This is a genomic window from Longimicrobium sp. (genome assembly GCA_036389135.1).
In the GTDB taxonomy this organism is placed as follows: domain Bacteria; phylum Gemmatimonadota; class Gemmatimonadetes; order Longimicrobiales; family Longimicrobiaceae; genus Longimicrobium.
Genome location: DASVQP010000095.1, coordinates 1 through 57,671 on the forward strand (window position 1 = coordinate 1; position 57,671 = coordinate 57,671).

The 57,671-nt window shown below is 72.9% G+C and carries 41 protein-coding genes (1 of these 41 running past the window's edge); 9 read left to right on the top strand and 32 right to left on the bottom strand.

The features are described from left to right. From VF584_20505 to VF584_20535, 7 genes are all read left to right on the top strand, one after another. On the top strand, positions 1 to 283 hold a 283-nt coding region (locus VF584_20505; protein ID HEX8212571.1), incomplete at its 5' end, for a hypothetical protein. A 189-nt stretch (positions 284 to 472) separates the two neighbouring features. Continuing rightward, a complete protein-coding gene (locus VF584_20510; protein HEX8212572.1) occupies positions 473 to 883 on the top strand; it encodes a DUF3597 domain-containing protein in 411 nt (136 codons plus the stop codon). A gap of 29 nt (positions 884 to 912) precedes the next feature. Beyond that, on the top strand, positions 913 to 1,506 hold the full coding sequence (locus VF584_20515; protein HEX8212573.1) for a DUF937 domain-containing protein: 594 nt from the start codon (positions 913 to 915) through the stop codon (positions 1,504 to 1,506). Between the two features lie 86 nt (positions 1,507 to 1,592). Further along, positions 1,593 to 1,784 (top strand): hypothetical protein, encoded by a 192-nt coding sequence (locus VF584_20520; protein HEX8212574.1) that lies wholly within the window; start codon positions 1,593 to 1,595, stop codon positions 1,782 to 1,784. A 149-nt stretch (positions 1,785 to 1,933) separates the two neighbouring features. Beyond that, positions 1,934 to 2,284 carry a PadR family transcriptional regulator gene (locus tag VF584_20525; GenBank protein HEX8212575.1) on the top strand — a complete coding sequence of 117 codons (351 nt, stop codon included), beginning with the start codon at positions 1,934 to 1,936 and terminating at the stop codon, positions 2,282 to 2,284. After that, positions 2,281 to 4,929, top strand: coding sequence for an ABC transporter permease (locus VF584_20530; GenBank protein ID HEX8212576.1), 2,649 nt, complete (start codon positions 2,281 to 2,283; stop codon positions 4,927 to 4,929). Before VF584_20525 ends, VF584_20530 begins: the two co-directional genes overlap by 4 nt. A 198-nt stretch (positions 4,930 to 5,127) precedes the next feature. Beyond that, a complete protein-coding gene (locus VF584_20535; protein ID HEX8212577.1) occupies positions 5,128 to 5,319 on the top strand; it encodes a hypothetical protein in 192 nt (63 codons plus the stop codon). 20 nt (positions 5,320 to 5,339) lie between these two features. Here the strand turns inward: VF584_20535 and VF584_20540 are convergent, their stop codons facing one another. From VF584_20540 to VF584_20695, 32 genes are all read right to left on the bottom strand, one after another. Continuing rightward, on the bottom strand, positions 5,340 to 7,124 hold the full coding sequence (locus VF584_20540) for an AAA family ATPase (GenBank protein ID HEX8212578.1): 1,785 nt from the start codon (positions 7,122 to 7,124) through the stop codon (positions 5,340 to 5,342). Between the two features lie 322 nt (positions 7,125 to 7,446). Continuing rightward, positions 7,447 to 9,282, bottom strand: coding sequence for a glycosyltransferase family 9 protein (locus tag VF584_20545; protein HEX8212579.1), 1,836 nt, complete (start codon positions 9,280 to 9,282; stop codon positions 7,447 to 7,449). A gap of 2 nt (positions 9,283 to 9,284) precedes the next feature. Beyond that, positions 9,285 to 10,487: a class I SAM-dependent methyltransferase gene (locus tag VF584_20550; protein HEX8212580.1), complete on the bottom strand. Its 1,203-nt coding sequence runs from the start codon at positions 10,485 to 10,487 to the stop codon at positions 9,285 to 9,287. Between the two features lie 59 nt (positions 10,488 to 10,546). Beyond that, on the bottom strand, positions 10,547 to 12,376 hold the full coding sequence (locus tag VF584_20555; GenBank protein ID HEX8212581.1) for a methyltransferase domain-containing protein: 1,830 nt from the start codon (positions 12,374 to 12,376) through the stop codon (positions 10,547 to 10,549). A gap of 41 nt (positions 12,377 to 12,417) precedes the next feature. Then, the gene (locus VF584_20560; GenBank protein HEX8212582.1) at positions 12,418 to 13,407 is read right to left on the bottom strand and encodes a glycosyltransferase family 9 protein; all 990 of its coding nucleotides are present in this window, start codon (positions 13,405 to 13,407) and stop codon (positions 12,418 to 12,420) included. Beyond that, the gene (locus tag VF584_20565) at positions 13,407 to 13,913 is read right to left on the bottom strand and encodes a hypothetical protein (protein HEX8212583.1); all 507 of its coding nucleotides are present in this window, start codon (positions 13,911 to 13,913) and stop codon (positions 13,407 to 13,409) included. The genes VF584_20560 and VF584_20565 overlap by 1 nt, the downstream gene beginning before the upstream one ends. Before the next feature lie 3 nt (positions 13,914 to 13,916). Further along, entirely contained in the window at positions 13,917 to 14,468 is a 552-nt protein-coding gene (locus VF584_20570) for a GAD-like domain-containing protein (protein HEX8212584.1), read from the bottom strand. A 29-nt stretch (positions 14,469 to 14,497) separates the two neighbouring features. After that, a complete protein-coding gene (locus VF584_20575) occupies positions 14,498 to 18,808 on the bottom strand; it encodes a polymorphic toxin type 15 domain-containing protein (protein ID HEX8212585.1) in 4,311 nt (1,436 codons plus the stop codon). 170 nt (positions 18,809 to 18,978) lie between these two features. Beyond that, positions 18,979 to 19,527, bottom strand: coding sequence for a hypothetical protein (locus VF584_20580; GenBank protein HEX8212586.1), 549 nt, complete (start codon positions 19,525 to 19,527; stop codon positions 18,979 to 18,981). 11 nt (positions 19,528 to 19,538) lie between these two features. Then, positions 19,539 to 23,657, bottom strand: a complete 4,119-nt coding sequence (locus tag VF584_20585) for a DUF4157 domain-containing protein (protein HEX8212587.1) — start codon at positions 23,655 to 23,657, stop codon at positions 19,539 to 19,541. Between the two features lie 34 nt (positions 23,658 to 23,691). Then, the gene (locus VF584_20590) at positions 23,692 to 25,812 is read right to left on the bottom strand and encodes an ATP-binding protein (protein ID HEX8212588.1); all 2,121 of its coding nucleotides are present in this window, start codon (positions 25,810 to 25,812) and stop codon (positions 23,692 to 23,694) included. Positions 25,813 to 25,816: 4 nt separating this feature from the next. Continuing rightward, complete coding sequence (locus VF584_20595) at positions 25,817 to 27,706, bottom strand: hypothetical protein (GenBank protein HEX8212589.1); 1,890 nt, start codon at positions 27,704 to 27,706, stop codon at positions 25,817 to 25,819. Further along, positions 27,703 to 28,506, bottom strand: a complete 804-nt coding sequence (locus VF584_20600) for a prolipoprotein diacylglyceryl transferase family protein (protein ID HEX8212590.1) — start codon at positions 28,504 to 28,506, stop codon at positions 27,703 to 27,705. The genes VF584_20595 and VF584_20600 overlap by 4 nt, the downstream gene beginning before the upstream one ends. A gap of 7 nt (positions 28,507 to 28,513) precedes the next feature. Continuing rightward, positions 28,514 to 30,475: a hypothetical protein gene (locus tag VF584_20605; GenBank protein HEX8212591.1), complete on the bottom strand. Its 1,962-nt coding sequence runs from the start codon at positions 30,473 to 30,475 to the stop codon at positions 28,514 to 28,516. Positions 30,476 to 30,525: 50 nt separating this feature from the next. Beyond that, complete coding sequence (locus tag VF584_20610; GenBank protein HEX8212592.1) at positions 30,526 to 33,144, bottom strand: hypothetical protein; 2,619 nt, start codon at positions 33,142 to 33,144, stop codon at positions 30,526 to 30,528. Between the two features lie 20 nt (positions 33,145 to 33,164). Further along, positions 33,165 to 35,366, bottom strand: a complete 2,202-nt coding sequence (locus VF584_20615; protein HEX8212593.1) for a hypothetical protein — start codon at positions 35,364 to 35,366, stop codon at positions 33,165 to 33,167. Next, positions 35,363 to 38,248, bottom strand: a complete 2,886-nt coding sequence (locus tag VF584_20620) for a phage tail protein (protein HEX8212594.1) — start codon at positions 38,246 to 38,248, stop codon at positions 35,363 to 35,365. Before VF584_20620 ends, VF584_20615 begins: the two co-directional genes overlap by 4 nt. 9 nt (positions 38,249 to 38,257) lie before the next feature. After that, positions 38,258 to 40,495: a putative baseplate assembly protein gene (locus tag VF584_20625; GenBank protein HEX8212595.1), complete on the bottom strand. Its 2,238-nt coding sequence runs from the start codon at positions 40,493 to 40,495 to the stop codon at positions 38,258 to 38,260. A gap of 192 nt (positions 40,496 to 40,687) precedes the next feature. Next, a complete protein-coding gene (locus tag VF584_20630; protein ID HEX8212596.1) occupies positions 40,688 to 41,080 on the bottom strand; it encodes a GPW/gp25 family protein in 393 nt (130 codons plus the stop codon). Between the two features lie 2 nt (positions 41,081 to 41,082). Continuing rightward, positions 41,083 to 42,924: a hypothetical protein gene (locus VF584_20635; protein ID HEX8212597.1), complete on the bottom strand. Its 1,842-nt coding sequence runs from the start codon at positions 42,922 to 42,924 to the stop codon at positions 41,083 to 41,085. Further along, positions 42,921 to 43,634: a phage baseplate assembly protein V gene (locus VF584_20640; protein ID HEX8212598.1), complete on the bottom strand. Its 714-nt coding sequence runs from the start codon at positions 43,632 to 43,634 to the stop codon at positions 42,921 to 42,923. The genes VF584_20635 and VF584_20640 overlap by 4 nt, the downstream gene beginning before the upstream one ends. Then, positions 43,631 to 44,716, bottom strand: coding sequence for a contractile injection system protein, VgrG/Pvc8 family (locus VF584_20645; GenBank protein HEX8212599.1), 1,086 nt, complete (start codon positions 44,714 to 44,716; stop codon positions 43,631 to 43,633). Before VF584_20645 ends, VF584_20640 begins: the two co-directional genes overlap by 4 nt. Before the next feature lie 36 nt (positions 44,717 to 44,752). Further along, the gene (locus VF584_20650) at positions 44,753 to 44,914 is read right to left on the bottom strand and encodes a hypothetical protein (protein HEX8212600.1); all 162 of its coding nucleotides are present in this window, start codon (positions 44,912 to 44,914) and stop codon (positions 44,753 to 44,755) included. 4 nt (positions 44,915 to 44,918) lie between these two features. Further along, a complete protein-coding gene (locus tag VF584_20655) occupies positions 44,919 to 45,839 on the bottom strand; it encodes a hypothetical protein (GenBank protein ID HEX8212601.1) in 921 nt (306 codons plus the stop codon). Between the two features lie 96 nt (positions 45,840 to 45,935). After that, on the bottom strand, positions 45,936 to 46,406 hold the full coding sequence (locus VF584_20660) for a phage tail protein (GenBank protein HEX8212602.1): 471 nt from the start codon (positions 46,404 to 46,406) through the stop codon (positions 45,936 to 45,938). Between the two features lies 1 nt (position 46,407). Further along, on the bottom strand, positions 46,408 to 49,398 hold the full coding sequence (locus VF584_20665) for a hypothetical protein (GenBank protein ID HEX8212603.1): 2,991 nt from the start codon (positions 49,396 to 49,398) through the stop codon (positions 46,408 to 46,410). Positions 49,399 to 49,411: 13 nt separating this feature from the next. Continuing rightward, positions 49,412 to 49,870, bottom strand: a complete 459-nt coding sequence (locus VF584_20670; GenBank protein HEX8212604.1) for a phage tail protein — start codon at positions 49,868 to 49,870, stop codon at positions 49,412 to 49,414. Positions 49,871 to 49,977: 107 nt separating this feature from the next. Then, on the bottom strand, positions 49,978 to 51,912 hold the full coding sequence (locus VF584_20675) for a phage tail sheath subtilisin-like domain-containing protein (GenBank protein HEX8212605.1): 1,935 nt from the start codon (positions 51,910 to 51,912) through the stop codon (positions 49,978 to 49,980). Positions 51,913 to 51,928: 16 nt separating this feature from the next. Then, positions 51,929 to 52,864: a hypothetical protein gene (locus VF584_20680; protein ID HEX8212606.1), complete on the bottom strand. Its 936-nt coding sequence runs from the start codon at positions 52,862 to 52,864 to the stop codon at positions 51,929 to 51,931. Next, complete coding sequence (locus VF584_20685; protein ID HEX8212607.1) at positions 52,861 to 53,457, bottom strand: DUF4255 domain-containing protein; 597 nt, start codon at positions 53,455 to 53,457, stop codon at positions 52,861 to 52,863. Before VF584_20685 ends, VF584_20680 begins: the two co-directional genes overlap by 4 nt. Beyond that, positions 53,454 to 53,873, bottom strand: coding sequence for a hypothetical protein (locus VF584_20690; protein ID HEX8212608.1), 420 nt, complete (start codon positions 53,871 to 53,873; stop codon positions 53,454 to 53,456). The genes VF584_20685 and VF584_20690 overlap by 4 nt, the downstream gene beginning before the upstream one ends. A gap of 392 nt (positions 53,874 to 54,265) precedes the next feature. Next, positions 54,266 to 54,919 carry a response regulator transcription factor gene (locus VF584_20695; protein HEX8212609.1) on the bottom strand — a complete coding sequence of 218 codons (654 nt, stop codon included), beginning with the start codon at positions 54,917 to 54,919 and terminating at the stop codon, positions 54,266 to 54,268. A 514-nt stretch (positions 54,920 to 55,433) separates the two neighbouring features. Between VF584_20695 and VF584_20700 the strand changes: the two genes are divergently transcribed. Further along, positions 55,434 to 55,733, top strand: coding sequence for a helix-turn-helix transcriptional regulator (locus tag VF584_20700; GenBank protein HEX8212610.1), 300 nt, complete (start codon positions 55,434 to 55,436; stop codon positions 55,731 to 55,733). Positions 55,734 to 56,092: 359 nt separating this feature from the next. Then, on the top strand, positions 56,093 to 57,671 hold the 5' portion of the coding sequence (locus VF584_20705) for a TaqI-like C-terminal specificity domain-containing protein (GenBank protein HEX8212611.1). The gene runs 1,199 nt beyond the window's last position; 1,579 of the gene's 2,778 nt are visible here — the first part of the coding sequence; its start codon is at positions 56,093 to 56,095; its stop codon lies off the right edge, out of view.

Consider the following 57,671-nt stretch of genomic DNA (forward strand, 5'->3'; position numbering starts at 1 on the left):
GCTCCGCCAGCAGCCCGCCGGCCACCGCCTCCTCCTGATCCTCTCCGACGGCAAGCCCAACGACGAGGACGCCTACGACGGCCGCTACGGCGTGGAGGACTCGCGCCAGGCGATCGCCGAGGCGCGCGGCAGCGGCATCCATCCCTTCTGCCTCACCGTGGACCTCAAGGGCGGCGACTACCTCCCGCGCATCTTCGGCCCCACCGGCCACGTCATCCTCCACCGCGTGGACCTGCTCCCCGGCGCGCTGCTCGGCGTGATCCGCGAGATCTTTAGGCGGTGACGCGTCCGGGTGCGCGCATGGTCGCGCAGCGGGGCAGCATTCAGCCGGGGCCGCGGGCAGCAGAATGAAGGTTGACCCTCATACCGATAGACAGGGACGAACGCCGCCGATAGGTTGCCTGTGTGAGCAGGCCGACCTCCCGGGCAATCGGTCCGCAGGCTGGGCCAGCCACTACACGGAGGCACCGCCATGGGCATCTTCGGCAACATCCTATCCTCGCTCGGCCTGGGCTCCCGTCCCGCTGCTCCCGCTGCTCCCGCCAGCACCCCTTCGCCGGCTGGGGATTCCGTTACCGGGACCCCGGGTGCCGGAGCGATCCCCGCCCCCGCGCCGGTTGCGGTCGTGGACGTGGTAGCCGATCTGGAGAAGCGTGCGGCGGCATACCCTGGGAAGCTCAACTGGCGGTATTCCATCGTCGACCTGCTCACCCTCCTCGGCATCGACAGCAGCTACGCGGCGCGCAAGGAGCTGGCGACCGAACTGCACTGCCCGCCCGAGTTGATGGACGACTCCGCCAAGATGAACACGTGGCTGCACAAGACCGTGCTGACCCGCATCGCCGCCAACGGCGGCAACATTCCGGGCGATCTGCTCGACTGAAGGCCCACCCGCAGCGGAAGGACGGCCGTATGCAGATCACGGACATTCTGAATCAGGCGGGTGGCATCGGCGCCATCGCCCAGCAGCTCGGCATCCCCGAGACACAGGCGTCGGCGGGTGCGGCGGCGCTCCTTCCCGCGATCCTCGGTGGCTTCAAGAAGCAGGCACAGTCGTCGCCAGGCGGCCCGGAGGGACTCGGCGGACTGCTCGGTCAACTGGGAGGCCCCAGTCTGGCGGATCAGGTCGTCAGCCCTGGCCCCACTGACGCTGCCCCCGGAGATGCCGTGCTGGGCCAGATCTTCGGCTCGAAGGAGGTGAGCCGCACCGTGGCCCAGTCTGCCTCCACGCAGACCGGGCTGGATCCCGCGTTGCTGAAGCGGATGCTGCCGCTTCTCGCCATGCTGGTAGCCGGGTACATGGCGCGCCAGGGCGGCGGCGCGGGAGCCGTATCGGCGGGTGGAGGTGCACTGGGTGGGCTGCTCGGCGGGTTGCTGGGAGGACAGGGATCGCCTGCGTCGGGCGCGCAGGGGGGCGGCGGCCTTGGGGCCATGCTTGACCTGAACGGGAACGGCAACCCGCTGGACGACATCCTCGACATGGCGGCGCGGGCGCGAGGTCGGTAGTACACGGGCTCGGAGGATGGACAGCGGCCCCCGGCTCACATGAACCGGGGGCCGCTTCGTTTTTGGGCGGGGGGCTGGCTGAGCTCGTGAAGTCCAAGGCCATCACCGTCCGGGGCGGCCACGGCTCGCCCTCGGCCGGCCGGCGCGTGGGCGACGTGCCCTACATCAAGGTGTCCGACCTGCGGGCGGGATTCGTCAACATCAATCCGGCCAACCGAGTCCCGCACGCCATCTCGGCGAGCAGGATGCGCGCGGAGGCCGAGCGGCCGAAGCTGTAGAGGGGGTCCCGCAGTTCCCCATCCCCTATCCCCCATCCCCGCAGTTCCTCATCCCTCATCCCTCATCCCTCATCCCTCATCCTGCCGTTCCCCTTGCGCCGACAGGGGTAGCCCCGCATTTTACCCCTAGACCTGAAAAGGGAGAGACGATGAGCACGACCGACCTGGTCCACGGACCGCTGCACCTTATGATCCTGAAGACGCTGTCGTGGGGGCCGATGCACGGCTACGCAGTGGCGCGCTGGATCCGCGACACCACGGACGACGTGCTGCAGATCGAGGAGGGATCGCTGTACCCCGCGCTGCACCGCATGGAGCAGCGCGGGTGGGTGGAGGCGGAGTGGGGGACCAGCGAAAACAACCGGCGGGCCAAGTTCTACCGCCTCACCGCGGAGGGACGGGCCCACCTCAAGGCCGAGTCGCCCAACTGGCTGCGGTTTGCGCAGGCGGTGGGGAAGGTGCTGCTCGTCACGGACCAGCCCGCGCTGAGGCCCGCATGACCCCGCCGCTGTGGCGGCGCTACCTGCGCATCGCCGGCCCGGACGTGGCCGCGGATGTGGAGGCGGAGCTCAACTTCCACCTGGAGATGCTCGTGGACGAGAACGTGGCGCGGGGGATGACCCCGGAAGAGGCGCGGCGCGCGGCGCTGGCGCGCTTCGGCGAGCGCGGCGGGGTGGAGCGGGAGTGCCGGGAGCTGGGCGAGCGGCAGGAGCGCTCCCGCCGACGCACCGAGTGGGTGGACGCCCTGTGGAGCGACCTGCGCTTCGCCGTGCGCCAGCTGCGGGTGAACCGGGGGTTCACGGCGGTGGCGGTGCTCACGCTGGCGCTGGGGATCGGAGGGACCACGGCCATCTTCAGCGCGGTGCACTCGGTGCTCCTGCGCCCCCTCCCCTACGCGGACGCGGACCGGATAGTGGTGCTGCAGGAGACATCGCGCGGGGAGCCGGGACCGGTCTCCGCCGGGCACTTCTCGGACTGGCGCCAGCGCACCACCTCGTACGAGGCGATCGCTGCCTTCGACGCGTTCAGCTTCAACCTGGCCCCCCCAGGGGCGGAGCCGGAGCGGGTGTACGGTGGGCGGGTGACGCCCGCCTACTTCCAGGTGGTGGCCATGCGGCCGGCGCTGGGGCGCTACTTCCTCCCCGGCGAGGACGAGCCCGGCCGCGACCGGGTGGCGGTGCTCAGCCACCCCCTGTGGACCCGCATGGGCGCGGACGCGGGGATCGTGGGGAAGCCGGTGCGGCTCAACGGCGAGGTGTACACGGTGGTCGGGGTGGCCCCGGCCGCGTACACCCTTTCCGCGCAGGAGGAGGCGTTGTGGGTGCCGCTGGTGTTCACCCCGGAGCAGCGCGGCAACTACGGCGCCCACGGGCTGCTGGTGCTGGGGAAGCTGAAGCCGGGGGTCACCCGCGACCGAGCGGAGGAGGAGCTGCTGCGCGTCACCCGTGGCATCAACGGCGAGCACCCGGAGGAGACGCCGCTGCGCGAGCGCTCGGCCCGGCTCCAGGGCTTCCACGACATGGTCCTGGGGGGCGCCCGGGCCCCGTTCCTGGTGCTCCTGGTCAGCGTGGGCTTCATCCTCCTCCTGGCGGTGGTGAACGTGGCCAACCTCCTCCTGGCGCGCGCACAGGTGCGTGCCAAGGAGATCTCCATCCGCGCGGCGCTGGGGGCGGGGCAGCGGCGCATCGTGCGCCAGCTCCTCACGGAGAGCGTGGTGCTGTCGCTGGCCGGCGGGGTGGCCGGGCTGGTGGTGGCGTGGCTGGGGATCCGGCTCCTGGTGCGGATGGCGTCGGAGGGCGTTCCCCGGCTGGGTGACGCGGCGCTGAGCGTGCCGGTGCTGGCCTTCGCCTTCGTGGTGGCCGTGGGGAGCGGGGTGCTCTTCGGCCTGGCGCCGGCGCTGCGGGTTACGCGCACGGACCTGCAGGGCACGCTGCGCGAGGGGGGGCGCACCGGCTCCATGGGGACGCCGCGCGACCGGCTGCGCAGGGGGCTGGTGGTGGGGGAGCTGGCGCTGGCGCTGGTCCTCCTGGTGGGGGCCGGGCTCACGATCCGCTCGTCCCTCCTCCTCAACCAGGTGCACCCCGGCTTCGATCCCGCGGGCGTCCTCTCCGCCACCCTTTCCCTGCCCGAGGCGGGGTACCCCGACGCGGCGCGGGTCGCGGCCGCGCAGGCGCGGCTGGTGGAGGAGCTGCGCGCCGTCCCCGGCGTGCAGAGCGCCGGGGCGGTCAACTCGCTCCCCCTGGCCAGCGGCGGCGCAAACGTGGGGCTGCAGGTGGAGGGGCGCACCTGGCGCCCCGGGGAGATGCCGCAGGTGGACTTCCGCGTGGTGACCCCGGGCTATCTGGAGACCATGCGCATCCCGCTGCGCGCCGGGCGGCTGGTGGGCGAGGGGGACCACGCCACCGCGCCCAAGGTGGTGGTGATCAGCGAGGAGCTGGCCCGCCGGCTGTGGCCCGGGGAGAACGCGGTGGGGAAGCGCGTGGGCTGCTGCACCGGCGACCCGCCGGAGTGGCGCGAGGTGGTGGGGGTAGTGGGCGCCGTGCGCCACCATGGCCTGGGGGAGGCGGTGCAGCCGGAGATGTACGTCCCCTTCCGGCAGAGCCCGTGGCCGGAGCGGACGGTGTCGCTGGTGTCGCGCGGCGCGAACCCGGCCGCCCTGGCCCCCGCGCTGCGCCGCGCCGTGCGCGCGGTGGACCCCACCCTGGCGCTCTCCGGCGTGCAGACGATGGACGACGTGGTGGCGGACACCCTGGCCGGCCCGCGCTTCAGCGCCCTGCTGCTGACCGGGCTGGCGCTGGTGGGGCTGATGCTCGCGGTGATGGGGATCTACGGGATGATCTCGTACTTCGTGAGCCAGCGCACCCACGAGATCGGGGTGCGGCTGGCGCTGGGCGCCACCGCGCGCGACGTGGTGCGATTGGTGGTGCGCGAGGGGGTGGTGATGGGCGCCACCGGGCTGGCGGTGGGCGCGGTGGCCGCCCTCGCCGTCGCGCGCCTCCTGCGTACCCTCCTCTTCGGCGTCACCACCGCGGACCCGGTGGTGCTGGCCGCGAGCTGCGCCGTGCTCTTCGGCGCCGCGCTCCTGGCCAGCTACCTCCCGGCGCGTCGCGCCGCGCGCGTGGACCCGCAGGTGTCGCTGCGGTAGGAGGAAGTGTGAAGGTCCAGAAGTGCGACGTCTCCACCACGAAGTTCAGACGTGGCTACCGCCTACTTCGACCGCGCCATCCGTGGCCCCCCAGGAGATGTCGCTCGCCATCGGCTAATGCGATGCAGGGCCTTCTCTTCTGTTAGTCTGGACGGCCGTAGTGCGCTACCGGGCTGCGCCTGCGACGGCCGCTACGGCGTGGAGGACTCGCGCCAGGCCATCGCCGAAGCGCGCGGCGGCGGCATCCACCCCTTGTGCCTCACCGTGGACCTCAAGGGCGGCGACTACCTCCCGCGCATCTTCGGCCCCACCGGCCACGTCATCCTGCACCGCGTGGACCTGCTCCGCGGGGCGTCGCTCGGGGTGATCCGCGAGATTCTTCGGCGGTGAGGCGAGCGGGGCGGGAGGCGTCAGCCGGGGTGCTCTACTGCAGTTACAATATCCTTCAGCAATCGCTGAATAGCGTTCCGTGTTTTTCCGGTGAACTCCATCCCGTCCGCATGAAGCTCGGAGAATCGTCGGGCTAGAAGCACCTTGTCGATCTTCTGGCGTTCAATCGCGGTCGACGGGCGTTCCTCTGGCAGCAGCGTGAAGTTCGGATCGAGTGCAAGTAGCACCTTGCGGAAGTCCTCGGCGGAGAAAACGTCCTCGATAGCAACGGCATCCTTGGGTTGAACGATGCGCTCGGGAGGGATAAGGAGGTCGCGATGAAGTCTATCCTTTGCCCGCGTGCCTGCGGTGTCGCGATCGACCAGAACCGCGAACTGCAATCCCCAGCCGAGTAGCAATGAAGCTAAAGTATGGATGGTTCCTGCTCCGAAACAAGGGAAAATGTTGATCTGCTCTGCGATATCCGGGTTGAACTCCGTGGCCCACCGGGTCAGATACAGATAATCCGTAATACCCTCGACAAGTAGGTTCTTTGGACGAACGAATGACAACGCTCCTTGGATGTCTATACCAATTGAGGTCAGCACGGGTGAGAGCGTATCTGCAAACTCGTCGCCGCGCAACGCTGGATGGGTGAGGCGATCGAGCACTAAGGTTCCCTTACTCGGGTCTTTCACGACAAGACGAACACGGTAGAGGCTAGCTGCCGGGAGCAGGTATGGACTATGGGTAGTATAGATGATCCGCTGGCCACCTGCCGCAAGTCGGTCTTCAAAAAGATGAAGGATGTCGCGCTGCGCTCGCGCGTGGAGATAGCTGCCGGGTTCATCCACGAGCAGAATACGGGTGGAGTTCGGAACCTTCTTATGCGCGGCGGCGAGACGCAGGTAAAATGATAGAAACCAAAGGAAGCCCTTACTTCTCTGGTCTGGGTACTGATCAACGCGATCACGCACGAAGAAAGCGAGATTCAATGTGCCTTCCTCATCCCGGAACGATCTGGCATGTAACTCGACGGCATTTGTACCGCCCGTGCGCTGCTTCCAGTACGTGAGGAAGTCACCCGTGATAACGGCGTTCCTGCGGCTGAGATAATTGCCGAGTTGTTTGGGATCCGTGGAGAGTTGAATGAGGCGATTCGGATCAATCTCCGCGAGTTCAAGAAAATCGATTACGATCTGCGGAACCCCTTTTCGAGCGACCAAAGTGCTCACCACCGTTGCGCGAGGCAAAGCATCCGAGAACGAGTCGAAGTACACGAAGATGGGCCAGGAGGTGTACAGTTCATCGGCATGTGCTTCTGCAGATGCGGGTTTGAGTTGTTGCTCCTCGGCGCTTGCCCCTTCTTCGAGAGGGGTATCGTCATTGCTTTCAGATTCGCCTTCTGGGGAAGTAGCATCTTCATCGAATCCCTCCCACATAGCTATTATTTCTGGGTCGAAGCGGAAATGATTAGTGGTCAGGTCACGGGTAATCCAAATGGTCGTCGCGGTTTCGATGAATCCTGCAAATTGCGGGGGCGCCAACATGCCTGACTGAAGATACAATTTTGCGAGTTCGTCGGGTTCTACGCTGAACTGAATCGCCACCTGAGGTTCTGCTTCGTCGTCACCCTCGGGGAGAAACTCCGGAGTCATCGGCGGTTCCGTCGGCATAATGTCGAAGTCACGGAGTGCCGAGAGCACAGCAGTCTTTCCTGACTCGTTCTGCCCCGCAAGTACCGTGATCCCGTCCCCCGACAAGGGGCAGATCCCTGAATCCCTGATCGAACGAAAGTCCTTGATGCGGAATGCGATCGGTTGCATGAGTAACTTGGGTGCGGGAAGCAGGCGGTGCGATGAGACGAGGAGGCAATCATAGTCTACTCCATCAAGATAGCGGCAAGCGGCCAATTCGGCGTCAACAACTTGAAGACGCAGGAACTCACGCGTTATGCGTTGCGAGGGTTGGGCGGGGGGACCACGGGTCAACAATCGGATCAGCGTGAAGGATGGTCAAGGGACCGCAGAATGCGCGGGACTGGCGGCAGAGACAGTGGTCACACGCTGCCTTACGGGTCCACCACGTGGATCTTCTACCCGGCGCCTCGCTGGGCGTGATTCGCGCGATCTTTTGGCGCTGAACGGCTCAGGCGGGGACTGCGTGCGCGGGGGTGGCCAGGGCGGCGTAGAAGCTCCAGGCCTCGCCCATGGGGGCGCGGACCACGTCCAGGGGGATCGGGTGCCAGCGCGCCTCGCCCGGGCGCTTGCGGCTGGTGTTGCCGCCGTGCACCAGGGCGGCGTAGAGGCCGGGGTCGGGGATGGCGGCCACGGCGCCCGCGGGGAGCGCCCAAACCCAGCGGGTGTCCTCGCCCTCATTGATCTGGGGAAACGGGCGCCGCTCCCACGCGGCGCGCCGGAACATCAGCGTGCCGCCCGCCAGCCAGGGCCGCGCGCGCTCGGGCCAGCGGTACTCCCACGCGCGCCCGGCGACGGGGTCGAAGAACCGCAGCTGCGACAGCCCGCACGCGCCCGCCGCCGGCCTCGCGGCGAGGGCGCGCAGCTGCGTGGATAGGCGGTGCGGGGGCATCCAGTCATCGTCGTCCCAGTGCGCCAGCAGCTCGCCGCGGGCCAGCGAGCACGCCAGGTTGCGCTTGGCGCCCAGTGTGGCCTGCCGCTCCACGCGGTGGTAGCGGATGCGCGGATCGGACGGGATGAGGTCGTCCACCGCGTCGGCGCCGTCGTCCACCACCACCAGCTCGCGGCGGGGGTGGTCCTGCCCCAGGAACTGGTCGATGGCGTGCGGCACGAACCGCCGCCGGTCGCGGGTGGGCATCAGGCACGAGACCAGCGGGACGGAATCGTCGTCCTCCCCCGCCGCACGTGCCGGGAGCGTGCCCGAGCGGGTGAGGGAGACGAGCGCGATCCTTCGTCCATAACCGGGCGCATCCTCCGCCGGCACCGCGGCCTCTCGCTCCGGATCGTGCCGGGCTCCCGGAGCCGCATCCATCAGAACCTGGATCGATGCCGGGTCCGGCGTGAGTCCTTCGTCCAGCGTTCCCATCACCGTGCGGACCTCGCGCTCCACGTGTGCGACGTCGAGCGAGCGCAGGCAGTCCACGCGGGCTCGGCAGGCCCGGAGGCGCGCGCCGTTCCAGCATGGCTCACAGGGCAGGCCCGCGCGCAGAACGGCGACGTTGGGTGGAAAGGGGCCCAGCACGCGCTCGGAGGTGGGGCCGAAGAGGAGGAGGGTGGGCACGCCGGTGGCCCCGGCCAGGTGCCCCAGGCCGCTGTCGTTCGCCACCACCGCCCCTGCCGCCGCGAGCACCGAGGCCGTCTCGCGCAGCGTCAGCCGCCCGGCCAGCGAGCGCACGTGCGCGGGAAAGCCGAACGCGGCGCCGCCGAACGCGCGCAGGTCGTCGGCCGTGCCCACCACGACGACGTCAGGGAAACGCTGGGCCAGGGCGGGGAAGTGCGGCCAGCGCTTGGCCGCCATCTCGCCCGTCTTGCACCCCGGCGCCACGACGAGCGTCGCCTGCGTCACGCCGTGCGCGTCCGACGGGGACACGGGAAGGGTGTACGCCGGCCGCTCGCCGCGCGGCCATCCCAGCGCCTCGGCGAAACCCAGGTACCACCCCTGCTCGTCGCGCGCGAAGAGGGCGTTGGGTGGGCGGGGGACGCAGTCGCGGCGGCCGTCGTACGGGCGGGCGTGCCGGGCCCAGTAGAAGGGCGGGACGGCGGGGATCACGTGCCGGTACCGCTCTCCGGCAGGAACGCGGCCGGCGTGCACGCGGCGCACCACGCTCCACCCGCCGAAGAGCTCCGCGGCCTGCGGGTAGTCGGCGTGCAGCAGGAGGTCCACCGGGTACCCCATGCGGTACAACGCCACCAGCAGCGGCGTGGCCAGCACCAGGTTGCCGACCCCGGCGGCCAGGTGCACCAGCACCGCATCTCCATCCGGAGGAGCCGGCGGCCGCGTATCCATCCTCACCCCTTGCGCCACACCCACAGGTTCTGGCCGTGGTCCACCTGGTAGCGGCCGCGGCCCAGCATGCGGTCCAGCGCGCGGCCCACCGACGGGTAGGTGTCGATGTCGTGGCCCGCCACCACGCCGCCGGGCTTGAGCCGGGGGAGCCACCAGAGGAGGTCGTTCACCAGCGCCTCCTCGGCGTGGTCGCCGTCCAGAAAGAGCAGGTCCACGCTGGCGTCGCAGAACTCGCGCGCCGCCTGCAGCGAGTCCATGGGCAACACCGTGACGGCCGCGGCGGCGCCCGAGCGCTCCAGGTTGTCCTCGAAAGCCGCCCGCAGCGATCCCCCGTGCGCCTCCACCACGTGGAGCACCGCGGCGTCGGAGGGGGAGCCGGTGAAGGTGTCGACGGCGAAGAGGCGCAGGTCCTTGCGCGCCGCCTTCATGGTCTGCGCCAGGTAGATGATGGAGCGCCCCAGCAGCGTTCCCACCTCCACCACCACGCTGCCGTGGGACAGGGCGCGGACCTGCTGCTCGTAGAAGCAGGGCCAGTCGAACCACCCGGGCACCTCGTCCCAGCGCAGTTCGGGCGGGGCGCCGTCGCCGGCGCGCCACCAGGGGTCGAAGTCGGCGGCGGTGTGGTGCCCGGCGCCGTGGGTGGAGCCGGACTCCACGTGCTCCACCAGGCTGGGCGTGTGCACCACCAGCGCGTTCGGGTCCATGCGCGCCGCCAGCCGCGACATCTTGATGTCCTGCAGCCCGGGGACGTCCGTCCAGTGCCGCAGGCAGTAGTCGGCGAGGTCGGGGGTGATGAGGAACGCCTGGCTGCCGTACACAGAGTCCCCGTCTGCGACGAACCCGTCCCGTACCGGCGGTGCGTCGCCACGGGGGGCCAGGGTGGGGTTGTAGAGGATGCCCAGCAGGGGAGCACGCCCGTCGCGCACCGGCCCCCACCGCTCCAGGTTGGCGCGCAGGTGGCGGCTCACCGCCACGTCGTCCTCCAGCACCAGCGCGTGCCCGGGCCGGTCGGCGGCGATGCGCTCCAGCACGCGCCGGTAGTTCTCCGTCTGGTTGGCCTTGGGGTCGCCCCCCACCGCCTCGTCCACGCACACCGTGGGAGGGCCGCCCCAGTCGGAGCGCAGGATGGAGTCGAGCGTGGCCCGGGTGACCCCCGCGGCCACCCGCGCGCCGCAGGTAAGGAGGTAGCAACGCAGGTCAGGCATGGAGAGCGTGCCTCGAAGGTCCGGCCCGGCGGCGCCGGGCGCTGAAGGTCCCGGAGAGATCACCTGATTTCTCCTGGCCCCGTTCCGGGCGCGTAGACGAACAGCTTCCACCCCATGCGCCGGGCGAGGGCGTGGCGGCGAAAGAGGGTCTCCACGTTCCGGTGCAGGGGGTCCTGCTCCCATCCGGCGGCCAGGAAGCGCTGGTGCCACCACTCGCGCGTGCGCAGGGTGACGTGGCTGGGGTCGTTGCCGCGCGGCGGGGGCGCGGCCTGCTGCGCCTCGTCGTCGAAGCTGGGGATGAGCGCCACCAGCGCCGTCCCTGTCCACCGCCGCGCGCGGGGGAGGAAGGCATCGATCTGCGCCTCGGTGAGCGTCTGCAGCAGCTCGGCGGCTACCAGCACGTCGAAGCGGCGGTCGTACCGGGCCTCGTCCACCGAGGCGCGGGCGAGATACGGGCGCGCGGCGGGCTCGGCGTGGTCGATGGCCCAGGCGCTCCCGTCGAAGCCCCACGCGTCTCGCCCGCGCTCGCGAAGCGCCCGCACCAGCAGCCCCTTGGCGCACCCCGCGTCCAGGAACGAGGCGGCGTCCGGAAGCAGCTCCCCGAGCATGGCCGCCGTCTCGCCGAACAGGCCGCCGAAGTGCTTCCAGCTGTAGCCGGTCGACCAGTTGCTCTTGCGCCCCGTCTCGAAGTAGTCCTCGTCGTACCACTCCACCGGGATGGCGCCCTCGAACGGCGCATGCGCCGGCTTCGCCTCGGCCGGCGGCGCGCTCGCCGCGGCGCGGCGCCAGCGGGGTGCGTCGGCACGGCGCAGCACGTCGGCCAGGCGGTCGCGCGCGGCGGTGCCCACGGCTTCGAGCGAGAAGTCGGCGCGGATGCGCTCCGCTGCGGCCGCGGAGCGCACCCGGGCGCCCGCGGGGTCGGCGTGGACGGCGCGCATCAGCTGGGCGGCGTGGGCCACGTCGGGCAGGGCCCAGCGCATCCGCGGATGGTAGTACTGGTACGGCTGGCGCACCGGGTGCAGGGTGCAGCGCACCAGCGCGTGCGCAGCCGGGTCCAGGTAGTCCATCGGCCCGGACCAGGCGGTGGCCACCACCGGCGTGCCGCGGCAGGCGGCCTCGAAGAGCGGGTATCCCCACCCCTCGCCGCGGTGCAGGCTCACGTAGCAGTCGCCGCGGCGGTGCAGCGCCTCCACCCCCGCGTCGCTCCAGCTTTCCGCCCGCAGCGCCACGCGCGCGCCGGAGGGGTGCCGCGCGCGCGCCGCCTCCACCTCGTTGCGCGCGGCGGCGGCCGAGGCGGCGTCGGTCTTGAGCAGCAGCACCGTGCGGTCGGCCGCGGAAAAGGCCGAGAGGTAGGCGTCCAGCGTCTCCCGCGGCCCCTTGCGCTCCTGCCAGGCGAAGACGGCGTAGAAGACGAATTCGTCGTCCTCCACCTCCAGGAAGGCGGCCGGGTCGGGCGTATCCCCGTTGGCGTGCGGCGGAAAGACGGGGTGGGGAAGGCGAAAGACGGGGCGCTCCAGCCCCTTTCCGAACACCTCCACGTTGTGCGTGCAGGGGAGCCACACCTCCTGCACGTGGTTGAGCGCGCTGCGCCACTGGCCGGGCATGGCGTCCGTTTCCCACACCGTCATCCCCACGCAGTTGCGAAGGGGAAAGGCCAGCCGCGCCCACTGCGTAGGGATGCCGTGGAAGAGGTGCACGTCCGGGCTGGCGGGGCGCCCCATGAGCGAGGCGACCAGCTCGTCCGGCGGCGGGTGCCGGTGGCGCGACAGGTCCACCACGCTCAGCTCAACCCCCGCGCGGTGCAGCGCGTGCACGTAGCCGCGGGCCGTGTGCCCGTAGCCCGAGGTGTCGGACACGTACCCGTAGTAGGCGACGGAAAGGGATTCCATGGATGCGCGATCGCGTTCGTTCTCGGTTTCGGTGCGGGCGGTCAGGCGGGGATGGCCGCGGCGCCTTCGTGCCACGCGCTCTCCCCCGCCGCGAATAGCCCCGGGACGCGGCCGCGCAGGTGGGAGAGCACCTCTTCGGCGGTGAGGGTGCGCAGGCACTCCAGGCGGCGGGGGCAGGTGCGGCGGCCCCATGGCTGGCGGCGGCACGCGCCCTCGCACGGCAGCCCCTTGGTGACCGGCAGCATGTTGGGCGCGGACAGCGCCTCCCGCGCCGGGCTGGTGATGCCGAACACCCCCAGCACGGGGATCCCCAGCGCCACCCCCAGGTGCATGAGCCCCGAGTCGTTCGACACCAGCGCCGCGCACTGGCTCAGCAGCGCCGCCGTGTCGGGAAGGGAGAGCGCGCCGGTGAAGTCGCGCGCGTGCCCCGGCCAGGCGAACGGACGGGCGAAGTAGGTGCCGTCCACCCGCCGGTCCTCCTCGGCGCCCACCACCACGACCGCGGGAAGGAGCGCCGCCAGGTCGGCGAAGCCGTGCCACTTCTTCCACGGCCAGTTGGCCTTGCACCCCGGGTGCAGCGCCACCGTCCCCGGCGCTACGTCGAAGCGCCGCCCCGAGTGCACCGCCAGCGGGCCGGGAATCGCCTCCGTCCACCCCAGCTCGCGGGCCAGGCGCTCCACGCACACCGCGTCTCCATCCGCCACCCAGCGCCGGTCGAATGCCAGCGTGCGGTCCGCCTTCACCAGCGGCGGGAGCTGCTGGCGGCTCCAGTAGGTGAAGGTGGCCACGTCGTAGCGCGTCTTCGCCAGCCCGTCCGTCCGCGACGCCGTGTCGCGGGACCAGCGCGAGGGGACGTGGAAGAGGCGGCGCACTCCGGGGGCGCCCTCCAGCAGCGCCACGGTGCCGGCGTAGTCGGGGGCCACCAGCAGGTCCACCTCGTAGCCCAGCGTCCCCAGCACGCGCACCAGCGGCGTGGCGCGCAGCACGTCGCCCAGCCCGCCGGCGGCGGTGACCAGCGCCTGCGGGGGCATCAGGATGCGCCCGGGTGTGGGGGATTCGCGCCCGCCGGACCCGCGTCGTGCGGCTTCTCGGCGCCGGCCGATGGCTTCGGGCTGGGCTGTGACGGCCGTGCGCCGTGCTCGCGCGCGGCGCGCTGGAGCGCCTGGCCCAGCTCCTTGAGCCCGGCGCGGGCGCGCTCCGCCGCTTCGCGCACCTCGTCCGGCATCTCCGCGACGCCCTGCTCCCACGTCCCGCGGTTCTCCTCGCGCATGGCGGCGGTGCGCTCGCGCAGGCGCTCCACGAAGCCGACCGCCTTGCCGCGCACCTCGCCCAGCACGCCGCCCAGCTGCTCCTTTGCCCACGCCTGCGCCTCCTCCGCCGTCACCTCGTAGGCGAGCACCGCCGCCTCATCCACCGCGCGCTCGCGGCCGAGGGAGGTGCGCAAGACGAACGCTCCCGGCGGCAACTCGGCGTCATCGGGGATGATGAAGCGGCGCGCGCGGGCCGCGTCGGACCAGAGGGTGCGTGGCGGGTTCACCGGTCAATGTCCGTGGATCTGCGCCAGGAGCGAGAGATGTTCGCGCAGCTTCATCCGTTGTACGGTCTCCGGCGTACCTGGCCCGCCCAGGGCAAGCGCCGGTACGAAGCCATAGCATTCGTCGGGAGCGGGCCGGCCGAGCTTGCCTGTCACCGCCCGGTGCAGCTTGCGGAACACCATGTCGTCCATGACGGACGTGATGGTCATCAACCGGTTGAGAAACAGCTCGATGTCGGGAGTCACGCTGTCCAGGGCGCCGCGGTGCACACTCAGCACGGACACGCCGTCGCTGGAATAGAGGAAGATGTCGCCGAATCCATTCCTCGCGAAGGAGGTGTAGCGGGCCGCGCCCCACTCCTCCAGAACGTCCACGAAGGCATCGGGATCCACGAACCAGAACATGCCCTCGAGGTATCCGCAGATCCCCTGATCACTCCAGAACTCCAGCAAGGGATCGGGAAGCTTGCCTTTGTGGGCTTCAAGCCGGTCCGGGTCCACCTGCTGGCAGTCGTGGCCGGTTCCGTACGCTTCGAGGAACTTGGAAAACTGATGCATCTCTACCTCTTGGATTCAGGGATCGGAGTTCAGTCGCGGGAGCCCGCGAGCCGCACGTCGAGGTTCATGTCGGCCCAGGTGAGCTCTGCCTTCTCCGTGTCCGACAACGGCGCCGCGGCATCGTCGAGGATGGTGACCTTGGTGCGCCACTGGCTTCCGATGGAGGAGTTGATGCTCAGGTCGCCGACGCCGCCGGCCGGATAGACGTTGCCGCCCGCGACCTGGTCCGGATTATGGAGAACGGCCGTGTTCGCGAGCTTGGCATCGACCAGCGCTGCGGCGGCGTCTCCACCCATGCCGGGATTGTTCGCCAGCACCCCGGCGATCATCCGCGTACGTATGATGCCGCGCTCCAGTTGCTGCAGGCTCGCGGACGCCGGGTCACGCCCCCGGCTTTTGAAGTTCTCGCGATTCGTGCTCCAGGCGCTGACCTGCATGGCCCGAAGTGCGTCGTTCTGCCCCCGCACCTGGCGCTCGTACTCAACCGCATTGTGGTGCGTGCGGCGCAAGAAGTCGACCTGTACCGGCCCCCTGGCGACTGCGGGAACGGGCACGCTCCCCGTTTCCGTCGTGTCGTTCGGCGCGATGACAATTGTGAAATCCAGGTCCTGATCGCCTGCGTCGGGAGCGGCCTCGCCGAACTGCACGCGCAGCCCAATCCCCTCCTCCAGGAGCGACGAATACCGCGTTTCGAGTTGGCTGGCCTGGGCCTGCTTGGCCTCGCGCAGAGACGCGTAATCCCGGGCGTTCGGCGCTGGACGCTCCATCTCGGTTTTGGCCCGCCGCGCTAGCGATGCGTGGTCGCCCGCGGGTTCCTCCTCCGCGTTGTCCTCCTCTCCCCCGAACCCCATCGCCCGGAGAAGGCCGCGCGCGCGCTCGGCCAGGAAGCCGATGATGCGCTCGACGATGGCGAGCACCTGCGTCTGGAAGCCCTTGATGACGTCGGCGATGGCCTCCGGCAGGCCGCCGAGGCCCAGGTAGCCGGCCAGGAAGTCGATGACCGGCGGGATCAGCCGCGCCAGCGCCCCCTCCACCGCGTTCGCCATCCCGCTGATGTTGCCGGCGATGAGGTCGGTGACGCCGTTGACCACCGTCTCCACGAGGGTGAAGATCCGCGAGGCGTTCTCAAAGATCCACTTGAGCACCCGGAAGATGGCCTCGATGGCCTGCAGGATGGCCCCCGCCGGGTTGAACAGCAGCAGGATGCGCGGCGTGACCGCCTGGATGAGGGCCTGGACCAGGTACTCCACGGCCGCGTCTAGCACCATCTGCAGCAGGTTGGCCGGGTCCAGCTGCTCCTTGATCAGCTCGAACAGCCCCTCGGGCCCCATCTCGATGAGGCTGGAGACCAGCTCCCACGCCTTTTCGATGAGCGCGACGTTCTCGGCGCCGATGTGGCGGGCCAGGATCTCCTTGATGTTGGGCCAGGTGAGCCCCATCAGCTGCAGGAAGAAGGTGATGATGCTCTTGAGCGAGGTGTCGGCGGGGAGCTGCACCCCCACCGAGCCCAGGCCGGAGAAGAGCCAGTCCATCAGCCCCTGCAGCAGGTGCGTGCCGATGTTGTCGAAGAACTGCGAGAAGCCCTGCCCGACCGCGCTCATCAGGTTGTTGACGAAGTTCATCGGGTCGTCGGCGATCGAGTCGATCGCCGCGCCGATCCTGTCCACAACCGCCCAGAACGCCCCGGGCGAGATGCCCAGCACGCTGAGCAGCCCGTCGATGATGAAGCGGGCCGGGTCCTCGAGGAACGCGTTGACCGCGTCGGCGATGCGGCCGACGAGCCCCTTGGCCGCCTCGCGCAGATCGTGGATCTTGGCGCGGACGTCCTGCACCGCCTGTCCGGCGCGGCGGGTGAGGTCGCGGGTGAAGTCGGAGCGGGTCTGCTGCGCACGCTCCTGCAGCCCGTTCAGCCGCTCGCCGAACTGCGCCTGCTGCTCGGCGGCCCACCCCTGCAGCTCGGCGGGGAGCGACTCGAAGACGGCGGCGATCTGCGTGCGCGAGTCGTCGACGATCGCCTCGCACGCGGCGATGACGCCGTTGACGTCGCGGGAGATCTCGCGGATCAGGTCGCAGACGCCGTCGCCGAAGTTCTTCTCGGCGTCGTCGTACTCCTCGGTGACCCAGTCCGGCAGCCCGGTGAAGTAGTCGACGACGGCCAGCGCGGTGCTCTCGTGGCGCTCGTCCACCCACTTCTTCACGCGCGCCAGGTGCTGGTCGAACTCGGTGGAGAGCACCTGCACTCCGGCTTCCCACCGGGCCATGGCGGTGGCCGGCAGCGGGTCCAGCAGGGTGCTCACCCGCGTCTGCGCGTCGTCGAAGATGCGCTGCGCCTGGGCGGCGGCCTGGGTGCGCATCTGCTCCTCGGAGCCCACCATCTCGCCCTGCTGGGCGGCGCCGGCGGTGGTGGTGCTCTCGCGGCTTCCCTGCAGCGCCTGCAGCGCGCTGGCCTGCAGCGCGGCCATGTCGGCCTGGGCGCCGGCGAGCGTGGCCTGCTGCTCGGCCAGCACCTCCTGCGGGTCGCGCGCGGCCGTCTCGGCCAGCTCGCCCTGCGCCGCGCGCGCCTCGGCGATGGGGCCGCTCTCCACCAGCTGCGCGGGCTCGGTGTCCATCCCGGCTTCGGTCATCTGCTGCCCGGAGGCGGCCACGTCGGCGTCCAGCGACACCGCCTCGGGCGGCACGCCGTCCGGGGCGGCGGCGTCGGCGGCCAGGTCGGGGGGCGCTTCGCCGGCGGGCGGGGCGTCCAGCGGCACGGGCTCCTGCGCGGGCGCGCCCTCGGGCTGCTCCTGGAGCTGGTCGTACTGGCCCTGCACGTTCTGGGTGTCGGCCTCCACGGAGGCGTTCATCTCGCCGCCGGCCTGCTGCGCCATCTCCTGGGGGTCGGCCTCGACCAGCGAGTCCTCGTCGGGCGGGCGCTTGTCGCGGATGACCTGGTAGATGCGGTCGCAGAGTTCCTCGATCTCCGGACTGGGCGCGGGGCGCTCCCCCAGGGCGGCGACCAGCTGGTCTCCGGCGCGGGCCTGCGTCTCTTCGGCGGGCTCCTCCACGGCGGCCCGGGCGTCGCCCACCTCCTCTTCGGCGGGGGGCAGGTCGGTGGTGACCTCCACCGCTGCGCCGGCCCGCTGGTCCACCGTTTCCAGGCGCGCCTGCTCCTCGGGCGAGAGCTCGGATGGCGGCTCCGGCATCAGGAGCTCCGGACCGCCACCGCCGCCGGGTCCACCCCCCGCGGCCTCGGCTCCGGCCGGCGCACCGCCAGCCGCGGCCGGTGCGGCACCCGCCGGGGCGGACGCCGGGGCAGCACCCGCCGCAGCCGGAGCCGCGGGTGCGGGCGCGGCCGGCGCGGGCGCGGGCGAGGCAGGGGCGGCCGGTGCGGCGGGGGGCGAGGATGGCGCGGACTTCGGGGCGGCGGCGGGTGCGGCGCCGGAAGCGGGCGGGGAGGCGGGCGCGCCGGCGGCGGGCTCCTTCTTCGGCTTGTCCGCCGGCTTGCGGCGTACGGCGCCGTCCTGCTGCAGCACGTGCGTGACCTCGTGCGCCATCAGACGCACGTCGCCCGCGCTCTCGCCGCGGCCCAGCCAGATGTGGCGGCCGTGGGTGAAGGCGCGGGCGTTCAGCCCGGCGGCGGCCTGGTTGGCGCCGGGGCCGTCGTGCACGCGCACGGCGCCCAGGTCCACGCCCATCCGCGTCTCCAGCGTCCCGCGCGTGGGGGCGGGGAGCGCGGAGCCGGTGCCGGGGGCGGAGATGGCGGTCGCGGCGGTGCTCTGCATCGCGGGCGTGGCGGCCGCGCCCCCGGGCGCCAGCCGCTGCACGGAGGCGGGCTCCTCGTCCTCCTCCTTGAGCTGGACCGGCGCGGCGTCTTCGTCTTCCTCTTTGAGCTGGATCGGCGTGGTGTCTTTATCCTCCTCCTTGAGCTGGATGGCGCCCTCGTCGTCGTCTGGGTCGGCGGGGGCGGCCTGGACGGCGTTGGGCGGAGGCGCGGTCGGATGCTCCTCCACCTCCATCATCTGGTGGACGGGCAGATCCTCTTTCTCCTTCATCTGCGGAGGACCGGAGGGGCCGGCCGCGCCCAGCAGCGACACGGCGGCGCCGGGCGCCGACAGCCCGCCGGCCACGCGGTCCGCCACGGCGTCGGCCTCGAGCTCGTACGCGTCTCCCGGCTGGCCGATCACCGGCTTGCGCTGCACGCCGCCCAGCAGGAGCGCGGGGGGGCCGGGGGCCGCCGCCCAGCCGGAGGCGGCCGGGGATGCGGGGCCGGGCACAGCGGCGGGCGCGCGCGCTGGCGCGGCGGGGGCGTGTGCCCCTGCCGCCCGCGCGTGCGGACGCCGGACGCGCAGCGCCTCGCTCACCGGGCTGCGCCAGAGCGCGGCGAGGACGCGGCGCTCACGCCAGGGCTCCCTCGGAATCGTACATCGGGCTCCTCACCGGATACGTGCTGCTCGCGCCAAAAGGCGGCGCATCGCGGACCGGAACAACTCGTTTGCATCTCCGCCGCGGACGCGGCACCCCCCTCGTGGCCCTACGTTCCTGGCAGGTACGCCTCCGCGTACGCGGCCAGGTAGTCGCCCAGCAGCCCTGGAAGGTCACCCCTCGCGCGCGTCATGCGGGCGTAGTGCGTGCCCGAATGCAGCGGGTCCGGGTCGATCTGGGCGCCGATGTGCGCGGCGAGCGCCGTTCGGCCGAAGATCGCCGCGGGACGCGCGGCCGAGGTCAGCCAGTCGCCGTAGTCGCGCACCTCGACCGCCGCGGCCAGCTCCAGCGCCTCCGCCTTCTCCAGCACCAGGGTGCGGCTCAGTTCCAGCGCCACCACCCAGCGGAGCCGGGCCGGGCTCGACTCTTCCAGGCGGTCCAGCACGTCGGGGCGGCAGACCACGAGCGTGCCGCCGCCCGGCACGGGCACGGCGCCCTCTGCCACTGCGGCGGGGACGCCCAGCCGGCGGCCCAACGCCTCCGCAAGCGCGTCGTGGCGACGGGCGCTCCGCAGCGGGACGGCCACGGCGCCGTGGTCCGAAACCTCGGTGACCCGAGCGTCGCCGGGAACGATAACAATGGATTCGATTCTGGACACGGTGTTCACCTCTAGTCGGTGCCGCCGTCGCTGCCGGGCGGAACGGGAACGGGGGTCGGCCCAGGACCCGGCGTGGGCGGCGGCGCGTTGGCCGGCACCACGTTCAGGTCAATGTTGAATCCGCTCAGCACCTGCTGCGTCGGGCTCACGCCGGCTGCTCCCAGCTCGTCGGGCGTGGCCTGGGTGCTCGCGGGTGAGCGGCGGCCGCCCGTCACGGTGGCGCTCTGGATGCGCCCGCCGGTCTGGACTATGGAGTTCTGCGCGTACTGCACCGAGTGCGTCTCCAGAATGAAGGCGTTCAGCTCGGCCGAGCTCATCCGTCGTCCCAGCGTCGCCTCGCGCGCGGCGATCTGGAGGATGGTGCGGGTGTTGACGATGGTGCTCATGTGCACCACCCGTGGACCGGTGAAGGTAGCCCCGCCCTGCTGCTCCAGGATGCGCATCTGGCGCATGGTCATGTACGTCTCCAGCGGCGTGCCCCGTCCCGGCACCATCTCGGGCGAAGTCTGCACCCACCGCTGCCCAGACGGGATCTCGTCCAAGAAGGCGTAATCCATGTCGAACCGGCCGGTCCGCGGGTCGTAGGAGCGGCCCATTGTCCCGCTGGAGCCGTCGGGCGCGGTCACCGAAGTGTCCACCGTGGTCTTGCCGCCGCTGGTGCTTACCGTGTCCTGGAACCTCCAGCCTCCCGGCGGGGGGGTGTTGGGATCGATGGCCTCGGCCAATCCCGGGACGCGGGTGTTGGTGCGTCCCGGCGTGGCGGGCTCCGGCGCCCCCCCGGGGCGCGTGCGCGGCCCCGCGAAGCGGGCGAAGAGCCAGGCCAGGAACAGGTTGGCGAGCAACCCGCGGTCCCAGCACTGCCCGGTGGCCACGTTGGTGACGATGCCGATCACCGCCGAGAGCGCCATCACCGCGACGATGGCGGCAGCGCCCTCCAGCCCCGCGGCCGCGATCACCACCACGCCGGCTGCCATGGCCGTGCCCGCCAGCGCGCCGATGGCGGCGTTGCGGAAGATGGCGGCGGGGTCGTACCAGTCGCGGCCCCTGGCCACGTTCTCCTCAATTCCCGACACGGCGCCAGCCACCGCTCCGCCCACGATCAGAGCCCCCGGGCCCAGCGTTGGGAAGAGCAGGATGGTGACGACGAGCCCGATCCAGAACGAGGGGCTCTTCATCATGTTCCAGAGGTCCGCCAGCTGCTCGGCGAACCAGTCGCCGATGTCGGAGAGCACGCTGCGCTGCACCGCCGGGCCGTGCTCGGCCTCGCTTTCCTCCAGGTGCCGGTCCACCCGCTGCTGCCCCTCGGCGATGCGGGCGCGGGTGTCGCTTACCGCGTCACGGGCGCGGGTGTCCGTCTCGGCGATGCGCTCGGCCAGCCCCTGCTCCAGCGCGCCGGACGCCTCGCCGAAGCCGGTAGCGGCGGTAGCGGTGGCGGCGTCGAGCGCGACGCCGGTGTCGGCCACCGCTTGGTCGCCCGCGGTGGAGGCCGCGGCGGCCATGCGCCCCATCCCCTGTACCGCGGCCTGCCCGGCCTCGCCAGCCCCGGCGGCAAAGCCCTCCGCTCCCTCGCGCAGCCGTGCGGACACCGCCTCGGTGCCGGTGGACAGCGCTCCGGCGCTCTCGTCCGTGGCGCCGGAGAGCGCTTCGCTCACCTCGCCCCCGGCGCCGCGGGCCAGCGTCGCCGCCTCGCCGTGCATCTCGCGCACCCGGGCGCGGACCTCGCCTCCGGCCCCAGTTGCTTCCTCCTCGTCCAGCGGGACCGCGGCCAGCTGCGCCGCGGCCTGCGCCTGCATGTCGCGGCTGGCCTCGGCGGTCGCCTGGCCTTGCTCGCGCAGCGCGTCCACGGCTCCGGCGCCGGTCTCGGCCACCTGGGCACGGTGTTCGCCGGCGCGCGCGCGCAGCGCCTGTGCGGCGGTGCCCTCGGCCGCGGCGATCTCCCCGCCGGCGGCGCTCCCCTGCGCGCGCAGCCCGTGGATGGTCTGGCGAGCGGCCCCTGCCACGCTCGCGTCGGCGGCGGCGGCGGTCTGGCCCAGGTGGGCCGTGAGCGGCGCGGCTTCGGCTGCCACCACGGCTCCGGCCTGCTCGGCGTGCGCGCGCAGCTCGGTGGCCGCCTCACCCGCCTGGGTGGTCAACTGGGCCGGCGCCTCGGCCGCCGCCGCGTCCATCTGCTCGGCGGAATCGGTGGAGACGCGGCTGGCGACCTCGGCGTGCCCCTCGGCCGCCGCCTGGTCGCCGCCGCCGCCGGTGCCGCTCTCCCCGCGCGCGTTCCCGGCCGCGGTGCCCAGGGTGGTTCCGGCCTCGCTCGCGGCTGACTCGCCGGCCTGCAGCGCGCGGCGCTCCTGCTCCGCGCCGGCCTCCGCCATCCGGGTGGCGCGGGCCTGCACCTCTTCGCCGGCGCGGGCGGTGGCGGTGCTCTCCCACCCGGCGATCCGCGCCTGCTCGGAGGCCTGGGCACCCTCTACCGCGGCGGCCTGGGCGGCGACCGAGGCGTCTACCTGCCCCGTGGCCTGAACGGCTGCGTCGGAGACGGCGGCCACCTGCTCTTCGCCTGTCTGTGCAATCCCCTGCGCCTGCTCGCCGGTGGCGGTGATGACCGTGTCGATGGACTCGCCCGCGGCCGCGGCCATCTCGGCGCGCCCCTCACTCGCGGAATCCGCGAGCGCGTCCAGAAGGAGCTGCGCCCCCGGCGTCTCCCCTTTGGGCATCTCCGGCTCGGGCGCGCCGGCGAGGGCGGCACGCGCCGCGTCGGCCGCCGAGGCCAGCTCGGCTTCCGCGGTCTCGGCTGCGGCACGGGACGCGGCCTCGGCACCGGCGGCATCCGGGGCGGGGGGAGCACTCGCGGGCGGCGCACCTCCGGCCTCTCCCTCGGCCGCCGTCGCCCCGGGCGCCGGTGCGCCCTCCGCCCCGGCGGGTGCGGCTACGGCTTCCACGGCGGGCGGGGCGGGTTCGGGCCGGGCTTCCGCCTCTGGCGCTGCGGCGGGTGTGTCGGCGGTGGGGCGCGCGGCGGGTGCGGGCGCGGGGGCTGCGGCCTCCGGCACGGCGGGAGGCGCATCGGCGGGCGCGGGAAGGGTAGCCGCTGAGGAAGCAGCGGGCGAGGAGGGGGGGCGCGGTGGCTCCCGCTCTTCGTCCGGCTCGTCCGGCGAGCTCCACGCCGGCTTGCGGCGCACGACGCCGCCCTGCTGCAGTACGTGCGTCACCTCGTGCGCCATCAGCCGCACGTCGCCGGCGCTTTCGCCGCGGCCCAGCCATATGTGGCGGTCGTGGGTAAAGGCGCGCGCGTTCAGCCGGCCGGCGGCGGCCTGCGCGCCGGGTCCGTCGTGCACGCGCACGCCGCCCAGGTCCACGCCCATCCGCGACTCCAGCGCACCGCGGGTGCCCGCGGGGAGCGCGGAGCCCGGACCCGGCGCGGCGACGGAGGTGGCCGCGGCGTCGGCCATGGTCGGCGTGGCGGCGGAACTCCCGGGCGCCATCCGCCGCACCGCCTCGCGCTCGCCGCGCTCCTCGGGCCGCACAGGCGAGGAGGAATCCGCTTCCGTACGCCGCGACCGCTGCACGGCGGCGGGCCCCTCTTCCCCCTCCTCCCACGCCTGTATCGATGCGGAATCCGTGTCCGTCCGCCGCGACTGCTGCACGACGGCGGCCGGATCCTCTTCATCCTCCTCCTTCGCCTGGACCGGGAACGAATCCGCTTCCGCCGTCGGCAATGGCAGGGCGGGGGCGAATTCCTCTTCGTCCTCCTGCTTCGTCTGGACCGGGGTGGATCCGTCGCGGTCTTCCTCCTCCTTCGCCTGGAGGACGGGCGCCGGCACGTCGTCGCGCTCCTTGGCACGCGGCGGGCCGCCGGGAGCAAGGCGGGAGACGCGCTCGCCCGGCGCCTCCAGACCGGCGGCCACGCGGCTGGCCACGGAGTCGGCTTCGAGCTCGCACGCATCGCCCGGCTGGCCGATCACCGGCTTGCGCTGCGCGCCGCCCAGCAGGAGCGCAGGCGGGCTTGGGGCCGCCGCCCACCCGGAGGCGCCCGGGGATGCAGGGTCGGGCACCGCTGCGACCGGCGCGCGCGCTGGCGCGGCGGGGGCGTGTGCCCCCTCCGCCCGCGCGTGCGGACGCCGGGTGCGCAGCGCCTCGCTCACCGGGCGACGCCGGTGCGCGGTGAGGAGGCGGCAGTCACGAGATGGCGCCCAGGAAGGCGGAGAGCGCGTCCTGGCGCGCGGCGGCGGGGAGCGCCGGCTGCCGCGGATACGAGGCGCCCGCCTTGCGGTACTCGGCCTCCACCGCGGCGGCCAGCTCGCCCTCGCGCACGATGCCCGCGGGGGATGCCAGGCCCAGCAGCGCGGCGTCCACGGCGGCGTTGCGGATCTGCCCGCCTGTGAGCTCGAAGCGCGCGGCGGCGTCTTCCAGCGCCTCGGCGCCCACCTCGTGGCCGGGGGGAAGGTGGCGCTGCCAGAGCAGCCAGCGCTCCTCCACCTCGGGGAGGTGGAAGCGGACCACCGCGTCCATGCGGCGGTGGAAGGCCGCGTCGATGGAGCCGGGCGAGTTGGTGGTGACGAAGACGATGCCGGTGTAGCTGTCCAGCCGCTGCAGCAGGTAGTTGGTCTCCAGGTTGGCCCAGCGGTCGTTGGACGAGCGCACCTCGGTGCGCCTGCCCATCAGCGAGTCGCCCTCGTCCAGCAGCAGCACGACGTCCAGGTCCTCGGCACGGCCCAGGACGCGGGCCAGGTTCTTTTCCGTTTCTCCGATGTACTTGTTGACGATGGTGGACAGGTCCACGCGGTACAGGTCCAGCCCCAGCTCGCTGGCCAGCACCCGCGCCGCCAGCGTCTTGCCCGTGCCGCTGGGGCCCTGGAAGAGCGCGCGCACGCCGCGGTTCATCCCGCCGGGCATCCCCCCGCCCAGCGCGTCGGCCAGCCGCTCGCGGTGGCGGCAGCGACGCTCCAGGTGCAGCAGCTCGGCGGCGGTGGAGCGATGCAGCACCAGGCGCTCCCACCCGCCGCCGTCTTCCAGGCGCGCGGCCAGCGCGTCCAGCTGCTGCCGGTTGATGGAGCGGGCGGCGGCGCGCACGTCGGCCGCGGTGACCGCGGGGCGGCCCTCGAGCGCGGCGTGCCCCTGCGCCAGCTCGGCCGCGCGGCGGATGTAGCGCCCGCCCAGGGTGTACGCGTCGGCCAGGGCGGCGTGCGTGGCCGGGGGCGAGCCGGGGAGGGCGCGGCTCCAGTGGCGGCGGCGCAGGGCGGGGGACTCGGGGGGAAGGTGCACCACCACGGCCCGCTCGGCGGCGGCGCCGCGCAGCCCGCCGTCGTGCCCCGCCACCACCGCCGCCGGCCCCCGCCACCCGCCCCCCGCGGGGACGTCGAAGGTCTCGCCGGGCCCCATCTCCAGCACGAAGGCGGGGACGGCGCCCAGCAGCGCGCCCAGCGGACCCAGCACCCGCCAAGCGGGGGGGAGCTCCGGCCCGGGCGGCACGGCCTCCAGCACCCCGCGGCCCAGCCCGAGCGCGAGGGCGCCCACCAGCTCCAGCCGCTCGCTTCCCGCGAGCCCGCGCACCACCAGCACCTCCGCGCGCCCGGAGCCGAGCAGGACGCCCGCCTCGGCCGCGCGGCGGCGCGCGTCGTCGTCCAGCACCATCTCGTCCAGCGGGGCGAACGAGCCGGGCGGGTGCCAGCGGACCCCCGGCAGCGGCTCGGCCGGCGTCTCGCCCGCGACGGCGGTCCACAGCGGGGCGGGAACGCGGAGCTGCCACTCGGCGCGCGGGTCGCCGGGGTTGAGCGCCTCCACCAGCCCCGCGTCCAGCAGCGGCCGGCAGAGCGCCCAGGCGTCGCCCGCCGCGCCGTCGGCCTCGTCGGTCGCGCCGGCCACCACCTGGTGCACCAGCGCCACCGTGGGCCGCCGGGCGCCGTCCTGCGCCGCCGCGAACAGGGCGCCGAAGCGCGCGTCCTCCTCCACCATCCCCACCACCAGCAGCGCCAGCACCTGCGCGTCGCCGATGCCCGGCTCGCCGCGCAGCGCCCGCAGCGGCAGGTGCGCGCGCACGGGCGGCTCCCAGCGGCGCACCTGGTCCGCCAGCCAGCGCAGGGCCTCGTCGCTGCGCACGTCGCCCGCGTGTGGCAGCGGGAGCTCGCGCAGGTAGGCGCGCAGGAAGGGGTGCTCGTCGAGCACGGCGTCCGGCTCCCCCCCCGCGGCCGCGGCGCGGGCGCCGGCGAAGGTGACCACGGCCAGCACGGCCTCGTAGAAGCGCAGCGCCAGGTGGCCGCGCGCGTCGTGGGCGACTCCGGGAAAGAGCGGCTCGCTCATGGGCTCAGGCGAAGTGGAAGGTGACCACGCGCGCCAGCTCCGGCACCCAGCCGGGGGTGGCGTCGAGCCCCGCGATGCGCACGGCCAGGCTCACCTGGTCCAGCTCCATCCGCACGTCCACGTGCGCGCGGGTGGCCTGGATGCGGCCGATGCGGCGAAAGAGCGCGCTCTCCAGCCCCTCGTCGGCCCCGCCCGCGCGCAGCGCCGACTCCACCCGCAGGCGGACAAAGGGGACGACCTGGTCCAGGAAGCGCCGCAGCTCCGGAGACGGCTCCATCCCCAGCGGCGGCGAGGGGGCGGGGGATTCGGCGCCGGCGTCGCGGAGGATCGTCGCCCAAGCGTCCGGCAGCGTTTCCGCGGGCGGGGCGACGAACCCCATCCCCGGCGGCACCTCCGGCTCCCGGCCGTCAAGCCCGGCCAGGACGCGCCAGACGGGGTCGTCCGCCAGCCCCGCCGCGCGCGGCCCCAGCAGCGCGCGGGCGAGCAGCTCGATCCATCCCCACCCGCCCACGACGGAGGGAAGCCGAAAGTGCTCGTCCAGCGCGCGAAAGAAGCCCAGCGAGCGCACCACGTTCACCAGGTAGAAGACGCCGCACGCGGCGGACATCGTCTCCGCCGTCTCGATCGGCGCGCCGGTGAAGCGCAGCACGGGCGCCACCCGGCGGATTTCCTCAACCGACGTCGCGGGCGGTTCGGCGGTGGGTTCGGCCGTCGTCTGCCGCGGCTCGTCTGCGGGCGGATCGGCGGGGGATGCCGGTCGGGTCTCGGTGGATGCGGAGCGCGCGTCCCCTTCGTCCGATGCGCGGCTGCTTCCCTCCGCGGCTGGCGGAGAGGCGAACCGCCCGGCCCCCTGCCGCGTGTCCGGCACCTCTGCCGCCGGGACGGACGATGCCGGTTCGGCGGCGGGTGGCGCGGCGGACGAGGGCGGGGCGAGCCGCGCGTCCGGCGCCCGGCCATCCGGCGTTGGAGACGAGGGTGCGGGCGCACGCGGCGGCTGCGGCCGGGGCCGCGCGGTCTCCGCGCGCCAGCGTACAAACCGCTCGACGAAGGCGGGGCCGCGGGCGATCAGCGGTGCGCGGTGCAGCGCCAGCGACACGCCCAGCAACGCGCGCCGCTCCGGCGCCAGCGAGCGCGGCACCAGCGCCGGCCCGAGCACCATCTCCCACGGCGCGGCGATGCCGGCTGCCGGCCCCCGATCCGCCGCGCTCGCGGAGGGGGCTGACCGGGCCGCGCCGGCGGATGGCGACGAGGGGTCGCCGGGACGATGGACGGAATCCGCATCCTCCGCCTCCCCCTCGTCCGCGACGGAGGGCGGCGGCGGGGCGAAGAGGCCGCGCAGCTCGAATGCGTGCGCCACGGCGCCCAGGATGCGCGCGGCCTGCGCGGGCGCCAGGGCGGCCATCACCCGCTCCGCCTCGCCCCAGCCGGCCAGGTGCTCCACTGCGGCGGGGACGTGACGGGGATCGCGCAGCCAGAGGGCCACGACCGCGTCGATGGAGCCGCCCAGCCCCCGCGCCACGGTGGTCCACCACCAGCGCGCGCCCGCCACCCCGGCGCAGGCGTCGCGCGCAAAGGCGGCCAGCAGCTCCGCCTGGTCGGCGAACAGCACCGCCGGGGCGTCCGCGGGGAGCACGCCGCGCGACGGGCGGGCGGCGCCGTGCAGCTGGCCGGAAAGCGCGCCGCGGCAGGCGCGCGCCCACTCGGCGGAGGCGTGCGCGTCCCGCCCCTCCGCGCGCATTCGCCCGGGGAGGGGGTCGCCCAGCGCGCGGACCACCAGGATCGCGGCCGGCGGCATGGCCTCCGGCTCGATCTGCGCGGCGCCGAGCATCCGCTGCAGCCGAAGCCGCAGCGCGGGGTCCGCCGGGGCGCGGCGCCGGGGCGCGTGGGTCGTCATCGCGCCGCTCCGCCGGATAGGGATGCCGGGATCGGTGCGGTCGCGTCACCCGCACGCAGCGTACGCGCGGCGAGGAATGCGGCGCCGCCGGCCGCCAGGGCCAGCGCGAAGAGCTGGGGCAGGGAAAAGGGTCCGGCGACGGCGATGAAGTCGTCGCGCAGCGGCTCCAGGGCAAAGCGGGCCGCGCCGTACGCCAGCGACGCGATCCCCACCGCCGCCCCGCGCGGGAGCGTCCGCCGGTGGAGATAGAAAAAGATGCCGAGCGTCGCGGCGGCCAGGTACAGCTGCACCGGGTGCACGGGGAGCGACGCCGGAGCGTCCGCCCCGATCCACCCGCGCGCGGCGTGCTCCGTCCAGGCGTCGGTGCCCGGCGGGTAGCGCACCGCCCACGGGAGCGCGGCGGGTGCGCCGTAGTCGTCGCCGTTCAGGAAGCACCCCGTCCGCGCGGCGGCGTAGCCCAGCACCGCCGCCACCGCGGAGAGGTCGGCGTAGTCCAGCGCGGGCAGGCGGCGGGCGGCCAGGTACGCGCCGCCGCACAGCGCGCCGCCCGCCAGCACGCCGAACACGCTCTGCCCGCCGCTCCAGAACGACAGCCACTCCACCGCGCTCCCCCCGCCGTGGGACAGCAGAAAGAGCGCGTGCCCCCCGCACGTCCCGCCCAGCGCGGCGCACAGCCACGCGCGGTACGCCTCGCGGGCGTCCAGCCCGCGGGCGGGGGCCCGCCGCAGCGCGTACGCCGCGGCGAGCACCACCGCCAGGGCCGCCAGCAGGCCCTCGGGAAGGGTGGGGGGGACGGTCATCGCCGCCTCACTCGCGGCGGCGGAAGCGGCGCCCCAGCCCCAGCAGCGCCAGGCCCGCCATCGCCAGGCCGGCGCTCACGGGGCAACCCTTGCCGCCGCCGCCGGGGGTGGGACCGGGCTCGTTCCCGGGCGTGGTGCCGCTTCCGGTGCGCGTGAGGGTGCCCCGCACGACGCGCTGCTCGTTCGCCTTGAAGACGTCGCGGGGCACGTCCACCCGCACCTCCGCGCCGCCGCGGGGCACCTCCGTCTCCGTCGTCACGAATACGGTGCGGTCGTAACGGCCGGGGTTGCCCAGGGTAAAGACCAGCGGCCACTCCCGCTTCTCATCCAGCTGGCGCAGCGGAATGGCCTGCAGCAGCCCGCCCAGGTTCTCGGCCAGCACGTACTTCAGGCTGTCGGCGGGGCCGGCGGCGGAGTAGCCCCAGGCACGGATCTGCACCAGCGCGTTGTTGCCGCCCAGCGCCCGGCGGTCGCGCGGGGCCAGGAAGACGCGGGTAGGCCGCCGGGTGCGCTCCGGCCGGGTGGTGTCCCGCCTGATGGGCTCCTGCGCCGCCAGCCGGCGCACCGCGAAGAGCGAGCCCGCCTGCCCGCCGAAGTAGGCCGCCAGCCGCGGGCCGAACCCTTCCAGCGCGGCCACGCGGCACGAGGCGTTGGGGCAGAGGGTGCCCGCGCCCACCGCGCTGATGTTCTTCTGGGCCCAGTGCTGCGCCTGCACGCCGTACACCGACTCCATCTGCGCCAGCTCCGCGGCGGTGGAGATGCCCATGATGTCGGCCTCGTCGAACCCGGCCTGGAACACCGGCGGAAGGATGTAGACGCGCACGCACGGGTGGTTGGGCAGGTTGGGCGGCACCCCCGCCCATTCGTCCGCGGCCTGCGTGGCGTTGGCCATCGCCCCGATCGGCACGTTCTTCTTCATCCCCACCACCCGCCACACGGTGGGGCTGGCGCCGTGGTCGGCCCACAGGTACAGCAGGTTGCGCGTCTGCGGCGTGGTGAAGGTGGAGTGGACGGTGGCCTGCAGCGTCAGCTTGCAGGGGTTGCCGGGATAGTAGGTGTACCCGAGGACGCCGCAGGCCAGCGGCACGATGTCCGGGCTCTGCCAGAACACGGGCAGGCGGCTGATGGTCACGTCGCCGGCGGCGCTGGCCCAGTAGCCCGTTCCCCAGTTGCTGGGCACGCGCCACGAGTTGTTGCACCCGTCCACCGCGTTGTCGGTGGTGGTGTAGGGGAGCGCGGCCGGAAAGGAGTTGCCGGCGGAGTTGGGGGGGCCCGCCACCCCCCAATCGTTCACCACCTGGAAGGCCACGCCGAAGTCGCCGCTCACCCCGCCGATGGCCGAAGCCGGGAACTCCAGCTCCACCCGGTAGCCGCCGGGAAAGTCCTTGCGGACCCTGACGCTGTAGTTGGCCGGGGCGGCCACGTTGGCCCAGCGCGGGCCGCCGCCGCAGATACCCGCCGCCATGGTGCCCGTGCCCCACTGCGACTGCACGTTCGTCACCTCATTGGGGTCGCCCATGCTGCTCTCCCAGCGATGGGTGACCACCAGCCGCATGTCGGCCGCATCCAGCTGCGCGCCGCCGCTCAGGTTGTGGTCGAACTGGATGGCGATGCGCTCGCCGTTGGTCAGCAGGTTTCCCCCCGAAGTCTCGGTGGCGTCCTGCACCTCGAAGATGAAGCCCAGGTACAGCGTCGCGCCGCGCATGTACCGCTTGGTGGACACCGTGACGTCGTACGGCAGCATGTCCGCGTCGTGGAGCTTGCCCACGCACGCGTCGCTGGCCGAGGAGGCCCGCGAGGCGTCGGCCCAGTCGCCGCCCTGGCCGTCGATGGTGGGCGACCCCTTGAGCAGAAAGCCGAGCGAGCAGGGCGATGCGGCGGCCAGGGGGGCCGGGGCGCTCGCCAGCGCCAGGGCGGCGGCCGCCAGGGCCGCGAGCCGCGAAAGGTGGGGGGTGCGGAATCGGTTCATGGCGCGACGCTCCTGCGTGGTGAGGGCGGATGCATTGAAGTGGTTCCGTCTCAGGAATGGCGGACGCGCAGCGCCAGCGGGGGCGCCAGGTCGCCGGGGACCGGCGCCGGGCCTCCGGCCGCGGCCTGCACGTGCACGTTCAGCGTGGCCGTGCGGTCGGTGCTGGTGCGCGCCGGCATCAGCACCAGCAGGTCCAGCGGCACCTGCTGCCCCAGCGTGGCGGAAACGGTCGTGGTGAACACCCCGGGCGAGGGGTTGGCCGTCGCCACGCCGCCGAACTCGGCCTGCCACACCGCCTCGGCCGAGGTCAGGGTGACCGTCACGTTCACGTTGACCGGGCTGGGCAGCGTGGCGGGGCCGGCGTAGCGCACGTGGAAGAGGAAGCTGCCTACCTGCCCCGGCGGCGCGTCGTCCAGGTTGAACGGCAGGCTGGTGGGCGCCAGCACCTCCAGGCTTCCGGACACGGCCCCTCCTTCGTCGCTGGACACGGTGAGCTGCCGCGTGGCAGACACGTCGCGGTCGTTGGGCGGGTCCACGGTGGCGCGGAAGGTGAGCACCACCTGCTGCCCCGCGGCGATCCCGCTGGCCGGGGGGCGCACCCGCGCCGCCACGGTGGTCTGCGCCCCCGACGCCAGCTCCACGGTGCCCGCGGTGAGCACGGCGCCCGTGGCATCCTCCAGCGTGACCGCGTTGGACCAATCGCCGGCGGTGCCCGCCGCGGTGGCCTGCAGGCGGAAGGTGAGCCGCCGGTCGGTGGCGTTGCGCACGGTGAACAGGTGCGGGAACCCCTCGGTGTCGCCGGGAACCAGGTTCAGCCCCCGCGGGCTGCTCTGGTAGGTGACCACGATGGGCCCGCTGGCCACCCCCTCGCCGCTGAAGCCCGCCACGAACTGGTTGATGGCGGCCTGCGCGGCCACCGCGCCCGGCAGGTCCGCGGCTTCGATGGCGGGGAGCAGCGCGCGGCCGCCGCCGGGGAGCGCGGTGTTGAGCCGCACGTTGACCCCCGCGCCGAAGTTCTCGCGCCCCTGCGTGTGCACCACGCCGGGGATGGACGAGCGGAAGAGCGTCTGCAGGTCGTCCTGCACGCGGTGCAGCTCGCGCAGCGCCTCCAGCGCGTCGCGCGTGTCCAGCGCGTTACCCCCGGCCAGCGCCGCCTGGCGGGTGGCCACGTCCATCACGTCGCGCACGGCGTTCACGATGGACACCTGCGCGGCCACCTTGTCCGCGTCGGTGCCGGGGGGAAGAAAGAGCCGCTTGCGCACCACCCCGCGCCACGCGCTCCACGCCGTCTCCAGCGTCACGGCCAGGGTGTCGCGCACCCGCGGCCCCATCGTCTCGCGCGTCACGAACACCGCGTACGGCGCCGGGGGCGAGCCCCCGCCGGCGGCCGGGAGGTTGTCCCGGGTGCGCCAGAGCACCACCTGCGCGGTGCGCGACGACAGGTCGACGGGTGCGTGCGGCAGCGCATGGCGCAGCACGCGCTGCAGCTTGGCGCCGGAGAGCGGCGACGGCGGTCCCAGCGTCAGGCCGCGAAAGAAGACGGCGTGCGCCAGCCCCCGCCCCACTCCCGCCTCGCGCAGCGGCAGCAGGCCGCAGGGGGGGAGGAAGCGGAAGCGCTGCGCGGCCTCCACCAGCGTGAGCTGCGCGGTGGTCATCGTCGACGCCACCAGCTCCGCCACCTGCTGCTGGAACTGGAGGACCATGGCCAGCGCCTCGGCCTCGCGCCGCCGGTCGTGGAGCACCGGGAGCGTCCCCGCGCTGGGCTGGGGGACGAGCGGCCGTCGCACCGCCCAGGCGTCCACCCACTCCACCCCGCGCTGGCTCAGGTAAAAGAGGGCGATGGGCACCTCGCACGACGCCAGCTCGCGGCGCGCGCGCATCCCGTCCACGGCGCCGTACTCCGGGTCGGGAAAGCCGCTCTCCGCCGCGAAGGGGGAGGCGCTCTGCCCGGCGAGCCGGTCCACGCCGAAGCACAGGTAGGCGGCGCCGTTGCGCAGCCTGGACAGCTCCTGGTCCAGCGCGGTGCGCACGGCGGGGGTGGCCGAGGCGCCGCCGCGCCGCACCAGCTCCACCTTCTCCTCCACGTCCTGCACCAGCTCCGCCAGCGCCAGCGCCAGCGGGGTGGGCGTCTCGCCCGCCGAGGCCAGGGGAAGGGGGGCCACGGAGAAGCGCGCGCCCTCCAGCGCCCAGCGGCTGGCGCAGCTCCCCGCGATCCCCTCGCTTCCCAGCTCCGCCATGGGCGCACGCTCCTCGCTGAGCGCCGAGGCGGGGGAGGCGGTGAGCACGTAGAGGCCCACGTTGGTGAGCTCCAGCGGCACGTGCCGCGGCTTGCAGACGGCGAAAATCCCCGCTTCGGCGGCGGCCTCCTCCTCCACGCTCACCAGCCGCAGCTCCACGGGGCGCCCCAGCGCCACGGCGTCGCCGTCGCGGTTGAAGGCCAGCCCCGGCTGTATGGAGAGGACGGGCGTCTCCTCCACGTCCCCGGCGGCGGCCACCTCCAGCCCGTGCGCCACTCCCTCGCCCAGGGCGTGGGCGAGCTGCCGGTCGCGGCCGCGGACGGCCTGCTGCTCGGCGCGCAGGTCCTCGGCCGTCAGGATGCGGCCGTTGAAGAAGTTGTTCAGCCGGATGCCGTTGGTGAGCACGGGCTCCAGCAGGTCGGTGGCGTCCATTCGCGCGTCTCCTCCGGGCGTCACCCGATGCGATTGATCTCGATCGTGAGGCGGTCGATCCGCTGCATCTCGGTGCCCGCTAGGCTCGCGGCCACCAGCACCCCCTCGGCCGACGAGCCCTGCGACAACAGCGGCACCACCTGCATGGTCTCCGTGTCCCACGCCGTCCCCTTGACCACGTAGCTGCCGGCGGGCACCTCGCCGCGGCCGAAGGTGACCCGCATGGTGATGATCCGCTGCCGCGTGGACGGCTCGATCATCTCCACCACCGTGGCGTTGTAGGCATCGCCCAGGGGGGTGGCGCGGCCCGGGATCTCCCTCACCTCGAAGTTGCCGGCCGCCACGATGCGGTACACGCCGCCCGGCGCCTGCACCGCGAACCTGGGCCGCCACGAGCCGGCATTGGTCGCGGGGTCGACGGTCCAGACGAGGGACTGCCCCGCGCGGGTGGGCTGGTCGGTGGCCGCCCACTGCCCGCCTCCGGTGGCCTCGTCGCGCCTCCACGCCAGGAGCTGCCCCGTCGCGGCCGGACCCGCCGACGCCTGCCACGTGGTGCCGTTCCAGACCAGGAACTGGCCCGCCGCAGTCGGCGCCGCGTCCGACACCGGCTGGCGCTGGATGCGGGTGACGGTGAGGTCCGCGAGCGGCCCCGCGACGTCGCCCCCCGCGGTCCCCCCCGTCGCGGGGGCGGCCGGTTCCCATCGCCGCCGGGCGGTGCTCCAGGTGAGCACCTGCCCGTTGGCGGCGGGCGCCGTGGGCGACACCCGCTGACCCTGGATGCGCTCCACCGTGTTGCTCCCCACCGGCCCCGTGACGTCGCCGCCCAGGGAGGGGAGCACGGTGGCCTGCTCGCGGAACACCACGTACGCGCGCACCTCCGGGCCGTGGCGGTCCAGCAGCCCGCCGCTGGGGCGGTCGCCCCCCACCCCGGCCGGCGCGCTGCCGGCGTCGGTGATCTGCGCCAGATCCAGGCGCAGCTCCACCGTGTCGCCGTCGGCCGCGCCGGGGGAGAGCACCACGTCGAAGGCGTTGTCCATTCCCCCCACCGCCGTCACCGACCCGGGGGCCACGAGGGCGCCCCCGTTCACCACCACCGTGACGGCGTCGGCGGGAAGGTCCAGCGCCGCTTCGTGGTGCAGCCACAGCCGCACCGTGTCCAGCGCGATGGGGGCGGCGGTCGCAAAGGTGTCCACCTGCCCGGAGCAGCAGTCGCCCCCTGCGTGGGTGAGCCATTCCTGCAGCAGGCGGGTGTGCAGGAGCACCGGGCGGCGCTCCTCGTCGGCGGGAAAGGGGTTCCCCGCCACCCGCCACCCCGGGGCCACCGGCAGGTCCACCTCGGCCAGCAGCACGCAGCAGTCTTCCTGAGCCAGGTAGCCGCACGCATCGCGCACCGGCTCGGCGGCGCGCACGCGGGGGCGCACCTCGGTGGCCCACACGCGCACCGCCTCGCGGATCGCCGCGCCGGCCTCCCCCTCGTCCAGCACGAAGCCGTCGCCCTCTCCGGGCGGTGAGCCGGGGAGCAGCCAGCCGTCCCCCACGTCCAGCGCGCGCACGGCGGCCACCAGCGCCTCGCGGCCCCCGCCGGGCCCGCCGCCCTCCACGCGCACCCGGTCCAGCAGGCGGCCAAAGGCGCGCACCGCCTCCTCCTCCGGCTGCGAGAAGCGGAACTGCGTGAGGCCGCCCGGGTTGTCGCCGGGGGGCGAGTCCCACGGCGCCTCGTCGCGCAGCGCCAGCCGCAGCTCGAAGCTCTCGCGGATGCGCGACGGCTGCATGGCGTCGTCCTGGCTGCGGCACGGCTCGCCGGGCACCGGCACCACGTCGTCCGGGCACTCGCGGTGGCACAGGACCACGGCCAGCGGGATGGTGGCGGGCCCGGCGCCGTACAGGCGCTGCAGCACCTCGCGGTGGCGGTCCAGCCAGGCGTTCAGCCGCACGCACATGGTGGCGGGAACGCAGATGTCGCGGCCGCACGGGTCCACGGCCGCCCCCTCCGTCACCCGGATCTCGGGATCGGCGTCGGCGGGATCGGGGGTGGAGACCTGCAGCCCCCACACGGTGCCGTAGCCGTGCAGCCACTGGTTGTGCCGCCAGCGGCCGGCCCGGTGGTAGAGCTGCTCCTGCTGGAACTCGTCGACCCCCAGCACCAGGCCCAGGGTGTAGTTCACGCGCTTGGAGGGGTCGGCGCGGAGGGGGCCGGCGGCGGCCGTGGCGAATGCAGTCATGTCCACCTCGCAGGGGTCGCCCGCGGTTGGCGGCGCACGGCGATGGGGTCGCGCCCCACCACCCTGCGCCCGGTTGTGTTCCAGGGTTCGGTCCATGCCAGCTGCGCGGCCCCCAGCACGCCGCGGCCCAGCTCCAGCGCGGTAACGCGGCTGCCCTGGCCCAGCAGCGTATCGGTGCCCAGCCGCGCCTCGCCCACGCGCATGGCGGCCCAGTACAGGCGCGCCTCCACCACCGTGTGGGCGGGCTTTTCGATCTCGGCGATGCGGCGCGCCAGGTCGCGCCGGCGCCGCTGGCTCTCCGCGTCCTCGCCGGGAACCACGGGCACCAGCACGGTGAAGCGGTGCGCGGAGCGGTGCATGGGCACCACCACGCTCACGAATGTGATCCAGTCGCCCAGCTCCCCGCCCCCGGCCGGCATCTCCGTGGGGAAGGGGATGTCCTGCAGCGAGGCCGCGGCGGCCGCCCCCGTGCGCTTCCACGCCGCGTTCAGCGCCTCCACGGTGCGGTGGCGTCCCGCCAGGAAGTCCTGCCACAGGGGGAGCTCGCGCGCCTCGGGCGGCACGTAGGTGAAGCCCAGCCCTTCGCGCAGGAACGTCCGCCAGTCCTCCGCCCGCCTGGGCGGCGGCGCCGTGGCGGCCAGGCGGATGAGCCGCGACTGGAACGAGGTGTAGGCCGTCCCCCAGGCCGCGTTCAGCGCCTGCACGGTCTCGTACCGCCCGGCCAGCCACTCCCGCCACCGCGCGTGCAGCGGCTCGGCCCCCTGCGCGGGGGTCCAGGCAAGCGCGGTGGTGGTGGTCCCCGGCCCGGCCAGGTCGCTCACGTCGCCGTACGCCACCCCCGGCGAGCCGCGGGCGAGGAACCGCTCCACCACCCGCACGCCGAAGCTCGACCGCGCCGCCCCTCCCGCGCATCCGCACCCCGCCGGTCCGCCGGCGGTGGGTGCGGCCGATCCGGCGCACCCGCAGTCGTCGAAGAGGTGCGGGTCCACGCACGCCTCCAGCGCCAGCCGCAGGGCGCGGACGATCCCCTCGCGGGTGCCGCGCGAGGCGTACATGCGCATGGCGTTGGCGAGAAAGAAGCGGCGCCGCGGCTCGTCCCAGGCCGCGTCGAACGTCGCGCCCATCCACCCGGCCAGCCATTCCAGGAACTCCGCGGGGACGGTGCGGGTGTCGAACAGCATCTGCGCGTCGGCCACGCGCCCCTCGATCTCCGTGAGCGTGCCCTCGGCGTTGGCCAGCAGGCGGTCCACGAACGAGGCGGAGGCGGGGTCTTCGCGCCACACGGCGGGGAGATAGCGGGCCAGGTACGAGAAGCGCGGATAGTAGGCGCGCAGCCCGTGCAGCCGCGGCGTGGTGCGCCCGTTTCCGACCAGCGTCACGCGCAGCTGCAGGTAGCGCCCGCGGGCGTTCTGAAAGAGCAGCTCCCAGGTGCCGGCCTGCCCATCGGGGCCCTGCAGCGGGGCCGCGCGATAGGGAAGCTCGGGCCCGCCGCCGCGCAGGTAGGGCGCGGGCTCCTCTTCCCAAGGCAGCGCAGGCAGCTCCTCCAGGAAGTCCGCCGCGCGGCTCTCCACGCGCACCGAGGCCTCGGGGGGGATGCAGGCGTCCAGCATCAGCCGGTGCCACACGCACCCGGGCTCGCGGCCGTCGAAGGCGCGCTCGTCGTCCGTCCCCCCGCCGCGCGCGGGAAGGCGCAGCACCGCCTCGCGCTCATAGCTGGGGCGGGGGTAGGCGAGAAGGGAGACGAAGCGCCCGCCGGGGCCGTCGTACCAGGCCCCGCCCCCCGCTGCCACCACCGCCCGCCCGCCGAAGCGGCGCATCGGGTAGAAGTCGCGCCCGAACCCGATCTGCAGCCCCTCCGCCGCGCCGGCTACGGTGAAAGCGAACGCCTGGTTGCCGCTGGGGGATACGATGAACGCCGTGCCGCGCACGTCGTGCCTTGAGCACGCCGCCCCGGGGACGAAGGCCAGGTCGAAGCCGCGCGCCAGGCCGGCCAGCACCCCGGGCACCTCGTCCAGCAGCGGGGCCAGCGGGTACGACGCGTGCGCGCCGTCCAGCGCGAAGCGGTGCAGCGCCGCGGCGGCGGTGGCCCCGTCGCGCCCCAGCACCAGCGCGCTCCCGTCGCACAGCGCGTCCACCGCCACCGGGTCCAGCACGGCGCCGACGTCCAGCGACGCGTCCAGGGTGATGGGTCCCACGGCGTCTTCCGCCACGACGTGCGCCGCAGCCGGCCCGCCGGCGGGGACGAAGTCGGGCGCGGCGTGGGCGGGCGGCGCCGCCGGCGCGCCGGAGATCACGCGGAAGAAGCGGTCGAGCGCCCACAGCCGCGCGTGCTCGCGGTCCAGCACCCAGACCCCCCCGCCCGGCGCCGCGGCGATGTCCCAGGGTGCGAAGGGGACGGAGGCGGGCCAGGGGAGCGCCACCGGCGGCCCCCCCGCCGCCAGGTCGAACACCAGCAACCCGGCCGGCTCCAACGTCCCCACCACCAGGTAGTGGTCGCCGGTCACGGCCAGCCCGCGCAGGGGCACCGGTGAGGGCGCTGGCGGGGGTGCGGCGGGCGTGAATGCGCCGGCCGGCGCGCTGCCGCACGGCGGCGGGGCCTCGGGGGGCCAGAAGCGCGTCTCGGCGGGGTCGTGGTGCGAGCGCGCGCGGATGGAGCGGCGGTCCGCGCCGATCACGTACCAGTTGCCGAAGCGGTCGCGCCCGGCGCCGCGGCGGTCGTCCTGCGACGGCGGCGCCTCGGCGATGCGCGTGGGAAAGACCACCGGGAGGCGCTCCAGCCCCAGCGCGCCGCCGGACCACTCGGCGCCCGCGGCGGGGCCGGACGCGCCGACCCAGTCGTCGTGCCCCAGCAGCAGGTGGAAGCGGGTGCCGTTGACGTCCATGGCCGGGCCTCAGCAGCTCTTGGGGACGACGGGGACGGGACGGCGGCGGGTGGCCGCGCTCGCGCCCGTGGGAGCCGCCGTGTCTTCCGCGTCGCCCGCCCGCACCGTCAGCCGGTCCAGCCGCGGCAGCTCCAGGCCGCGGATCGGCAGCGTGGCGATCTCCGTCCCCCCCTCGTTCCACATGCGCACCCCGCGCACGGAGGCCACCCCCGCCACCCGCGCCACCTGGGCCCACAGCTCGCGGTCCTCCACCGGCTTGTCCAGCGGCCACCCCGTCCCCTCCTGCCCGCCCGCCAGCGGCGACAGGAATGCGCGCAGCGCCGCCTTCACCGCTTCGCGCACCGTGGCCAGGTCGGCTCCGGGAACGGTGTCGAAGCCCACGGACAGGGAGAGGGAGACGTACTCGGGGCCGCGCAGGTGCACCTCGGTGGTCACCAGCCGGCGCGGCTCCAGGTGCGCGCAGACGGCCTGCAGAAAGAGGCGGTCGGGCACCGGCGCGTCGGGGCGCAGCGGGTCGTTGGGAATCAGCAGCAGCGTCACCACCCCCGGCGCGGGCGCGCCGGCGTCCGGGTGCCAGGTGGAGAGCACCTCCATCCGCCCCAGCGAGATCCCCGGCGTAGCGGTGACGATCTCGCGGAAGTCGTCCTTGGATACGGCGCGGTCCTGGTTCCGCAGGGAGAGCGGAATGCGACGCTCCGCATCGACCGTGGTCTCGCCGTCGTCGCCGCCCCAGGTGGGGATGGGGTTCACCACCTTGAAGCCGGCCGGCAGGAGCGGCCCCGTCTTCACGGCGCCGATCCCCACGTTGCCGGCGCTCCCGCCCCCGTAGGCGTAGGCGGCCACGATGGCCGCGCCCGGCGGCGGCCGCATCCCCGCGTAGCCGTTGCCAAAGGTGACCACGCCGCTCTCGCGGTCCACGGCGAACACGCGCGGGTCGCCGCCGGCGGTCGCCTCGGCCCCGGGGGGCAGGGTGGGGTCGCGCACCGGCACCTCGGCGGGGGCGGCCAGCAGGTCGCTGGTGCGGGTCCACAGCTCGCCGTTCACCGCCAGCGACACCGATTCGGGAAGGACGGGCACGTTGGGGAGAGCCAGCGACTGGTCCGGCTCGCCCGTGCCCACCCCCACGCGCTGCGCGGCCACGGGAATGCGCTGCGAGATGCGGGTGGCGTTCACTCCCAGCCACGAGAAGCGCGCCTCCCATCCCGCCGATCCCCCGGCAGACGAGCTGGGCGAATCCGGGGCGTCGGCCAGGCGGATGCGGATCCAGCAGAGGACGCGCGCGGCCAGGCTCTCGTCGTCCAGCGCGGGGGGCAGGTCGCCCACCCCGTCGTCCATCGGGTCGAGGTCGTCCCAGGCGCCGAACGCGCCCTCGGCGGGCAGGGTGAGCTGCACCAGCGCCAGGTTCTCCAGCGCGTCGGCGTCGGCGGCGGCGTCCAGCGGCGTGTAGACGGGCTCCTGGGCGGCGTCAAAGGTGCCGGTGGAGATGTCGAAGGAGAGCTGCGGCACCGCCCGCGCGGCCGCCCCCCCCGCGCGCAGCTCGCGCTGGCTTGCGTCCCACGCCGGCGCGATCCCCAGGGTGAGCACCTTGCCGGCGATGCGGGCCCGCACCTCGCTCCGCAGCGCGTCGTCCGGCTTGTCGGCGGCGCGCAGCAGCACGGCGAGCCAAAGGGCGTGGTCCACCGCGTCCGCGGTCAGGCTCACCGCGCCCACGCGCGCGCCGTTCACCGGCCACTCGAACGGGGTGGTGCGGTAGAAGTCCAGCGTGGCCGCGTCCTCGCCCTCGCCGTCGCCAAAGAGCTGCGAGTACATGGTCTGCGCGGTGTCCGTCTCCGTGCCCGCCGCCAGCCGGGCGCGGTAGAACACCTTTCCCTCCACCGGCAGCACGTCCAGCCCGTTCTCCGTCACGAACCCCGTGGCGCCGGAAAAGAGCTGCAGCCCGGCGGGAAGGGTCACGGTGTCCAGCGGCCCGCGCTCGTTGGCGATGGCGGCCACGCCGGTGGCCGCGGCGGCGGGGCGCAGGGGAATGCCCAGCAGCTCCAGGAACTTGAGCCGGTTGCGCTCGGGGATCAGGTTGGCGCGGTAGAGCAGGCTGTCCGTCATGAAGGCGAACAGCTGCAGCAGCGTCACCCCCGGGTCGGCGTCGTTGAAGTTGCGCCACTCCGGGTTGTGCACCGGAATGCGCGCCAGCGCTTCCGATAGGATCTGCGTGTAGTCGCGGTCGTCTATCCGCGGAACGATGAGCGGCATGGCGCCTTCAGAATCTCGTTGCGGGAACGGTCCTCGCCGCTCCACGTCCTAAGTCCTAAGTCCTAAGTCCTAAGTCCTAAGTCCTAAGTCCTAAGTCCTAAGTCCTAAGTGCTCGGTGAAAAGCGCACTCACGCACTCACGCACTGCAGTTCAGCACTCAGCACTTAGCACTTAGCACTTAGCACTTCCCCCTCACCCCCCCAGCTCCACCCTCACGCTCACCTGCTCCGTCGCCCGATCCGCCACCAGCTGGTATCGCACCGTGGCGACGGCGGCCCGCGGGTCGTCCTCCCCCTCCTCAACCGTCACCGACTGCAGCGTGATGCGCGGCTCCCAGCGGCGCAGCGCGTCCTCCACCCGCTCCTGGATGCGGCGGCGCGTGGAGACGGTGTTGGGCTCAAAGAGGAAGCTCCCCGCGCCTCCCCCGAACTCGGGGAGCATCACCCGCTCGCCCGGCTCGGTGAGCAGCACGTGGCGAATGCACTCGCGCACGTTGTCTGGCCCGCGCGACGACGCCACGCGCCCGTCGGGGCCCAGCCGCAGGGGAAACGAGATCCCCGACCCGAATACGGTGTCGCCGGCCACGGCTACTCCTTTGCCTTGAGCGTGGGGACGGGGAAGCAGCTGATGAAGAAGGGGAGCCAAAAGAAAACGATGTTCAGCAGGCTCACCATCAGCATCAGCACGATGAGCGCGCAGATGGTGATGATGGGCATGGAAAGCGAGCAGATGACGGAGATGTTGAGCCCCGACGGGCTCCCCACCTCGCCGTCCATCAGCTCCTTCATCCCCTTCACGCGGCTCATCTGCTTGCGCAGCTCGTCGCTCAGCAGGAACGCCACGTTGCGGTCGTACTTGCGCAGCGCCGCGGGCGATGTGTCCACCGGCATGGCCACGCGGATGGCGCGCTGCGGCGCGTCCGCGTCGAAGAAGCCCGCCAGGCGGAACTCGGCCGAGGCGTCGCTCACCACCGGGAGCGACCGCTTTCCGCACCGCGGCCGCGCGTACACGCAGCGCACGACGTACGCGTCGTCGCCCTGCGCGTTCAGCGGCGCCATCGTGGGGGGCCTCTGCGGCTCCCCCGCCGCCGCGGGCGCACCGCCGCTGGCCTCGGCCGCAACGTCCACCTCGTCGAGCGCGTTCATCAGCTTCTGCACGATGGGGCGGCGGTGCACGCCGGGGACGTCCTCCGGTAGCGAGGCGTCGCGGTCCAGCAGCGTGTTCAGCTTGCCCTTGTCCGCCGCGATGGCGTCGCGGGTGGCCAGGGGATAGAGCGCCACCGTGGTGAGGCCGGGGTCGATAGCGGGGTCCACGGTGACCAGCCGGGGCGCGTAGCCGGCGGGGAACGACGGCGGCACACCCACGGTGAGCGTGGCGTTCTCCAGCTCCTCGCGGCTGTCGTCGGCGTCCAGCAGAGCCTGCCGAAAGGTGGACGACACCGCTCCCGTCCCCGCGGCGGTCCGGTTCCACAGGCTGAAGGTGAACGCGTCGTGGAACGCCCGCTGCGCGGCTGGGAGCGAGGCGGCCAGCGCCGGCGTGGCGAACGCGCTCCAGACGGCGGGGAGCTCCAGGCGGACGAAGGTGGCCAGGTCCAGCAGTACCAGCGCGGACGCCTGCTCGGCCGCGGTGCGCGCGGCGTTCACCCGCGTCCAGTCCGTGACGCTGGCCGTTTCGATGGCGTACCAGTCGCGCAGCCCCACCCAGGGGTCCAGCACCGAGCGCTGGAACTCCAGCACCCGCGCGTCCTCGGTGGAGACCGGCGCCACGGCCGCGGGTGACGACGGGGATGCCAGCGAGGGCGCCGCGTCGTCCGCCTCCGCGGGCGTGACGTCGCGGCCCCCGACGTACTGCTCCCGGCGGTCCACGGGGATCAGTCCGGCGAAGATGCGGCGCTTCACGCCGTCCGCCTCGAAAAAGGTGCCGAACATCGGCAGCCGCTCCTCGGCGTCCAGCGGCGCCGCCGTCTCCGCCGCCGTCCACCCGTGCGCCGCCTCCCCCTTCACCCACGCCATCTCCGTCCGCGCCCCCGTGGCCTCGTCCGTCGCAAGACGGCGGAGCACAAAGGAGACGGTCTCGCCCGACGCCAGGTCCACCGTGTGCTCCGGCAGCCCGGGGACGCGGCACCCCAGCGACGCGGTCACCAGGTAGAAGCGGCCGTGCACGGGCTGGTAGAGCTTGAGCACCTCCCCCGCGGGCACGGCGGCCGGCGCGGCGGCGGTGCGGGGGGGAAGGCCGGCGGCGGGCTTGCGCCACGTCTCCTCGCGCGCCACGAAGCCGCGCACGGAGGCGGGGCGGCTGGCCAGCGCGTCCTGGAAGTCCTGCATGAAGGTGTCGGTGGCGAAGCGAAGCACCGCCGGCCGGCGGAAGTCGGTTCCGCCGGACAGGTCGCCCCACAGCGGCGACGGCGCGAGCCAGGCCACGCGGCTCACCAGATGTTCCCCGCGCCGGGGGTGTAGCTGGCACTCACCACCGAGTTGGTGATGAGCGTGCTGCACTGCACCACGCCGCTGAAGGTGGCCGTCCCCGCGTTCACGGTCACCGAGCCCGCGCTCACCTCCACCGTGCTGGCCTGCACCGTGACCTTGGCCGCGGCGGTGACGGTGATGCCGGCGGTCTCCAGCTTGACGGAGTTGCCGTTGGAGTCCTGGATGGTGATGGCGCCCGGCCCGTCCTGCAGCGTGACCTTGCACCCGCCGGGGGTCTCCAGCACCATCTTCTCCTGCCCGTCGTGGTCGTCCAGCGTCACCTGGACGCCGTTGCGGCTGCGCAGCACCTTGAGGTAGTTGCGCCCCGCGGCGTCCATGCTCTCCGGCGGCGCGTCCTCGCCGTTCCACAGGCACCCCACCACGCAGGGGAAGCGCGCATCGCCGCCGGCGAACACCACCAGCACCTCGTCGTTCACGTCGGGAACCAGCCAGCTGCCGCGGTTGTTCCCCGCCATCAGCGTCGCCACCCGGGCCCACGCCTCGTACGCGGCGCCGTCCGGGTCCGGCGACCAGGGGAGCGACACCTTCACCCGCCCCTGCCCGTCGGGATCGGCCACGTCCTTTACCAGCGCCGGGTACGCGCCGTAGAACAGGCCGCCGTAGCCGCGGGGAAGGCGGGCTTCCAGGTCGAAGAGGAGGGGGTCGGCGATCACGCGGCCCTCCCCAGCGCCGGGCGCTCGGCGGTGAATGCGGTGCGGTAGCCTTCCGTGGAGTCGAAGGTGTGGCGGGCGCGCGTCAGGTAGTACTTCCCCTCGAACAGGGGCCCGATCCCCTTGAGCTCCACCTCGGCGCCCACCTTGAGCCGCGCGTCTCCCTCCGCCACCCCCTGGCCCACCACGAAGCGGCGCGCCGCGCGGGCGTAGTGCGCCTCGGCCAGCGCGCGCGCCTCGTCCACGTTCACGGGAAGGTCGTGCACCACCTGCTGGTCGCGCGCGGCCAGCGCGGACTGCAGCACCGATCCGCCCGCGTCGCCGCCGTTCAGCTCCGCCTGCACCACCGTGTCCGTGGCCCGGTGCGACACCGCGCGCTTCCCCGCCACGTCCCACCCGGCCACGGTGAAGCCGGTGGCCTGGTGGGCCAGGTCCGCCGTCACCGACAGCTCGATCAGCGCCTGCCCCACGGTGAGGGTGGCGCTGCCGGCGTCGCGGGCGGTGCGCGGCTTGGCCTTGAGCGTGTCCCCCTCCATCCACAGCTCGGCGCCGGCGGCGCGGGCGCGCTCGCGGGCCAGCGCCAGGTCGCTCTGGTTCACCTGGGCCACCACCTTGTGCGTGGGGCCGCTGAAGTCCACGTCGGCGCGCAGCGAGTGGGCACTGGCGATGCGGCGCACCACCTCGGCGTCGCTCACGTCCTCAAAGGTCCGCGTGCGCCGCGTCATGCGCAGCTCCTGCAGGCGGTCCTCGGCCAGCACCAGCAGCTCGGGCGGCCGCGCGCCGGAAAAGCGCCCCTCCAGCGCCGTGATCCGTCCCTCGAACACCGTCCCCGCCCCTTCGCCGGCCCCCATCTCTATCTTGAGCGTCTTTCCGAACTCCAGCACGTCGCGGCCGAAGTAGAGAAAGCCCACGGCGCCGTTCTTGGGACCCCAGTTGATGAAGGTGGCCTCGCAGCGGTACAGTCCCGCCTCCGTCTCCTCCACGAACAGGTCCTGGACCTGGGCGCCGAGCGCGGCCTCCTCGCGCCCGTCGATGGAGATTCGGGGGCGGGAAGGGTAGATGCCGGGAGCGCCGGTGTCGGGCATGGTCCTCGAAAGCGGGAGAGAGGATGAACTCGGGCGTCAGTGCGCCAGCAGGCGAAGCTCGGTGCGCGCGCGGCGCTCCTGCAGCTCCGCGTGGACGCGGGGGGAGACCGGCGGGGCGGGCGGGCGCATCTCCGCCCCGCCGCCGGACGCGGGCTCGGGGGCCAGCACCACCTCCATCTCGTTCACGATCACGGGCATGGCGTCACCTGCGGATGGACGTGGAAGCGATGGCCGCGATGGACGATCCCGTCAGTGACGCCGAACCGCCGATCGAGGCGCCTGCGGAGAATCCCGCGGACCCCTTGAGCGACGGGGCGGTGGCGCCGCTCAGCCCCAGCGAGGCGGCGGCGGAGACGGAGACGGTTCCCGACACGTCCAGGAGCTTGCCCGGGGGCACCAGGCGCGGGTTCTCGATCCCGTTGGCGAGCGCCACCTTCTTCCAGTCGCCCACCCCAGCCTTGGACGAGGCTCCCTGCACCGTGTCGCCGTCGCGCGCCGGCTGCATGGGGCGGGTACCCGGCGCGGCCGAGCCCTTGCCCCCCGACGCCGCCCGCGCCGCCTCGGCCGCGGGCGAGGTGACGCCCTTGTTGGGGTCGCCGAACTCGATCGCCAGGTCCTGCTTGCTCAGGTTGACCGACATGCTGGCGCGCAGCGGCTTGCCCTCTTCGGAGAAGTACTCCAGCGACTCTTCCAGCGAGTCGACCGTCCCCTTGAACATGAACGTCCCCCACTGGAACTGGACGCCGGGGGGAAGCAGCCCCGTCTCCCCGTCCTTGGTGGTCTCCTGCGGGGTCATGAAGTAGGTGACCTCGCTGGTGAGCTTGCGCACGTCGCCCCCGGGGTCGGCGGCACCTGCGGGAAGGGGAAGCTGCACGTCGAACCAGAGCTGCAGCGACAGCTTGGTGGCGCCCTTGCCCACGAACTGCGTGGACGAGCCGCCGGGCTGGCTTCCCCCCGCGTTCTGGTTGCTGAAGGAGACCTTGAGCGTCTCGGGGTTGAACTGCACCACCACCTTCCGTGGCTCCCCGCCGTCCTTGTTCTGCTCCTTGAGCGCCCCGTCGCTCCCCGGCCACAGCTCCGTGAGCACCGCCTTGGCCAGCGCCCGTTCCTTTGCGTTCGGCATCGTCTTCCCGACTCCCACTCAGTTTGTGCGGCCGCTTTGGATCAGGCCCCATTCCCCATTCCCCATTCCCCATTCCCCATTCCCCACACCCCGCCCCTACAGCAGCCGCAACGACTCGTACGCCACCTGCATCTCCTCGATCGCCAGCTGCCCATCCTTGGCCGAAAACGCCGGCGCCTTGAGCTTCACCGGCAGGCATCCCTCCAGCCGGAACTGCATCTGCACCGTGCGGTCGCCGCCCATCACCACCACGCTGGCGGTGCCGCGCAGGCCGCCGCCGCCGGGGGCGCTCACCGCCTCGAACCAGCGCCACAGGTCCACGTTGGCCGTCATCCCGCGCTTCAGGGTGAGCTGCCCGAAGTCCACCGGCCCCGCCATGTGCACCGGCCCCGCGTTGCGCCCGCCCTCGCGGATCGTCTTGGGCTCCATGCTCATCTCCAGCCCGTCCACCTCGCTGAAGGCGGCGTGGCACAGCTTGTCCGCCACGCCGGGCACCTGGATCTCCACCTCGAAGTTGAAGGCGGTGAACGGGTGCGCCGCGGCGTCGGACTCGTCGAAGGCGCTCACGTCAGCGCTCCTGCACGGTGACGCCGGCGCCGGTCTGCACCAGGCGCACGGTCAGGAACGCCAGCGGGCGCGAGGGGGCCACCCGCAGCTCCACCACCAGCCGCCCCAGCTCCACGTTCCCGGCCGGGTTCACCGTGTCGTCCGTCACCACCCGGAACCCCTCCGCGGCCACCGCGCCGGCAAAGGCGCCGCGCGTGAACATGTCGGCCAGCAGCGTGTCGAACTGGCGCTGCACCAGCCGGCGGAACGACGCGTCGTTGGGCTGAAAGACGTAGAGGTTCCCCTCGCGCAGGGCCAGGCGCCGCAGCAGGATCAGCAGGCGGCGCACGCCCACCCCCGCGAGCTCGGCGTCGTCCGAGAGCGTCTCCTCGCTCCACGCCATGAAGCCGCGGGGAAAGGGCGCCACCGCGTTCACCCGCCTCCCCAGGAAGGCGCTGCGCGCCGCGGCGCTCAGGCGGGGCTCCAGCGCCACCACCCCCGCCAGCGGCTGGTTGGCGGGCGCGGCCCACGCGCCCAGCGCCAGGGCGCGCGCCGCCAGCACGCCGCTCACCGCGCCGTCGGGCGGAATGGCGCGCGTGGGCTGCCCGGGCGATGCGGGGGCCACCACAGTCCAGGGGTGGTAGAGCGCGCCGAACGAAAGGGTGCGCGCCGCCTGGTCGCCCGGTTCGGCGGCGCCGGCGCCCAGGCTGTCGGCGAGGGCGGCCGCGTGCGCCAGCGCCTCTTCCTCGCGCATGCGCACGGGAAGGGAAAGGACGGTGAAGATGTCCGAGCGCGCCGCGCAGAAGCGCAGCATGGCCTGGTGCAGGAGCGGCAGCAGCGCGGGGTCGGCGGCGGGGTTGCTCTCCCAGCGGGAGGCGGGCGGCGGCGCGTACGCAACCGTGGCCGACCACGGGCTCTCCTCGCCCCCCCGCCGCGCGGCGACGCGGAAGTACGCGGCCCCGTCCGGCGCCCATGCCTCGTACTGCCGCGCGGGCCCGGCGTACAGCCGCGCGGGCGCGCCGAACGACGGCTCCACCGACGTCTCCAGCACGAACGCGTCGCCCGGGCCGCTCCACGCCAGCGCCAGCCGCTGCTCCTCCACCGCCACCGGGTCGAGCACCGGGGCCGGGAGGTGGACCGCCCCGCAGGCGCGGAAGCGGTCCCCCGGCACCCCCTGCAGCCAGCTCTGCGACCACGCGCTGCGCCCGCTCTCGGCCTCGGCGCGCACGCGCAGCCAGGTGGCCGCGGGGCAGGGCGCGGGGCGCAGCAGGCGCGCGGCGGGGTTCCCCGTGCGCGTGCGCCGCACGCCGCGCTCGAAGCGCGGATCGGGCGAGTCTTCCAGCAGGTAGCCGGTGGCGCCCGCGACCGCGGTCCAGGCCACCTTCATCACCCCTTCGTCGCCCTCGGGGCCGGTGACGGAGGTGATCGCGGGCGCTTCCGGAACGGCGGGCGGGGCGTGGTCGCTCCCCTCGCGCCAGCTCCACCCGGTGTGCACCGCGTCCGGCATGGCCAGGATGGAGGCCTCCTCCACCGGGAGCAGCGCGTGCATCCGCGTGGGGCGCACCCCCGGCCGCTGCTGGTACTGGCGCTGAAAGGCGGTGTCCAGCAGCGTCTCCGCCCCCTCGTCGCGGAGCGCCCCGTCCAGGAACAGCCGCACGTCGAAGCGGTGCAGGCCGTCGCGCTCCAGCGCCGTGGCGTCGGTCACCTGCGCCGGCTGAAAGACGTCGTCGCGGGGAAGGGCCAGCAGCCCCAGGGGAAGGAAGACGTCGCCCGCGGTGCCCCGGGGCGCGGCCAGGGGAAAGCGCGGGCGCCCCAGCTCGGCCCACAGCGGCGCCGCCACCCCGCGCTCCACATCACCCCACACCGCGGGGCCCGCTATGCCGCGCGCCACCTCCTCCACCGGCTCGTACAGCAGCTGGTCGGGGGGAAAGAGGCCGAAGTAGCGCGGGTGCCCGGGCGCCAGCGCCACGTCGGCCGCGCGCAGCAGCGACTCGGTGGTGCGGCGCGCCCACAGCTCGGCCGCGGCCAGCGAGGCCACCCACGGCTCGGCGGCGACGTCGCCCCAGGCGGGCGCCGCAGCCAGCATCCCCCAGGCGCGGCGCACCACGAAGGTGCGCGCCGCGTCGCCCCGCTCCTCCTCGTCCACCAGCAGGAAGACGGAACTCCGGAAGGGGTCGGGGGGCGCGGCGACGTTGGCCCGCAGCCAGCACCCGGGGCGGATCCCCGCGGCGTCCCCCTCGGCGAGCGACACCCGCACCTCCCCGCCGCCGACCTTCCAATCCAGCGGGGTGACGGGGCGGGCGGATCCCGCGCCCAGGAAGGCCAGCGAGACGGGCGCCTGCGCGGGGAAGGCCCCGGGAAGGAGCGCGCGGAACCAGTAGCCGTCGCCGTGCGCGCGCAGCGACTCGGCCTGGCGCTCGGCGCGGGTGCGGTCCGCGTCGCCCGGCGCGGGGCGGGGGGGAAGGAAGGCCACCGTGCCGCTGGCGGGATAGTCCACCCGCAGCAGGTCGCGGGTCTCGGGGCGCAGCAGGCGGAAGCCGTTCGCCACCCGCTGCACGGCGCTGGCGGGTAGGCTCTTGCGCAGGGTGGTGGCGTTCACGCTCACCGCGTCCGCCCAGCTCCCCGGCGACGACGCGCGCCCCCACGCCGCCCCGGCCACGGCGCCGCCCCGCCCGCGCAGCACGCCGGGCACAAGGAAGCGCGCCGCGCGGGGGCGGCGGGCCAGGCGCAGCACCCAGCAGCGCCGGCCGCCGTTGCGAAAGAACTCGCGCACCGCCGGCGCCAGGTGGGCGTACGTGGTCTCGCCGCGCACGGGATCCCACGCCAGCGGCAGCTCGCCGCCGAATATCTCGCCGAAGCGCACCACGTCCTCCACCGCCACGGGGATCCCAACGGGACCCGAGGCGGCGAAGCCCGCAAAGGCCGCCACGTCCATCCGGGGGAGCCCTGGGGGCGCCGGAACGGTGACGGTCTCGAAGCGGATGCCGGGAAGGCGCGGCGCGGCGGTGGCCATGGAGCGGTGCCGCCTACTCGAGGTCGATGCGTTCGGCGGCCAGCACCAGCTCCTCAACCGCCACGTCGGTGCCCTTGCCGCTCAGCGAGGGGCCCGTGTACTTGGTGGGCCGCGCGTTGGTGAGCTTCCACGCCTGCACCGTCTGCGTGTGGTCCTCGCTCTGCAGCTCGATGGTCACCGTGCGCAGCGCCGTCTGGCTGCCGTCGCGCACCTCGCTGATCCAGTTGTACAGCGTCTCCAGGTCGCCGATCAGCCCGCGTTTCAGGGTGACGTCGGGGACCTTGTAGGTGCCGGTGATCTTGAGGGGGGCGTTGTCCTTGGAGTTCCCCGCGCGGTACTCCGCCACGGTGATCTCCATCCCCAGCCCGCTCACCTCCTGGAACGCCGCGCGGGTGCTGGCGGCGTCGGGGCCGTTCTCGATCACCACCCGGAAGTTGAACTGGTTGTAGGGACGCTCGCGTTCTACGGCCATCGTTGGCTCTCCTTGCGAATTGCCTCGCGCGGGGGTGTGCTGCGCGGTTCAGGGGTCCACCTTTGCCGGGGCGGCCGCGCGGGGGCGCGCGGCCGCGCACCCGGTGCTCACGACTTGCGGTCGCCCGTCCACTGGCCGATGCGAAAGATCACGAACTCCGCGGGGCGCACCGGGGCCACGCCGATCAGGCAGATCAGCCGGCCGTTGTCGAAGTCGTTCTGCGTCATGGTGCTGCGGTCGCACTTCACGAAGTAGCTGGTCTCCGGCTTGTCGCCCATCAGATGATTCTGCTTCCACTCGTTGTAGAGGAAGTCCTCGATGGTGCGCCGCACGTTCGCCCAGAGCGGCTCGCTGTTGTTCTCGAACACCACCCACTGCGTCCCCCGCTCGATGCTGCGCTCCAGGAAGGCGAAGTAGCGGCGCAGGTTCACGTACTTCCACTCCGGATCGCTGCTGATGGTGCGGGCCCCCCACAGCCGGTTGCCGCGCCCCTCGAAGAAGCGGAAGCAGTTGATCCCCTCGGGGTTCAGCACGTCCTGCTGCCCCTTGTTCAGCGAGATCTCGAAGCCCAGGGCCCCGCGCACCACCTCGTTGGCGGGGGCCTTGTGCACCCCCTTCTCCACGTCGTTGCGCGCGTAGATCCCGCTCACGAAGCCGCTGGGGGGGAGCACGATCTCCTGGTCCGTCACGGGGTCCAGGATGCGGACCCAGGGGTAGTAGAGCGCGGCGTGGCTGGAGTCGAGCTGCGCCCGCTGCGCGCGCACGTCGGCCAGCGCCTGGTCGTTCGCGCTGTCCAGCACGGCGATCCGGTAGCGCATGCGCTCGGCGTGGCTCACCAGCGCGTTGCTCACGGCCTGGGTGGCGGCGCGGGCGTCGTCGTCCACGTTGCCGCCGGCCGAGTAGCCCGGCGCGGCCACGATGGAGACGTCGGAAACGTCCTCCAGCGCCCGCAGCCCCGTCTTGTGGCGCACGTCGCTGTCGTCGCCCTCGTAGTGCTCGGGAAGGGGACGGTACCCGTCGCTCCCGCCGGTGAGCGCCACCTCGAACGTCTGCCCGCTGGCCGCCGGCACGTCGCTCCCCACGGCGGGGGTCAGCTGGTCCAGGAGCAGCCGGGCCACCTCGGCGCCCTCGTTGAGCGTGGCGGCGAACTCAAAGGTCACGGGGGTGCGCAGCGACTGGGCGCGGTTGGGGATGTCGGCGGCGAAGGTGGTGCCCACCGAGCGGCGCCCCTCCGGGTGCAGCCCCAGGTTCTCAAAGGTGTCGCGCCGCAGCACGTTCCCCACGCGGTCCACGAACGTCACCTCCACGCTCACGCTCACCACGTGCACGCTGTCGCGCCCGGTGCCCTCGGCCACCAGGGTGGCCAGGTCCCACGCGCTGCTCCCGTCGCCCGGGTGCAGCCGCCAGTTGCTGCGCCCCAGCACGTCGTCGAAGTAGCGCTCGGCGCGAAAGAGCGTCCCTCCCGCCGGCGTCACTCCCGCGGGGCTCCCCTGGTCGGCCACGTAGACCACGTCGTCCGGGTTCACCCCCCGCAGCACGTTGAAGGTCACCCCGCTCACCGCGTCGCGGTCGGTGGCCAGCACGTTGCCGCCCACGCGGAAAGCGAACGACACGCGGCAGTCGCCGGCGCGCCCGGGGTAGCGGGCCCGCAGCGTCAGATCGCCGATCACCGCGGTGGCGCGCCCGCCGGAGGTGGCCAGCGCCAGGTCGTCGCCCGCCAGCGCCTCTCCCTCCTCCGCCTGCGGCAGGGCGTAGATGCGCGAGACGTAGAGGCGCTTGCCCCCGTTGTCGAAGAAGTTGCGGACGCCGTGCGCCAGGTAGTTGTGCGCGCGCTCCGTCTCGCCCACGTACTCCAGGCGGTCCAGCCCGCCGAAGACGCGCTCGAACTCGGCGAAGCTGGTGACCAGCTCGGGGAGCCCGTCGGCGGGGCCGTAGCGGGCCGGGCCCACGAAGCCGGCGGTGCTGGTGCTGACCCCCTCGATGCTCTTGGCGCGGAAGCTGGTCTCTTCCACGTACACGCCGGGGGCAAGGTATTCGGGCATCTTCTGCTCTCCAGGGTTACGGGGGCGACGCTGCGGCGGAGATCCACAGGCGAGGGAGGAGCGCGGCCCCGCCGGCCGCCAGGGTGCGGAGCACCAGCTCCTCGCCGTACACGAGCTCCGCCGCGTGCTCGTCCACCGGCGGTTGTCCATCCTCCTGCCATACCAGGGCGGCGCGCTGCTCGTCCAGCACGCTCTTGATCGAGGGGCGCTCCGGCCAGGCGGTGTCCACGTCGGTGCGGCCGGCGAACGGATAGCGCAGCGCCCCCGGCTCGTACCACACCTCCACGGCCACCGGCCAGCGGTTCCCCGCCGGCGCGCCCTGCCCGCTTCCCGGGGGCGAGCCCAGCCGCAGCCGGTCCACCGAGGGAACGGGGAGCACCAGGAGCGCGCGCCCCTCCTCGTCGGCCACGGCGGTGTGCGTCACGCCCTCCACCGTGGCGCGCAGCACCGCCCACGCGGCGGGGCCGTCGAGGTCGGCGTCCCACAGGTCGGCGCGGATGGCGGCGGCGCTGGCCGGCACCGGCCGCGCGGGCGACGAGAACAGGTAGGCGCGCCCCGCGGGCCCCGGCACGCTGGCCGCCGATGCCCCCAGGAACTCGCCGCGGTAGCCCAGCGGCAGCGTCACCGAGAAGGCGGTGGGCAGCCAGCGCCCGGCGGGGTCGTCCACCGCGATGGCGTACTCCTGCGGCGGCCCGGCCAGCTCCGGGTGCTCCTCGCCCTCCGCCGGAATCTCCTGCTCGCGGCGGCCGGGAAGGGCGGCGAAGGAGTACACGCCCGACGCGCTGCGCACCGCGCACACGGGGGGAAACCCGCCCCCGGCCAGCCAGGCGTACACGCGCAGCGAGTCGGTCACGGGAACGTCGAACGCGGCGTCCCAGAAGCGGATGCCCAGAGGCGAGAACGCGCGCTTCCGCTCCAGCACGCGGATGCGGGGGGCCAGCGCGCCGCTCACGGAAACGCCTCCTCCAGCACGCCCAGGCCGACCTCGCGCTCCTGCACCGGCCCGAACAGCGCGTCGGAGCGCGTGGACTCCAGGTCCAGGGTGCGCGCCACGTACGGCACGGAGAGCTGGTACGCGTGGTCGATCATCACCTCCCAGATGCGAAAGGTGTCCTCCACCGACAGGTCGGTGAGGGAGATCGTGACGGTCTCCTCCGGCTGGAACACGCCCGCGCGGTACGAGTTGAGCAGCCCCGCCGGGAGCACGGGGTTGTCCTCCAGCACCCGCATCATCCACCCCGCGATCTCGTGCTGCAGCGACGCCTTGCGCGCCCAGGCGGTGGCCATGAAGTGCAGGTCTACCGGCAGCCGGGTGCGCTGCCGGCGGCCGTCCAGCGTGCGGCCGGCCGGGTTGCGCGCGCCACCGTTGTGGTAGACCCGGTACAGGAAGAGCGACACGCCCTGCTCCATGGGGTGGGTGAAGTCGTCCGACACGTAGACCTGGAAGTCGAGCACGGCGCCGTTGAACTCGGCGGGGTCGTAGCTCGCTCTCAGCAGGCGGACCACCGCCTCCATGGCGCTGGCGATCGCCGCGTGCGTGCTCACCGCGCCTCCCCCGGCGCCGCGGCGCGCACGGCGGCCAGCAGGCGCTCCCGCCCCAGCTCGCCCAGCGGCGTGCGGTGCGGGCGAAGCTCGTAGAGAAAGGCGTGGCGGGCGTCGCCGGACAGGGCCAGCACCCGCGCGCGGGGAAAGCGGTAGAGCATCAGGGCGGGAACCGTTTCGTTGTCTGGGGAGGGGTCGGTGATCACCACCACGTCGGCGTGGGCCGGGATCTCCCGTGTGTCGCCCACGGGCGGCGGCGCGCCGTCCAGCAGCACCAGGTCGGGCGCCTGGGCCAGGATCTCGCGGAGCACGTCCCGCAGCACCGGCGGCTCTACCGCGAGGGCGACACGGATCAGGGGGAGGCTCCTGGAGAGGCGTGGCCTGGGGCGGCATCCCGGCCGCCCATACAGGATGCGCATGGCGCCTCTGCCGCGAATGGGCCGATGGGTGGGGGTGAGGGTGCACGCCGCGGCCCGCACCCCCGGCACGCTTGCGCCCCGCCCCTCCGCCGCAGGTGAGGCACGCGTGGTACGCATTCGATGTGGCCGGACGCGCTGCCCTGAATCCCGATCGACGAAGTGAACGAAGTGCCTGAACCGTTGGATCTAGATCACGGTACAACTGCATGGCTCACACAGAGACACAGAGCCACAGAGAGAACCGCAAAGGGGTTTTCTCTGCGGCTTGTAGTTCCCTCTGTGCTCTCTGTGTGAGGCTTTTTTCTGTTGTTCTCTCCACGACATCGGGCCGCCCCCGAATGTGGAGGGCGGCCCGAAGGGGATCGCGTGAACCGGTGATCGTGGATCGTGAATCAGTAGCGCGAGCCGGAACCGGACAGTTGCAGGGTGCGCAGCAGGGCGCCGGCCTCGCCACGCGTGGGCACGTCCAGCTTCTCCAGGATGTGGTGCACGTGGTTCTTCACCGTGGCGGGCTGCAGGGCGAGGGTGCGAGCGATGTGCTTGTTGGTGTGCCCGCGGCTGATCAGCTCCGCCACCTCGCACTCGCGAGGGGTGAGCTGCACGCCCGGCGGCGCGGCGCGTCCCGTTCGGGCCAGCGCGGCAACGCGGTTGGAGAGCATCGCCGCCACCCGCGCCGAGCACTCCAGCTCGCCGCGCGCGGCGCTCAGCACCGCCCGGGCCAGGTGGTCCAGCGAGCCGTCGCGCCCCACCCACCCGGCCACGCCCGCCTCCACGCACGCCATCACCGTGTCCTCGAGGTCCTCGTCCACCGCGAACACCACCGCCTTCACCGCGGCCCCCGCCTGGCGGACGTCGTGCACCAGCTGCAGCGCGCCCGGCATGGACACGTCCAGCAGAACCACGTCGGGCGCGCTCTGCTCCACGGCGGCCAGCACCGCTCGCGCGTCGCCCGCCGTCCCCACCACGCGCACCCCGGGGCTGCGCTGCAGGCCGAGACTGATGCCGTCGCGGTACAGGCGCACGCTGGCGGCGACCAGCGTCCGCACCTCGTCCTCTCCGGTGGAGGGGAAGCGTGGATCAGTCTCGGCAGAGGGTGGGCACATTGGGATCGGTCATGATGAGTCGCCCGAGCACCCATGATTCCGGCGGCTGGGGACGGCGAGCTCCGCGTCCCGCGCCCCGGGGATGCATGGGCGCTGGACGGGAGTGCGGGGGATGATCATCGGCCGGACGGTGGCGGCATCGGACCGGACGGAATCCTTTGCGCGACCGATCGCTCGTAGTACGTTGCACTCGTCGGACGTAACACAGCGGTGTGTCCGCCGTCCTGTGTTCATGGATGCGCCAAGCGCCCGGATGCGACAAGTGACATTTTGTGACCAGTTTTCTGGCCCATCCGCATCGGCCGTGAGCGATGGGGGCGTCTGCGCCCCGCCGCCCGTTGCACCGCTGCCCCGTCACGGATCGGCGGTAAACAGCGCGTTCCCATCCTCCACGCTTCCCGCGGGCGGCGCGGAGAGGCGGAGCGTCGTGGAGTGGGACGCGCTGACGAGGGAGTTCATGGAGCACTGCCTACGCGCCGGGCGCGCCCCGCGCGTGGCCGCGATGGCGCGGATGCTGGAGGTCTCGCGCGAGCGGCTCACCCGGGAGTTCGGCGCCGCCACCGGCCGCTCCCCCGCGGACGCCTTCCGCCAGCTCCAGGTGCGCCGCGCGCAGGAGCTCCTGGCGACCACCTCCCTGTCGACCGGCGAGATCGCGCGCCTGGCGGGGTTCGGAAGCCCCCGCGCCTTCTACCGCACCTTTCTGCACTGCGCCGGCGCCACCCCCACCGAGTTTCGCCGCCTCGCGCGCGAAGGATAGAGGCGCGCGCGGAGCTTCCGAGCTCGGCGCCCCCCTGAACCCTATTCCGGGGGAGCTGGATCTGAGGTGCGACAGGCCATTGTATTTACGCGGTGTAGCGGGCATCGCTGTCGCATCCGGTGCGTTCCCCTGTTGCGGAGTGGTGAATCACTCACAACACAACTCACAGCAGCAGCGCGGCGAATGGAACAAGGAGACGGTGCTGTCGGGTCACACCCGCTATGGGAGGTAGGGCGCTCTGGTCCCCGCAAAAAGCTAGTTGGGCTGTTGATACTATCCCGCGGGGGGCGTAGGATACCATTGTCGCCAGATCGTGCCTCCCTAGTCTTCGGAAACAACTTCCATCCAACAGGAAGCGGATGCCTGCACCGGACATCGTCGTACAGTTAGTAGAACGATTCGATCGGCAACTCTCAGCTTATCGATCTGGGGAATACAACGAGACGCAGCTGCGTAGGGAATTCCTCGATCCGTTTCTCGAGGCCCTTGGATGGGATGTGGGTAACAGCTCTGGCACGCTAGAGCCTTTCAAGGACGTAATTCACGAGGACAGAATTCGTGTCGAAGAAACCGCGAAGGCTCCAGATTACGGCATCTGTGTTGGTGGTGTCCGGAAGTTCTTCGTTGAGGCAAAAAAACCGTCAGTCAACATCGAGCGGGAAATCGGGCCAGCCTACCAGCTAAGGCGGTATGCGTGGTCGGCCAAGCTGCCACTGTCTGTCCTCACCGATTTTGAGGAATTGGCGGTCTATGACTGCCGTAGCCAACCGAAGGCGGATGACAAAGCGTCCGTTGCCCGAGTTATGTTCTTCCGGTATACAGAGTACATCGCCCGGTGGGATGAGCTAACCGCGTTGTTCTCCAAAGACGCCGTCCGAGCCGGATCACTCGATAAGTACGCGGAAGAAACGAGAACGCGTCGGGGCACCGTCGAGGTAGACGAGGCGTTCCTCGAAGAAATCGAATCTTGGCGAGCGGCATTCGCTCACGATATCGCTTGTAACAACCCAGCACTGACGCAGCGGGAACTCAACTGGGCAGTCCAGAGGACGATCGACCGGATCGTGTTCCTTCGCATCTGCGAAGCACGAGGAATCGAGGACTTTGGGCAGCTCCAGAATCTCGCTGTGGGCGACGGTATCTACTCGCGGCTTGTGGTTCTCTTCGGGCGTGCTGACGAAAAATACAACTCGGGATTGTTTCACTTCCGTTCGGAGAGGGGCCGTCAGGAGGCACCAGACAAGCTCACCCCGGGTTTGGCGGTGAGTGATCACACCCTTCGGCAAGTCATAGCGCGGCTCTACTTCCCAGTAAGTTCATACGAGTTTTCGGTCCTGCCCGCGGATATACTTGGGCAGGTATATGAACGGTTCCTCGGCAAGGTTATTCGCCTGACCGACACTCACGATGCCGTCGTGGAAGTAAAGCCGGAGGTCCGTAAGGCGGGCGGTGTATACTACACTCCATCCCACATTGTTGACTACATAGTCCGACAAACCGTTGGACAACTCGTCAGCGGGTATCGACCTGGGCCGCGTGGTGGGGCCTCCCGCCTAAGGATCCTAGATCCTGCCTGCGGGAGCGGCTCGTTTCTATTGGGAGCCTATCAGTATCTGCTTGACTGGCATTTAGAGCAATATCTTCTCGATGGGCCAGAGAGCCATCGGGATGTGCTTGTTACCGGCCCCGGCGGCGAGTGGCGTCTAAGCACACCCGAGCGGAAGCGTATCTTGCTCAACAACATTTTCGGCGTAGACATCGACGCGCAAGCGGTGGAAACGACAAAGCTTTCCTTGCTCCTCAAGGTACTAGAGGGTGAAACTGACCTGACGGTGACGCGGCAACTCGCGTTGTTCCACGAGCGAGCACTGCCCGATCTGGAGAACAACATCAAGAGTGGCAATTCGCTAGTAGGAACCGATTTCTACACTGCTGTTC

What these genes read in the sequence shown, in the direction of transcription:
- VF584_20700 (HEX8212610.1), top strand. Translation starts at nt 55,434, where the DNA reads ATGGAGCACTGCCTACGCGCCGGGCGCGCCCCGCGCGTGGCCGCGATG.
- VF584_20615 (HEX8212593.1), bottom strand. Translation starts at nt 35,366, where the DNA reads ATGACTGCATTCGCCACGGCCGCCGCCGGCCCCCTCCGCGCCGACCCC.
- VF584_20690 (HEX8212608.1), bottom strand. Translation starts at nt 53,873, where the DNA reads ATGCGCATCCTGTATGGGCGGCCGGGATGCCGCCCCAGGCCACGCCTC.
- VF584_20625 (HEX8212595.1), bottom strand. Translation starts at nt 40,495, where the DNA reads ATGCCGCTCATCGTTCCGCGGATAGACGACCGCGACTACACGCAGATC.
- VF584_20550 (HEX8212580.1), bottom strand. Translation starts at nt 10,487, where the DNA reads ATGCCTGACCTGCGTTGCTACCTCCTTACCTGCGGCGCGCGGGTGGCC.
- VF584_20540 (HEX8212578.1), bottom strand. Translation starts at nt 7,124, where the DNA reads ATGCAACCGATCGCATTCCGCATCAAGGACTTTCGTTCGATCAGGGAT.
- VF584_20555 (HEX8212581.1), bottom strand. Translation starts at nt 12,376, where the DNA reads ATGGAATCCCTTTCCGTCGCCTACTACGGGTACGTGTCCGACACCTCG.
- VF584_20570 (HEX8212584.1), bottom strand. Translation starts at nt 14,468, where the DNA reads ATGCATCAGTTTTCCAAGTTCCTCGAAGCGTACGGAACCGGCCACGAC.
- VF584_20620 (HEX8212594.1), bottom strand. Translation starts at nt 38,248, where the DNA reads ATGGACGTCAACGGCACCCGCTTCCACCTGCTGCTGGGGCACGACGAC.
- VF584_20655 (HEX8212601.1), bottom strand. Translation starts at nt 45,839, where the DNA reads ATGCCGAACGCAAAGGAACGGGCGCTGGCCAAGGCGGTGCTCACGGAG.
- VF584_20665 (HEX8212603.1), bottom strand. Translation starts at nt 49,398, where the DNA reads ATGGCCACCGCCGCGCCGCGCCTTCCCGGCATCCGCTTCGAGACCGTC.
- VF584_20670 (HEX8212604.1), bottom strand. Translation starts at nt 49,870, where the DNA reads ATGGCCGTAGAACGCGAGCGTCCCTACAACCAGTTCAACTTCCGGGTG.
- VF584_20605 (HEX8212591.1), bottom strand. Translation starts at nt 30,475, where the DNA reads ATGAACCGATTCCGCACCCCCCACCTTTCGCGGCTCGCGGCCCTGGCG.
- VF584_20675 (HEX8212605.1), bottom strand. Translation starts at nt 51,912, where the DNA reads ATGCCCGAATACCTTGCCCCCGGCGTGTACGTGGAAGAGACCAGCTTC.
- VF584_20515 (HEX8212573.1), top strand. Translation starts at nt 913, where the DNA reads ATGCAGATCACGGACATTCTGAATCAGGCGGGTGGCATCGGCGCCATC.
- VF584_20595 (HEX8212589.1), bottom strand. Translation starts at nt 27,706, where the DNA reads ATGACGACCCACGCGCCCCGGCGCCGCGCCCCGGCGGACCCCGCGCTG.
- VF584_20510 (HEX8212572.1), top strand. Translation starts at nt 473, where the DNA reads ATGGGCATCTTCGGCAACATCCTATCCTCGCTCGGCCTGGGCTCCCGT.
- VF584_20600 (HEX8212590.1), bottom strand. Translation starts at nt 28,506, where the DNA reads ATGACCGTCCCCCCCACCCTTCCCGAGGGCCTGCTGGCGGCCCTGGCG.
- VF584_20610 (HEX8212592.1), bottom strand. Translation starts at nt 33,144, where the DNA reads ATGGACGCCACCGACCTGCTGGAGCCCGTGCTCACCAACGGCATCCGG.
- VF584_20645 (HEX8212599.1), bottom strand. Translation starts at nt 44,716, where the DNA reads ATGCCCGACACCGGCGCTCCCGGCATCTACCCTTCCCGCCCCCGAATC.
- VF584_20530 (HEX8212576.1), top strand. Translation starts at nt 2,281, where the DNA reads ATGACCCCGCCGCTGTGGCGGCGCTACCTGCGCATCGCCGGCCCGGAC.
- VF584_20525 (HEX8212575.1), top strand. Translation starts at nt 1,934, where the DNA reads ATGAGCACGACCGACCTGGTCCACGGACCGCTGCACCTTATGATCCTG.
- VF584_20590 (HEX8212588.1), bottom strand. Translation starts at nt 25,812, where the DNA reads ATGAGCGAGCCGCTCTTTCCCGGAGTCGCCCACGACGCGCGCGGCCAC.
- VF584_20650 (HEX8212600.1), bottom strand. Translation starts at nt 44,914, where the DNA reads ATGCCCGTGATCGTGAACGAGATGGAGGTGGTGCTGGCCCCCGAGCCC.
- VF584_20545 (HEX8212579.1), bottom strand. Translation starts at nt 9,282, where the DNA reads ATGGATACGCGGCCGCCGGCTCCTCCGGATGGAGATGCGGTGCTGGTG.
- VF584_20560 (HEX8212582.1), bottom strand. Translation starts at nt 13,407, where the DNA reads ATGCCCCCGCAGGCGCTGGTCACCGCCGCCGGCGGGCTGGGCGACGTG.